Here is a 57671-nt window from a genome sequence, read left to right as displayed (position 1 = left end):
GAGCCGGAAGGGAATGGGCGGAACATTCCGGTATTGCCTTTGGCCGTATGGTACAACAACTGGGGGTCTTGGTGCTAAACGATGCCTATGCCCTATCCAATGCCTTTATTGATAAACTCTATTTTGAGGAGCTGCCCAAGAGCATAAAGCCCGCCTCGATCATTACACGAAAAAAAGAGGATATCCTCAACTTTTGGGAAGAAAACGATAAAAAAATGGTGCTGAAACCCTTGGAAGGTTCCGGTGGCCAGAACGTTTATTTAATCGACAAAAACCAAAAAAACCTCAATCAAATTTTATCCACACTCACCACAGAAGGCTACATCATAGCGCAAGAATATCTCCCAGAGGTAGAACATGGCGATGTACGTGTACTGCTGATGAATGGCAAAATATTGGAGCAGGATGGAAAACAGGCCATAATACGAAGGGTGAGCGGCGAAGGAGAATTTAGAAGCAACTTTGCCCTGGGGGCCACTGCCAACAGTGGCAAGCTCACTGATGCAATGCAACATATCGTAAACATAACCGCGCCACGATTAATAGCAGATGGCCTTTTCTTTGTAGGTCTGGACATTGTAAAAGATAAATTGATAGAAATAAATGTGCTGAGTCCCGGTGGACTGAGCAAGTTTGATAGTATAGGCCTGCCGGACTTTACCGAACCGGTCATAAAGGCCATTGAACGAAAGTTGACATATAAAAAAATGCATGGCAACCACTTGTCCAACAAGGTGTTGGCCACCATGCAATGATGAATACAAAAAAATGGAAACAGCTAGAGTAATAGGAGAGTATGGTTCTGGAGCAAGCGGGCCCTTATTGTTGGTCACGGCAGGAATACATGGCAATGAACCCAGCGGGGTCGTTGCTCTGCAACATATATTCAAAGAATTACAAAAGTGCAAACCAGATATAAATGGTTGCGTAGTGGGCATTGCCGGAAACCGTGAAGCACTAAAGAAAAATGTACGCTACATTGATGAGGACCTAAACCGTATCTGGACCCGTGAGAATTTACAAAATGATGTCCCCAAATCCTCCGAACAAAAAGAAATGTGCAACATTATGGGTGCATTGAACCGGTATCCCAAAACAAATTATAGCAAACGCTATTTTTTGGATTGCCACACGACCTCATCGGACAGTCTGCCCTACATATCCGTTCAGGATGTGAATGACAACCTTGATTGGGCAGGCAACTTCCCCACATACATAGTAAGGGGATTCAGCGACTTGATCAAAGGGGACATTGACCATTATTTGAGCAGTCAGGGCATTACCGGTTTTGTTTTTGAAGGCGGACAACACCAAAGTGAAACAGCCGTTGCAAACCACGAAGGGATTATCTGGCTGGCCATAAAAAAAGCCCTTGGTCTGGATTTGACATCCATTACCCGCTACCCGGAATGCGTGGAGAACTTTAAGGACAAAAATGCTCCTGAGCAAAAAATCTTCGATATTGTCCATCGTCACAGTTTAAAAGAACAGGACGATTTTAAGATGGAACCCGGTTTCAAGAATTTTACGGCCGTTAAGGAAGGTCAACTGTTGGCATACCATAATAATGAACAGATACGAAGCGGCCACAATGGCCATATCTTTCTTCCGCTCTATCAATCCAAAGGGAACGATGGCTTTTTTATCATAAAAGAAATCGGTAACTAATCACCCGTCAGTGTTTCAATCTATGGGCCAAAGGCAATCATATCATCCAATTTTAAAAGCTGAAAACATCATAAACGGTGAAAATAGAACACAGGACATATTGGGAAAGCTTCAAGGCAAAGGTCAGGTCGCTGTTCTCTGGCGAGCTGTCCTCCGGTATGCTCATGATCGCCGCCGTAGGTATCGCATTGGTGCTTTCCAATACTGGATGGTCCAAAGAGTACCATGATTTTTGGGAATACCCGTTGAACATACAACTGAACAATGCTGACCTAAATATAACCCTGCACGAATTGGTAAACGATGGCCTTATGGCCATTTTCTTTTTTATGATAGGCCTGGAAATCAAAAGGGAGCTTATTGCGGGCGAACTTTCCAAACCACGAAAGGCATTGTTGCCCATTTTATGTGCGATCGGCGGACTCGTTTTTCCAGCAATAATCTATATCTGCCTCAACTACGGAAAGGATACCATGCCGGGCTGGGGAATTCCCATGGCCACCGATATTGTCTTCGCTTTGGTACTGCTCACTTTGGTCGGGAATAAAAAAGTACCTTCGAGTTTAAAGATTTTTGTCACGGCCCTAGCGGTCATTGATGATTTATGTGCCGTATTGATCATCGCCTTCTTTTACACGGATCAAATTGTTTTTGAAAGCCTTTCATGGGCCTTCGTTTCCTTTTTGGTTTTGCTCGGGGCCAATAAGATCGGCATAAGAAACCCGCTATTTTATGGGGGAATCGGTTTGCTGGGCATTTGGACAGGGTTTTTTCTTTCCGGCGTGCATGCTACGATTGCCGGGGTCATTACGGCAGCTGCCATTCCTGCCAAAGTAGGTATGAAGGAAAAACAGTTCACTACAAACATCAGGAATCTCGTCGATACTTTCGAGAACACCCATTCGTTGGATTCGGTTTTTATACAAAAAAAACAGCTCGAGCTTGTGAGCATTATACAAAAGGCCATACGAAAAACGGTGCCGCCCTTACAGACCATTGAAAAAGTATTGGAACCCTTTGTAAATTACATCGTCCTACCACTTTTTGCCTTTGCCAACACGGGGCTCTTGGTAAGAGCGGAAAATATTGGGGCAGTGTTGCGGCCATTGCCTTTGGGAATCATCCTTGGGTTGGTTCTCGGTAAATTTTTCGGGATTTCGCTCATTGCCCGCTTGGCCGTTGCCCTAAAAATTGCCAAACTCCCCAAAAAAGTAACGTGGCCGCAATTATACGGGGCGGCAGCTTTTGCAGGAATAGGCTTTACCATGTCCATATTTATTGCAGATCTGGCCTTTAGGAACCCGGCATATGTTTACCAGGCCAAATTGGCCATTTTATTGGCCTTTGTCTTGGCAGTTCTGTTGGGCATGTCAATTTTCCAGTTTTTTGTAAAATCCGATAAAGTATGATGCTTGTCCACGTTTATTTTCTTTAAGAGAGTACTTGGAAGCTTTTACTTTTTTTGTTCCTCGATCCCCCGCAACAGTTTTTCAAAGGGTGCATTGAATTTATCTATGCCCTCTTTAACCAGGTCTTGTGCCACTTGCTCCATGTGGATTCCTGCTTTTTCAACCTCTTCCAAAACTTTGGCGGCTTTCTCCATATCGTCCTTTAGGCTCATGTTCGCTTTTCCATGGTCCCGGAAGGCATCCAAAGTTTCCATGGGAACTGTATTTATGGTGTTGTCACCGATCAGGGCCTCCACATATTTTACATCGCTGTATGATGGATCCTTGGTACTGGTACTGGCCCAAAGCACACGCTGTGGTTTTGCACCCTTTGTCTCCAATACTTTGAAACGTTCACTGGAAAACACCTCTTCATAAATATTGTAGGCCTTTTTTGCAGATGCAATGGCCACTTCGCCCTTTAGCCCCTCCAAACCTTTTTCTTCCAACATGGGATCCACCATAACATCAATACGACTCAGAAAAAAACTGGCGACGGATTGGACATGGTTAATGCTTTGCCCGGTCTTTAGTCTATCTTCCAATCCACCCATATACGCTTCGGTGACCTTTCTATATCTCTCCAAACCAAAAAGTAGGGTAACGTTCACATTGATGCCTTCGGAGATACACTGGCGAATGGCCGGAAGCCCCTCCGCAGTGCCCGGAATCTTGATCATCACGTTCTTCCTGTCCACCTTTTGCCAAAGTTCCCTGGCCTGTTGTATAGTTCCTTCGGTGTCGCGGGCCAACCGAGGGGATACTTCCAAGCTCACAAAACCGTCATTGCCATTGGTATTGTCATAAACCGATTTAAAAATATCCGCTGCCCGTTGTATATCGGAAACGGCGACCTCAAAAAATATATCCTCATTGTCCAGGACCTTTTTCGATAGTTCGGCAATATCCTCATCGTAATCGGTACTGTTGCTGATCGCTTTTTCAAAAATGGCTGGGTTTGATGTTAGACCGCGCAGGCCATCCTCCTGTATAAGTTTTTTTAGCTTGCCGGAGTCCATTAGATTACGGTCCAAAAGGTCCAGCCATATACTTTGTCCGTGTTTGATTATTGCTTTCAAATTGTTCATTTTCTTGTTTTTCTGTTCAACTTTCTTTTTTATGAAACCAGCGCCTTGGCCCTTTCGACCACGTGCTCCACCGTAAAACCATATGCTTGCATGATTTCTTCACCGGGTGCCGATTCACCAAATGTATCCACACCGATCACATCGCCTTCATCCGTAACGTATTTGCACCAACCCATGGGCGATGCAGCCTCAACCGCCAATCTTTTTCGTAAGTTCTTAGGAAACACTTCTTCTTTGTAGGCTTCGCTCTGGTTTTCAAAAATTTCCCATGATGGCATGCTCACCACCCGCGCTTGAATTTTCTGTTCTTTTAATTGCTCTTGTGCTGCCAAAACCAATTGTACCTCTGATCCGGTTCCAATAAGAATGAGTTCGGGCTCACTTTCGGCCTCGGAAATAATGTAGGCGCCTTTTTCCAATGCCTTTGCGGGAGTATACTTTTCTTGATCGATGATGGGAAGCCCTTGTCGGGTAAGTACAATGGCGACCGGTCCTCCGGAATGTTGTAACGCCACTCGCCATGCCTGTGAGGTTTCATTGGCATCGGCAGGACGGATGACGATAATATCGGGGACGGCTCTGAGACCTATCAATTGTTCAACAGGTTGATGGGTGGTACCATCTTCGCCCAACCCGATACTGTCGTGGGTAAAAACAATGATGGGGCGTATTTTCATGATGGCGGCCAACCGTATGGGCGGTCTCATATAATCGGAGAATATAAGAAAAGTAGCTCCGTAGGGAATGAGATAGTTGCTCAATGCCATACCGTTTAAAATGGCGCCCATGGCATGTTCGCGCACCCCAAAATGGAAATTCCGCCCTTCGCGCGCACTGGCCGAAAACGATCCATAATCTTCGAGTTCCGTGGCCGTGGAGGGGGCAAGGTCGGCAGAGCCACCCAATAGATTGGGCAAATCCCCGGCTATTGCATTCAATGTTTTTCCAGAGGCTTTTCGTGTGGCCACTTTATCGCCGGGCTCAAAAACGGGCAATTTTGCTTCCCAGCCCTTGGGCAGTTTTCCATTGGCCATTTGTTCGTACTCATTGGCAAGTTCTGGGTATTTTTCTTTATACTTTTTAAACAGTTCCTTCCATTCCTGTTCTTTTTTTTCACCTTTTTTCCCCGCATTCCGATAAAGTTCCAACACCTCGTCCTCCACAACAAATTTGGCTTCGGGGTCAAAACCAAAATTTTTCTTCACGAGCTTGACTTCTTCCTCTCCCAAAGGTGAGCCGTGTGCCTCTCCGGTATCCTGTTTATTGGGACTTCCGTAGGCGATATGGGTACGGACCTTTATCAGGGAAGGCCGCCCTGTTTCTTCTTTGGCTTCTTTTACGGCTTCGGAAAGGGCTTCCACATCGTTGCCATCGTCCAGTTCTTGAACGTGCCAATCGTAGGATTCAAAACGTTTGACGGTATCGTCCGTAAAGGTTATATCGGTATCGCCCTCTATGGAGATGTGGTTGTCATCGTACAGATAAATGATGTTGCCCAATTTTAAATGTCCGGCCAACGAAGCCGCTTCGGCACTGACTCCCTCCATTAGATCGCCATCGCTACAAATGGCATAAATCTTATGATCGAAAAGATCAAAATCGGGTTTGTTGAACCGTGCCGCCATATATTGTTGGGCAATGGCCATACCTATTCCGTTGGCGAACCCTTGGCCCAACGGCCCTGTGGTGACCTCTACGCCATCCAACAGGTGTTTTTCCGGATGCCCTGCAGTTTTGCTGTGCAATTGCCTAAAATCCTTTAAATCGTCCATGCCGATGTCATAACCTGTCAAATACAAAAAATTGTACTGCAGTATGCAGGCATGACCTGCAGAAAGTATGAATCGGTCACGATTGGCCCATTTGGGGTTATTTGGGTTATAATCCATGGCCTGCGTCCAAAGTACATGCCCCATGGGCGCAAGTGCCATTGCTGTGCCCGGGTGACCGGATTCTGCCTTTTGTACGGCGTCTGCGGACAATATCCTTACCGTGTCTATTGCTCTTTGTTCCTTGTCATTGTTCATATTGTGGAGATTTATGTTAGTTGAAATACTGCGTCGGTACATAGATGATATTTATTTTATCATCTATTGATCGATGGTATCGGTAAAAAAATTGGTTCAAACACAGTAATCCACCAAGGAAGACCTAAGAAAGTGATATCGACAGTGTTTCTTGGACGGCAACGGCAAAACTTGATAGCATTCAAGTTATTTTCTATTGCGTCAACCTTGGGGTCAGGGAATCTTATCTTCATGTAGAAACATAAGTATTAACCCTAAAAATCGCATACTATGAAATTGAAAGAAAAACGAATTGCCATTTTGGCCACGGACGGTTTTGAACAGTCGGAATTGTTTGAACCTTTGGAAAAATTAAAGTCCGAAGGGGCTACCGTGGACATTATTTCCGATAAGGAAGGTGAAATAAAATCCTGGAACAAAACGGATTGGGGAAAGAGCATTAAGGTTGATAAAACCGTGGATTCCGCCCACATACTTGATTATGATGCCTTGGTTCTGCCCGGCGGCGTAATGAATCCGGATACATTACGGACCCATACGCTCGCACTTAACTTTGTTAAAGGCTTTTTTGAAAGAAGCAAACCGGTTGCCGCGATTTGCCACGCTCCCTGGCTTTTAATAGATGCCGATGTTATTGATGGACGTAAAGTGACCTCTTATAAGAGCATTAAACAAGATGTCATCAATGCCGGTGGACTTTGGGAGGATAAAGAGGTCGTGGTCGACAGTGGATTGGTAACAAGCCGAAACCCAGGAGACCTGCCCGCTTTTTGCAGCAAGATCGTAGAAGAGGTATTGGAAGGCAAGCACGAAGGGCAACATGCCTAATCCCAACTTGTTATCTTGGTACAAGTAAACATATTCCAATACAATGGGCGGCCGCGTAAAAGCGGCCGCCCATTATTTTAAATTTAGTGCTTTGGCGATACCATATTAATATTCCTCGGTAACGATTTTGTCGTCGTCGGCCCCGAGTTCCTTAAGGTCTTCCACTACGCTATTGATCATTTCCATCGGGCCACATACATAAAAGAACTGTGAAAAATGTGGAATTTTGGATTTTAAAAAATCCTTGTCCATATAGCCCTTGGCATATTTTTGGGTTTCTTCTTCGGAAAGGATATTGGTGTACCTGTTTCCCAATAGATTATTAAACTCCTCTTCAAGAAAAATATCCTTTTTGGTGGTATTGGCGAATATCAATTGGTTGTTGCCCAATTTATCTTCGTACTCTAGGGACCTCAATATGGAAATGAAAGGGGTAACACCGGCCCCTCCTGCCAAAAATATACCGTCGCCCTTAAATTTGATGGCCCCGAACACCTCCCTTAGGATAAGCTCGTCGCCTTTTTCCAGTTTGGATAGTTTTTCGGTCACGCCATTGTGTTCGGGATAAATCTTGATGGTAAACTCCAACACCCTGTCCGTGGGCAAACTTGTAAAGGTAAACGGCCTTTTTTCATCTTTCCATTTGTCTTGATTAATGGAGACCTCGGTGGCCTGACCGGGTTCAAAATCATAATCGTCGGGCCTTTCTACAACGATTCTCAAAACATTGTAATTAATGAATGTTATGGATTTGATTTTTACAACATGCTCTTTCATATATTCTCTTTTTATTTTTTGAATTTATTTTTCGCCTTCTATTTTATCATCTACATAACCAAAAACTATGTTTATGACCACTACCACGACCGTTAATATGCCGAGTTCCACAAACATGGCCGTGGCCGCCAAACAGCCTGCTCCCCCACTGCACCATAAGGTGGCCGCGGTTGTGAGTCCCTTTATTTTATCCTCTTTTTCCTTTTGCAAGATCACTCCGGCGCCCAAAAAGCCCATTCCGGTTACCACTTGGCTCAACACCCTGGTAATATCAGCGTATTCTTCACCATAAAACTGTAAGGATATAAGAACGTACACACATGCCCCGACCGCAACAAGTGTATTGGTCTTAAGGCCGGCATTCTTGCCCTTGTATTCACGCTCCAGGCCGATCAATAACCCGGATAGTACGGCCAGGGCGATCTTTAAGGTAAAATTGATCACCTCTTGGGAATCATATGTAAAAAGTTCTGTGATAATGGTCTTTGTTTATAGTTTGAATTTCAACAGGCTACGATAAAATACCCTCAGAAACTAACTCTTTGCAACGGCATAGATCAACGTAGAAAACAAAAACATTAACGCTAAAGATAACGGGGCCGCCAGTGACAGGAATTTTTGATCTACATTGCTTATGGCACTTCGCACTAAAAGCTGAATGAGGTCTCGAGAACCAACCCCGAAAGCAATACGCCAATGGCAACAATGATCAAAATGATGAGTATAACGGTAAAGCCTGTTTTGGTGGCACCGTTTTTCTTAAAAATATAATTGCGCTTTGGATTGTCCTTTTCCTTCACGAGTTCTGTATTCTCTTCCGATTGTTTTTTGCCCTTCATTGGTTTAATTTTCAAAAATCTGATTTACAGATAGATAGCTATCATAAGTTATTTCTTAACAACTATCTGTTTGACATATTCCGTGAATTTTTTGACGCAAAAAGAAAACACTTTGGTCCAAACTCCTGGAAATGACCCGTGATCCAGTTCAAATCTTCATCAAAATGACCAAAAATTCGTTCTATGTAATTAATTTTTAGTATATTAAGCTATTCTTAGCCAGAGTGACCATTGTGGAACATCAAACCATAAATGATTGGTCAAACATCATTGATATTTTATAAACAATAAATTTAAAGGTGGATTTACCTGCCTTTGTCCCATTTGTCATTATAGCCATGAATATCAGTCTAAAATATGATGTGCACAGCGCTTGTAAAGCAATATTGCGGCAACAGCTGGACAAATTGCATATTCCGTACAAGGTTTACAGTTCTAAAGAAATAGAGATTGAACGAAACCTTACCGCAGAGGAAACGGAAATGCTTGTTGAAAGCTTGGGCCAATATAATATGCAGGTATTGAGCTGCCATAAAACAGATTTGGTACAGCGCATTAAAAATGCCATTGAAGAAATGTTGGTGAACGACCTTATGTGCGTAATGAATGTTTCTTCTTACTTGGCAGACCAATTGAACTATTCCTACGCCCATTTATCCAGTCTTTTTTCGGAGGTTGCCCACACCTCGATAGAAAACTTTGTGATTCTCCGAAAAATAGACCATGCCAAGGAACTTATGCTAACCACCAACCTCACGCTCACCGAAATTGCCTATCGGCTAAATTATTGTAGCGTTGCCCACTTATCCAATCAGTTCAAAAAGACGACCGGGTTCACTCCCACCCAGTTCCAAAAAATCGTAAAAATGCGAAGGGAAAACCATGTATGACCCCATATATAGTTCATTTTAAACACATATCAAACTGGAACAGAAGAAAATTTTGCAACATATTCCACAAGTTATGTAAGGTAGACCTTGGTTCCTATTGGTATCTTCTACCTTTAAATTAAGCCCTAACCCTATAAACATACCTAATACAACAAAACCATGAAAACAAACGCATTAAATACCGTACAGCTCAAAAATATGTTTGGGCAATTCCAAAAAAACATGGGCGGCGATCTGCATACCTTACCGAATAGAGAATACACTTTGGACATCAACAACGATCTTGGACATGGCTCCATTAAAGGAATAGCGTTTAAGGGCGGTATCTCCTATATGGAGTTCGATATTGAATTTTACAAAGAGGTGTTGATAATCACCAGTTCACCGGAGCATTCCCCCATTTGCTTTGCCTATTGTTCGCAAGGGCAAATAGCACATAGCTTTGGGAGGCACGGGAAAAAAACCGAGCTGGAGAGTTTTCAAACCGGTATATTGACCAGTAGGAGCCTGCAGGATCATATATTGCACTTTGATAAATCCGTTAACCTGAAGATGATCTTGATCATCGTAAATCCTTCGGAACACAAGGATACCGGTAAAAACCTGAACAAAAAACTGCAAAAGCTTTTCTTTAAGGACCGGGTGGCCGATAACTTTGTGTATGTTGGGTCGCACAATTTAAAGGTAGCGGACAAAATACATCAGCTTAAAAGTATTTCGGCCGAAGGAATTGCCAAAAAACTAATGGTCGAAGGTTTGGTACACATGGTACTGGCATTGGAAATACAGCAGCATTCCGACGACCTGAAAAATGCCGACCTGCGCAACTCTACTTTGACCAAAAGGGAAAGAGGGATGATCCAAGAGGTTTCCGAATTTATCCGCAACTATATTGAAAGGAAGCTTTCCATCTCCTATCTATGCAAAAAAAGCGGCCTGTCACCGTCAAAACTACAAGAAGGCTTTAAATTGATGCACGGCACAACGGTGACCGATTACATTAGGGACGTGAGAATTCAAAAAGCGGAGGATTTGATAAAAAATACCGATCTGAATGTCTCGCAGGTCGTTTATAGTATTGGATTTATCAGTAGGAGCTATTTCTCCAAGATCTTTAAGGCAAAGTACAACTGTAGCCCAAAAGAATATAAGGACAAGCAAAGTGCCTATGCCATTCCGGGCTAGTCCTGCCATTGGAAATACCTACCGTACTACAACGTTTTCATTAAAACAGGAATAGACTCCTATAACGTTATAATAAACATAAACCCCAGTATTATTGGGATTTAAGGCCTGAATTTCTTACCTTTGTCCCGATGAACGTCAAGCTCCACGAGAGAAAAAACTGTAGAATCTTAAGTTTTAATTATCTGGTATTCAGAAACCAGCCAGATAAGTTCATTCCGCCTACCCTTTAATTACCTTCCCCCTAATCCGGGAAGTTGCCCCTATTACTATGGGAGTTCGAGGACATTGATGTTCCTTATTGCCCATTTCAGCCTATTAAAACCGTTAACTTAAAACTAAAAAAAACAAATCTATCATCGTTCAAAACAAAAGCATGGTAATCAAAACCTACGATGCCTACACAAGGCTTTCTACCATGGAAGCCGACCGATATGCCAACTTTCTCTTTGACCATCAAGAAGGTAAAAGAGCCACAAAAAAAGCCATAAGAAAGGCCATACAATATTCTACCAAAGATATTCCCGGACTTGGCGGATATGTCTTCGCCATGGAGAACAAGGATGAGATTTTGGGTTTGGCAGTTGTGAACAAAACAGGGATGGGAGATTATATCCCGGAGAATTTCTTGGTATTCTTTGTGATACACAGAGACCATAGAAACGACGATATAGAGCAAAAACTATTGGACTATACCCTCCAATATTGCAAAGGGGACGTTGCCGTTCACATTACAGGTGAAAACCAGTATCCGAACAAAGAATTTTTTGAGAACAAAGGGTTCAGCGCAACCCATTTAGAAATGAGATTGAACAGATAAACCATTATATGTTAAAAATTGAAGTTAAGCCAGGCGAAAGTATTGAAAGGGCTCTAAAACGCTATAAAAGAAAGTACAGGAACACAAAGCGTTTGGACCAGATACGAAGCCGTCAAGAATACACAAAAAAATCGGTGGAACGCCGTAAAACACTTAAAAAAGCACAATACAAGGAACAATTCCTGAACGAACAGGAAGACCAATAACAATAAAAAATCAAAGTATCAATAACAATAAAATGAGACTTTCAAGAATTAAAAGGAAAACCAGATATGAAAAACGCTATAGCGTTAAAATGGGGGAGCTTACCACCCGTGTTACGTATATACGGAGGTATATTATGGGGCTTCCCGTGCGCACTTTGCACCGATACCGCTCAACCTACTACGGTAAGGTAAAGGATTGCAACGAATGCAACGTGCTATCATAACATCATTAGAACTTTTTATATAAACCTTTTAACATAAACAATGAAAGTATTGGTTATTGGCGCAGGTAACATGGGGCTTACCTATGCCACAGGTATGTCTAAATCCAAATTGCTGAAAAAAGGCAACATCATGGTGCTGGACAAGTCAAAGGAAAAATTGGAAGAAGTAGGTAAGATCGCCTATTTCGATGCCATAGACAAACTCGAGGATTGTGTTCCACAGGCGGACATCATCTTTTTGGCCGTAAAACCCTATCATTCCGAAGAGCTGTTTCAGCGCATGAAAAAACTGGTGAACCCCGAACAATTGTTCATATCCATTATGGCAGGGGTCACCATCAACTTTATCCAAGAATCCTTGGGGGTCAAAAAAGTAGTGAGGGCCATGCCCAATTTGCCCGCCCAGGTAGGCAAAGGGCTTACCAGCTACGTATCCGCAGAAGAGGTTTCGCGCTTGGAACTTTTTATGGTTGAAGGATTACTGGATACCACGGGAAAATCCCTTAGGGTCAAAAATGAAAAATATATTGATGCATCCACGGGAATTTCTGGAAGTGGTCCCGCCTATGTTTTCTACTTTATGCAGAGCATGATGGAGGCCGCGCTACAAATGGGATTCTCAGAAAATGTTTCCAAAGTACTGGTGAGCCAAACATTTACCGGTGCCGTGGAACTGTTCAACCAGAACAACCTTAACCCCGACACGTGGATGGAGATGGTGGCCTCCAAAGGAGGTACTACCAGGGCCGCCCTGGATTCCATGGAAGACAACAACGTAAACGAATTAATCAAAGAAGCCGCCTTTGCAGCGTTCGGAAGAGCTGTTGAACTGGGCGAAGAATACTAAATCATGTACAAAGAACTAGTGGTCATTAAAGTAGGTACTAATGTGATGACCAATAAAGACAATAGAATAGTTAGACCTGTACTCAACAATTTGGTACAACAAATTGCTGAGCTATACGAACGAGACATCATGACCATTTTGGTCTCCTCCGGATCGGTAATCGCCGGTAAAGAGGTGCTGGGAAAAGCCAAGATCAAGGACAAGACCCAACGTAGGCAAGTATATTCCGCGATTGGGCAACCCAGAATGATGAGGCATTACTATAACATATTCAATGATTACGGAATGAAGTGTGCCCAGGTACTCCCTACCAAAAGGGATTTTAACCCTGGCGTGCACCGCGATAACATGATCAATTGTTTGGAAGGGCTCCTTTCCGAAGGGGTTATTCCGATAGCCAATGAGGATGATGCCGTTTCCGTATCCATGTCCATGTTTTCGGACAACGATGAGCTAGCAACCCTGCTGGCACAGTTGATGAAGGCAGACAGACTTATCCTAATGACGGATATCGATGGACTATACGATGGGCATCCGGAAAAGGCCGATTCCAAAGTAATCGACAAAGTTGAGCCAAAGGAAGACTTGGACAAATACATAGAGGAAGGAAACAAACAAGAAGGTGAAGGCCGAGGCGGTATGGGCTCCAAATTGAGCTACGCCCAAAAAGCCGCAGCAGCCGATATCCCTTCCTACATCGTCAATGGAAAGCGCGAAAACGTAATCTTGGATATAATCGAAGGAAAGAACGTAGGAACAGAAGTTTCAAAATAACAGAAATGAAATTATTAAAAACAGATTTAAAAAATAAAGTATTAAAAGATATGGAGCGCATCCTCGATGAAAATCGGGATGAATTGCTCCAAGCGAACAAAAAAGATTTGGACGCATTCAACCGCGACGATCAGGCATTGTACGATCGTTTGGTGGTGGACCAAAAGAAAGTGGATCAAATGATTCAGGCCGTACAAGAGGTTCGCGTACAAGATGACCCCGTTAACAAAGAAATCTCTACAAGGGAATTGGACAACGGTTTAAAGATCATCAACAGAACGGCACCTTTTGGCACCATAATGATCATTTATGAGTCCCGCCCCGATGTTACCATCGAGGCAGCCGTATTGGCGTTCAAGGCCAACAACAAAATATTGCTCAAAGGCGGTAAAGAGGCCTATCACAGTAATAAGGCACTGGTAAAGTTTTGGCACAAGGCCTTGGCAGAAAACGGACTGTCCGAAGATTTTATCCAGTTTATGGAAATGGACAGGACCCAAACACAGGAATTCTTGAGGAACCCGGACCAAGATCTGGACCTTATCGTACCCCGTGGTGGCGAGCGACTTATTGCCTTTGTAAAAGAACACGCCAAGTGTGCGGTCCTCATCAGCGGTAGAGGGAACAATTTCCTCTATGTGCACAAGGAAGCCGATTGGGAAAAAAGCTTAAAAGTGATTTTGAATGCAAAAACCCATAAAATCTCGGCATGCAACGCATTGGACAAGATTTTAGTGGATACCCAGATTGATGGTTATGAGGAAAAGCTCAAGGAATTGCAGCAGGTACTCACGGCCAACAATGTCTCCATTACGGTTGATGATAAAGTCAAAAAAACCTTGACCAACGAGGATACCATTACCGATGAATCCATTTGGCAAGAAGAGTTTTTGGCCATGAAGTGCGTAATCGGTGCCGTAAACAATATTGACGAAGCCGTACAGAAAATCAATAAAAATTCCGGCGGGCACTCCGCTTCCATAATGACGGAGAACAATGAGGTTGCCAAAACCTTTATGGAAAACGTGGACTGTGCCGCAGTGTACCAAAATGCCTCCACCCGATTTACAGATGGTGGACAAATGGGCGTTGGCGCGGAATTGGCCATCAGTACGGATAAATTGCACCACCGTGGTCCGCTGGGCCTAAAACAATTGGTCACCAACAAATACTATGTATTTGGCGATGGGCAGATCAGGGTGTAACCTACATATACTGCATCAAACTAAAAAGGAGGCCGATGGCCTCCTTTTTTTATTAATAATTCATAATAAAAGGTGCCATCTCTCACAAAATTTATTTTATCATCAAATTTCAAGGCATTTATTGGTAGTTTTTTAAGAAAATCTCTAGATTTAATACTTAAATAGATAAAATATGGGAAAATTTGAGATTAGCACGGATAAGGCCGGAAAGTTCAGGTTCAATTTAAAAGCTGGAAACGGTCAAATTATTTTAAGCAGCCAAGGATACACCACCAAATCTGCTTGCGAAAATGGCATCGATTCTGTAAAAAAGCATTCACAGGACGATGACAATTTTGAAAGAAATACAGCGAAAGACGGAAGTCCATACTTCAATTTAAAAGCATCCAACGGGCAGGTTATCGGAAACAGCGAAATGTATTCCAGCGATTCGGCCATGGAAAATGGCATTGCATCCGTCAAAAAAAATGCGCCGGACGCTTCAGTGGAAGAAATTTCCTAAAAATTAAGTATCATTTTACAACGTTTTAAACAGCCCAAAAGGGCTGTTTTTTTATGCCAAATTTTTATCCCTCAATTCAAAAGGGCCATTCATTGGTTCAAAAGGGGCATTCGTTAATTGGTCCCCTAAAATCTCAATTATTGATTTTATGTTTGTTGTGCAATCAGACGTTAATAATAATTGAAAAGCAAGATCAATTTTAACGCATGCACATATAGCAATTCACTTTTGACGACTGTTGGTCATAAAAGTGTTTAGTTTAGTTGAGGTTTCCGTTACGCCAAGGAGCTGCTACAGTTCCTTGGTCGTAATGGTTTTTTGTTTTTGCACTAGCCCTCTTTAAAGGTATTTTCAGGTAAGAATCGTCTTCGCCCTATCTGCTGTTTCAACCCCGGATTTCATAAAAAATAAGCTGTTTCAAAAACCTAGATAAACTCAACTGCCCCATCCGTCAATTCAAAACCCGCATCCATCCATTGTCCCCTTCAAAATCCATTAATAAGTATTCTCTTTGGAATTGATTCAAAATAAAATAATTGATAACCCTTGCACTATGCAGGTCTTAAAATTAAAAAACATGATTTCAAAGAATACTTTTTTGAACTTGGTCCTACTCTTGTTCTCGTACGTGCTATCCGCACAATCGTACGTTGGTTTTTTGGAGGACAATTACAACGGTGTGCATGGAATTATTTCCAACCCGGCCAACATTGCCGACTCCAACCTTAAAATGGACGTAAACATTTTTGGCATAAGCGCATTGTATGCAAACGATTACTTAGGCTTTAACCTCGGCGATGCCTTTGGCAATGCAAGTGAAGCTTTTGATAACGCAGAAACATTCCCGACAACCAATAACTTTTTAGCCTTTAACGTGGATGTAATGGGTCCATCCGTAATGCTGAGCATGAGCAAAAAACATTCTCTCGCGATTTTTACTCGCGGAAGAGGTATTTTCTCCGTTAACGATGCCAACGGGAACCTTTTGGAAAAAGAAGGCGGTTTTGACGAAAACGAAGATTTTTCGCTGGTTGAAGATGACATTTCGGGAACGTTTACCGCATGGGGAGAAATCGGGGCAACGTATGCCCGCGTACTCTTGGATGACAAAGAACACTTTCTTAAGGGTGGAGCCTCCCTTAAATATGTTCAAGGACTGGCAAACGCATATATAACCGGTTCGGATATTTCGGTGGATTACAATTCCGCCACCGAAGAAGTAACCACAACTGGCCAACTACGATATGGCAATACAGGAGAAGTAGATGAACAGGGGCACATCGGGGATGCCTTTGATGCAAACGCAGGTACAGGTATTGGGGCCGACCTTGGCTTTGTATATGAATGGAGGCCAGATCACGAAGCATTTACCAAATTGAAAAGTGACGGTACTACCGTGGTCAACCGTGGAGTTAACAAGTATAAAGTGAAGTTAGGTGTTTCGGTAACGGACATTGGTACCATAGGCAATGTAGATGGTATCGATAGAATTTATGACTTGAACAAAACCCAAGATGCCGATAATTTTGACGGTGACGTACTGGAAGAAGCACTAGTGGATAACTTCGACATTATATCCGAAAGAACAGCAGTGAGCTATACCCTTCCAACAGCACTGCACACCAACATAGATTGGAATGTAACGCGACGATTGTACATGAACTTTAACGGGGATATGTCACTCACCCCTAAAGATGGTACCAACATTGGCCGGATTATAAACCAATACAGGCTTACACCGAGATTTGAGACCACATGGTTGGCGGTGTATTCGCCACTCAGCATCATTCAAGGAGGTACGTTCCAATGGGGAGCTGGATTACGATTGGGGCCTATCTATTTAGGTTCCGGCTCCATTCTTTCATCATTGGTCGGTGAAAATACCAAAGCCTTAGATCTATACGCAGGACTTAAAGTTCCTATCTATCATAATAAATTAAAGGATAAGGACAACGACGGCATCATCAACCAAGAGGACAGATGCCCGGAAACTCCTGGGCCAGTGGAAAACCAAGGTTGCCCATGGGAAGATACCGATGCGGACGGAGTTTTGGATAAGGATGATGACTGCCCAGACGTTGCCGGACCGGAAGAAAACAACGGATGCCCATGGAAAGATACCGACGAGGATGGAATTTTGGACAAGGATGATGAATGCCCTGAAGTAGCAGGACCGAAAGAATTTAACGGTTGTCCCGATACCGACTCGGATGGAATCGAGGACAGAAACGATCGTTGCCCGCAAACTCCAGGCACTATTGAATACAATGGGTGCCCGGATACAGATGGAGACACCATTCCCGATGTGGATGACCAATGTCCGCAAGTAGCAGGGACCATAGCCAACAATGGCTGTCCAGAAGTGACCGCCGAAGTGCAAAAACAGTTGAACGATTATGCCAGGACCATTCTGTTCGATACCGGAAAGGCCACCATTAAACCAGAATCCGTTTCCGTAATGGTCGACATCATCCAAATATTGAACGAATATCCAAATGCCAAGTTTACCGTGGAAGGACATACAGATAGTGTTGGCAGAAACACCACAAACCAAAACCTATCGGAAGCCAGGGCCAACTCCGTACGCGATTTCTTGATCAACGAAGGGATATCCGGCAGCAGATTATCTGCAATAGGTTATGGAGAGGACAAACCAATTGCCTCTAACGCAACCAAACTTGGTAGACAACAAAATAGACGAGTAGAGATCAATTTGATCAAATAAAACCATCCTTCCCATATTTTCTATTTGATTCTTAGAGCAAAGGTTTGGTGTAACTCAGTTGTTCTTAAATAATCAGGATGGTAGATCCGCCAAGAGGTTCTTGGCGGATCTTTTATTTAAACACGTAAAATCCTACAAAAATCAAATTTTTGGCAATACATGTTTTTTTCACTCATTGATCCAAATGGGGCATCCGTCAATTGGAAACCGTCATAGGTAAATTCACCACTGTTTTATATCTAAATACTCCTTTAATTTATAATACCAAATCTATTTCTTGATCGGCCTCAGCAAGAAATCTTAGTAAAACTTGACCCTTATGACTAAACTTCTACTTAGTTTCTTTTCCTATGCATTGAATTTATTTCAAGTGCAAAACAAGCCCTATAAAAAATCTCAGAATCAAAACGCTTTGATGGGATTCAAAAAACCGGTGAAGTGGTTAACGGTACTATCCATTCTATTTATCAGTGGGCAAACATTTGCCCAGACCGATGAAGTGGACACTTGGTTCAGAGCCGGGAAAGGGATAAATTCCCCAACGGACGGAATCCTCTTTGCCGATCCTAATCCAGCTCCACCTGCGGACGGAACACCTGTGAACATTTGGTACGATATTGTATACAATTCCCAACAAAATGCGGTCCCCCATCCATTGCCCGCCAATTATAGTTTAGATCCCTTGGCCCCGCCCCCAAACCATGGTTTTGACTATAACTTGCCCAATAGTGGTGTGACTTACCCCCTGTTCCTCACCCCAGCAGGCTCCATTCCCGGACTACCCACTTTTCGCAGAAACAGTACAGATAACATCAATTTCAATCCCGTTGTCCAATTCGATGGCAGTGGTAATGGACAAGCCCTACATTTTAAAATGGTCAACCGTGAAAATCTTACGGTTTTTATAGTTTTCAAGGCACGTGGTGCTGGAAACTCCGCAGAAACACAAAAATTGCTTTTTGGCGGGGATGTACAGATACAGCACGGCTCCTTCAATGTTGAGAATTGGAAGACCAACCTTTCATTTGGAATATCTGACGGTAATACACTATCTGTGGGAAGGACATGGAGAGGTGATGATGGGCCAGGAGGACCCCCCTATTATCAAAGTGGAACTATTGACCTTCAAGCAGAACCGGCCATTGGTACATTGGTAAGATCGGCAACCCTTGGCTCCGAAACGTTGACCGCCTACGCCAATGGAATTTTGGAGTTTTCTAACATACGTAATCATCTCCTAGCAGGAAATGAACTCTTTGAGTTTTATCGTTTGGGCAAACATTTTAATAGTAACGATCCAAATAGGAATCTCACAGGCGATATAGCTGAAGTCTTGGTGGCCGATCTTGCTCTTGGCACTCTTGAAAGGGAGAAAGTCGAAAGTTACCTTGCCATTAAATATGGCATCACCCTCAATGCTGGAGGTCCTTTGGGAAGCATAAATGGAAATGATGGCTATAACTACATTGCCGCGGACGGAACTGTTATCTGGCAGGTGGACCCAGTCTATAAACATGACATAGCAGGTATTGGTAAGGATAAATACCACGACAATGCAAATGCTGGGACCATCGATCTACGTTATAACCAAGATCAGCGAATCTCAAAAAGTGCCAATTCAGATGCCATTGTTACCATTTCTACCAACAATGATTTCAGTACTGATAATTTAGATCTGTCAAGGACTGACGTGGATGATTTTTCGTTTTATAGCTATAGACATAACTATTTAATATGGGGAAATAACGATGCCACCATCAATGAAATAGATTCAGAATTGCCCCTCAATATCACTAAAAGACTGGGTCGTGAATGGAGAGTTCAAGCAGTACGATCCGCTGGCACTAACCAGATTACTAATGTAAGTGTTCGTGTAGACCTTTCCGGTTCTGACATTTTGACCAACGCATGCGATTTACAACTTCTTATCGATACGGACACCGATGGGGACTTTACAACAGGGCCTATAACCCGTATTTCCGCTACTAGTGTAGATGGAGCTGACAATGTTTATTTTGACAATGTTACCTTTAACCATCTTGAAGTTTTTACCATTGGTTATGAACAGGAAGCCCCTATACTCGACCCTATTGATAGTGTAACAGCTTGTGATTCCTACGAACTTCCAATGATTAGTGGCACAAATCTTACTGGAAATCAAGCCTATTATGATGCTTCTGGAGGTCCTAGCGGCGGTGGAACAAAATATCTTCCAGGAGATATTATCACAAGCAGTATTGATCTTTACGCTTATGATGAAACAGGCGGGGCTCCCAATTGTTCTGATGAAGAAAGTTTCAAGGTGGACATCAACGCATCACCGGCAGTCCCCGCCATAACCGTCACACCGGAGAGCTGCTCCGCGGACGCCACCAACGTGGTCTCCAACTATGACGCGAACCTGACCTATACCTCCAGCCCCGCAGGGCTAAGCGTGGGCGCGGGAGGGGTCATCACAGGCGGCACCAACGGGGTCGACTACACCATCACCGCGGAGAACACGGACAACTGCACCGCAGTTTCCGCTCCCTTCACATTCGACGCAGGCACACAGCTGCCATCACCGGCAGTCCCCGCCATAACCGTCACACCGGAGAGCTGCTCCGCGGACGCCACCAACGTGGTCTCCAACTATGACGCGAACCTGACCTATACCTCCAGCCCCGCAGGGCTAAGCGTGGGCGCGGGAGGGGTCATCACAGGCGGCACCAACGGGGTCGACTACACCATCACCGCGGAGAACACGGACAACTGCACCGCAGTTTCCGCTCCCTTCACATTCGACGCAGGCACACAGCTGCCATCACCGGCAGTCCCCGCCATAACCGTCACACCGGAGAGCTGCTCCGCGGACGCCACCAACGTGGTCTCCAACTATGACGCGAACCTGACCTATACCTCCAGCCCCGCAGGTAAGCGTGGGCGCGGGAGGGGTCATCACAGGCGGCACCAACGGGGTCGACTACACCATCACCGCGGAGAACACGGACAACTGCACCGCAGTTTCCGCTCCTTCACATTCGACGCAGGCACACAGCTGCCATCACCGGCAGTCCCCGCCATAACCGTCACACCGGAGAGCTGCTCCGCGGACGCCACCAACGTGGTCTCCAACTATGACGCGAACCTGACCTATACCTCCAGCCCCGCTAAGCGTGGGCGCGGGAGGGGTCATCACAGGCGGCACCAACGGGGTCGACTACACCATCACCGCGGAGAACACGGACAACTGCACCGCAGTTTCCGCTCCTTCACATTCGACGCAGGCACACAGCTGCCATCACCGGCAGTCCCCGCCATAACCGTCACACCGGAGAGCTGCTCCGCGGACGCCACCAACGTGGTCTCCAACTATGACGCGAACCTGACCTATACCTCCAGCCCCGCAGGTAAGCGTGGGCGCGGGAGGGGTCATCACAGGCGGCACCAACGGGGTCGACTACACCATCACCGCGGAGAACACGGACAACTGCACCGCAGTTTCCGCTCCCTTCACATTCGACGCAGGCACACAGCTGCCATCACCGGCAGTCCCCGCCATAACCGTCACACCGGAGAGCTGCTCCGCGGACGCCACCAACGTGGTCTCCAACTATGACGCGAACCTGACCTATACCTCCAGCCCCGCAGGGCTAAGCGTGGGCGCGGGAGGGGTCATCACAGGCGGCACCAACGGGGTCGACTACACCATCACCGCGGAGAACACGGACAACTGCACCGCAGTTTCCGCTCCCTTCACATTCGACGCAGGCACACAGCTGCCATCACCGGCAGTCCCCGCCATAACCGTCACACCGGAGAGCTGCTCCGCGGACGCCACCAACGTGGTCTCCAACTATGACGCGAACCTGACCTATACCTCCAGCCCCGCAGGGCTAAGCGTGGGCGCGGGAGGGGTCATCACAGGCGGCACCAACGGGGTCGACTACACCATCACCGCGGAGAACACGGACAACTGCACCGCAGTTTCCGCTCCCTTCACATTCGACGCAGGCACACAGCTGCCATCACCGGCAGTCCCCGCCATAACCGTCACACCGGAGAGCTGCTCCGCGGACGCCACCAACGTGGTCTCCAACTATGACGCGAACCTGACCTATACCTCCAGCCCCGCAGCGTGGGCGCGGGAGGGGTCATCACAGGCGGCACCAACGGGGTCGACTACACCATCACCGCGGAGAACACGGACAACTGCACCGCAGTTTCCGCTCCCTTCACATTCGACGCAGGCACACAGCTTGGATTTAGCGTTACTACCAATGTTCAGGATGAAACATGTTTGGAAAGCGACAATGGTTCTGTTTCCGTAGAAATTGGAGACGCTGTTTTACCTGTTACGGTTCAGCTTAACAATTTGGAGCCCGTAGTTTTCAATACCAATTCTTTCTCCATTGAGGATTTGTCTCCTGGGAATTATCAAATGAATGTAATTGACAACACGGGTTGCCAAACCAATACAAATTTTGAAATTAAACCGGGCGGGCCAGACCTTGGTGGCACAGTAGATGTCATGTATTTGTGTGAGGACAACTTACCATCAAATACAATCGAGGTAACATTATTCGATCCATCAATCAGTAATGATGTGCTTTATGCGATGGACTCTAACAATCCAGATGACTTCGTATTAACTCCAGATTTTGGAAACCTTAGTTCTGGCAGTCATAGTCTTTACATTATGCACAACAATGGTTGCTTGGCAGAGATTCCCTTTGAAGTTGAAAACTTTGACCCATTGGAGCTGTCGCTAAGCAGTGAGTATATAAATCAAATCACTGCAAATGTTACAGGCGGAAATGCCCCTTACACCTATTACTTTGATGAGAATAGCGGAACCAGCTCCAACACTTACACAATCACGAGAAGTGGCAGTTTTACCATAAGGGTCGTTGACAGCTATGGTTGTGAGGCAATAAAGAGTATCACAATGAACTTGGTAGAAATCACTATCCCGGATTTTTTCACTCCAAATGGTGATGGGGAAAATGACTTTTGGTCTCCAAAAAATTCCGAACTGTTCCCTGATATCCAAACGCACATTTTTGACCGGTATGGAAGAGAGATCCAGATTTTGGGCACATCGGACGCTTGGGATGGCGAGTATGACTCCAACCCTATGCCATCTGGGGATTACTGGTACATCGCAAGACTAAATGATGGGTCTGGACGTGAATTCGTCGGGCACTTCACATTGTATAGATAAAATCAATTGATAAATGAAGAGAGTTGTAGTTTTCTTAATATTCACAAACCTGTTCCTTGTAAAAGGACAAGAGCTGACCATTCCGCAATTGTCCCAATACTTGTCCGACAACCCTTTTGTGATGTCCCCTTCCTATGCAGGAATTGGTGATTATGTAAAAGTACGGATGAACGGGGTTACCCAATGGGTAGGTATTAAGGATGCCCCGGATACCCAATCGTTATCGGCAGATGTACGATTGGGGAACCGTTCCGGTATTGGAATGGTGATATATAACGATTCGAATGGTGAAACAAAACAACGAGGAGGCAAGGTTTCCTTTGCACATCACCTTACCCTTAATAAATATGATGACCAATATTTCTCCTTTGCCCTGTCCTTTAATTTGAACCAATTTAGGATAGATATTGAAAACTTTGACCCTAACAACGACCCTGCCGTTATTAACGACCGGTCATCCAGCAATCCAAATTTTGATGTGGGCACACTGTACAGACGCGGTGGATTTTATCTCAGTGTGAACGCCGCTAACATTCTTAACAAGGAATTTGAAAAGTTCAACCCAATTTTTGAACCTAATACCCTACGCAATTATTATCTGTATTCCGGATATAAATTCAGAAAGAACTCAAGAACTGATTTTGAGATAGAACCTTCAGTTTTCTTCCAATATTTTGAAAGTGACGGAAGGTCCATAACGGATATCAATACCAAGTTCAAATGGTATGATTATCTGAATTACTATTATGCGGGGATAACCTACAGATTTTTGAACGACCAATTTGGCTCTCCCCTATATATAGCTCCCGTTATTGGCCTCAAAAAAGGAGACTTCTACTTTGGATACTCTTATCAGATAATTATGAATGAGATACTGGGCTACTCGAAAGGTACCCATGTTTTGACCTTGGGCATCGATTTGTTCCAAGGAGTTTCTAACTGTTCGTGCACTTATTAATATGAAATTATGAAAAAAACAATGTCAAAATTATTTATTAAACTTAGCCTATTTTTGTCCGTATCGTCTATATTTTTTATCTCCTGCAGCGAGGATGAAGGTGGATCTACCCCCTTTACAAATGCTCCGGAAGTGATAATGGCGCAATCTACGTTGGACACGATTATCTATGTCCAGATACAACAGGACAAAATCCCTATTTACCTTTCAATACCTAAGGGCTGTGATAATGAAAATTATCCTGCGGTAGTAGTAATGCATGGTTCTGGTGGAATGTGGTCGAACGATGACCCAACTACCGGAAAAATGTCCGGTCAAAATCGTGATTGGCGGGAAATATTCGACAATAACTGTATTGTCGGTGCTTTTGTTGACAGTTACTCGGGAAGGAATGTCAAGGAGAGAACTGGAAAATGGACAGACGCTCCGGACAACTTCAGGATCAGTTCTCAATTTGTTCGCCCCAAAGATGCCAACATGGCCTTAGAGGTACTCAAAAACTTAAAACTAGATAATGGCAAGCCATTGGTAAGACCAAATGACATTGCATTACTTGGTTTTTCCGATGGAGCCAGTGCGCTGGCCGCAACACTCTATGATACCGGTTCAACTCCCTCCGATTGGGAATGGACACAAAGTTTTGACGGGAACAAATATGATGCCTCATCGGGAGTTCAGCCACCTCAACCCAAACCGGAAAATGGTTTTGCCGGAGGGGTTTTCTACTATGGAGGATCCTCGGGATATGGTTATTGGGGACCAGGACCTTGTAATGAAAATGCACTTGAAGAAAATATATACCGGCCCTATGCCCCCATTTTGTATCAGGTTCCCTCAAAGGGATACCTAACTGAAAATACATTGTGCATGGTAGATTTATTGGAAGAAAAAGGTGTTCCGCTAAAACTCCATATTTATGAAGGTGTTGGTCATGGCTTTGATACAGAAGGTAAAGACCAAAGTGAATTGGCGAGAACAAACGCCATTAATTGGTTAAAAACATTATTGCACATTACGAAATAACACTCACAACTAAGGTTAAAGTACAGAACCTAGGTCTTGGCCAGCCAAGACTACAAAAACAATCCAAAACCTTTTCAACCTCATTAAAAATTTATTGAACCATTGGCCTATTGCAGACCAAAAATCAGAACACCTAAAATTTAAATGACATGAAGGATAATTTTCTGGAGAAATGGATTTTGGACCTAATCAAGTCTGAATATGAGTTTGGAAACATACCCAAACATGCGAATTACAAACTAAGGGAACGCATGGACGATTTTATTGAAGTGACCATTGAATGGATGGATAATGATAATAACAACTATAAAATTGTCTACCATGCGAGAGCTTATGGTAAAATGAAAGTGAACAGTAGTCTGGAGATCGCCAAAGATCCGGTCTTTGAACTTGAGAACTACTATACTCTTGAAATCCATACATACGTAAACCACATAAAACGAAATTATAGTACACGAAAAATTGCAAATTATGATGTAATGGGCGTAATCGGCCAATTGGAAAAGACCAATAAGACATCATAGGGTAGGCAGTAAACCAAATTTATGCTTCAAAATGTCCATTTAAGAAAAAAACGGGTGTATTTCAACGTAAAAAACAATCATTTTATCGGTGGTTTTTCATACGTCAATTGAAAAGCCCCATCCGTATATTCATGGGTCTTACCCACTATTTTTCTTTGTTACTTAGTACCTGATAACGGTCCCCGATTTATTAATCAAAAATAAAGTTATGCATCTTTTGACCATCTTTTGGACATTGATCTGTGCCACGGTAATCATAGGTTATCCCATCTATCTTATCAACAAATCCAATTCCGCACTAAAGGATCACGAAGAATCCCGTGGGAAGAATACTCCCAACACAGTGGAACTCTTATCCTTTGATATAAGGGAGCAATTACCCAATTGGTCGTTTACGATAGATGTTCCGCAAATTACAGAAGAAGTACTCAACAAAAACCCCATACTTTTTTATCTGGAATCAGATGACTCGTGCCTGAAACTACCATTGAGCAACAACAGTATTGGATATACGGCAAAAGTCTACAAAAATGTGGGCAAAGTGTATGTGACCTTTAAATCCATAAAGGATGGTGTAACCAATTTCTATGTTCCAACTTGGCACTTAAAAAAACTGAAAATCCTTATTATAAGGTCCAATGACACAAGGCTCAATGGCAATTGGGAAAATAAGGTCAATAAATCGGTTGTGCACAATAGCTTGGCAAAGGCGGGAATAAATATTAACGATTACGAGGACATCCTAGGTTATTTCAGCAATATTGCCTCAATAGATTTCAAAGGACACTTTGTGGCCAAAATGCCCCTAAAAAAGAAGTGCTTTCCGAAAACCACAAAATATCCCGAGCATCAAGAATTATATCATACAGCTTAATGAATTGATGGCCCTTTTACGAATCTTTTTAGTGTTCTCCTGTTGTAAAAAATGGGATTTCCTTTTAAAACAGGAGTCCCATTTTCAACTAAAAAGAAGTGTCTTTGAAACTTACGTTAACTCAAAAGGGGCATTCATAAACTCAAAACACCCATCCATCAAATGGCATACACCAATTAACTATGAACACTGTAGATTTAACAACTGAAAAAATATGAATACTGGGCTGCACAACGAACAAATGTTCTTGTCTTTGGTTCTGGCGATAAAGGCAGTGCGGCCCAAAATTCATAAGGTTTTTGACAAAACTCACCATGAGTAATTCCTTCAGCTGAAAGCAAGTATGGGGTTATGCTGCGCAACAGTTACTATAAGGAACAAAAATGGTGAGTTCTTTTAATCCCTCAACCCAAAGGGTTAAACAATTTTTTCACTGAAAAGTGACAAATTAAGTGGTTTTCTTTCCACTATTTATTCTTCCCCCGTAAAAATGTTTAACTTAATATGGTGAAAAACATATCTTTTCACCATAGTAATAGAAATAAAATATTGACGAATTTAAAAAAACCTTTGTTTACGTTGGCTTAACCAACATAAATATTGGGTTAGGATAGTATTGTTGAACGAAAATCCTATGTCTCAATGAAGTAAAAAATTATGCGATAGTCTCAGATTTCAGCATAGCACCGAAAAAGACCATCCCCATTTCCCAAATATAAATAAAACAATCAAATTCCTATAAGGTTTGAAAGAAAAACCCTTTATTTTTTTAATCCGGTATCGTTTAGAACACAACAACTTTAATTATAGCCATAACCAATAACCCCTAAAAATAGCCCTATGATTTTAAAAGCAGTAATAATCGAAGACGAGAAACACAGCAGGGAGACCCTTAAATCCATGTTGGAGGAATTTTGCAAGGAGGTACAAGTCATTGCAATGGCAGGATCGGTAGATGAGGCTGTAAAAGTTCTTTCCATATACAGTCCGGACATAGTGTTTTTGGATATAGAGCTACAATCCGGTGTAGGGTTCGATGTTCTAAACCAAATAAAAGACCCGAACTTTGAAGTTGTTTTCACCACTGCATTTGAAAAATATGCCATCAAGGCCATTAAATTCAGTTCCTTGGATTATTTATTGAAACCCATAGACCTGGACGAACTCCAGCAAGCGGTGGAAAAAGCGAGAAACCGTATGGACACCAATGTTTATAGAGAGCAGCTGGACACATTGATGCAAAGCATTTCCCGTGGAAAAGTGCGCCCAGAAAAAATATGCTTGGCCACCACCGCCGGAATGGAGTTTATTGCCATTGATGACATAGTGGCCTGCAAAGCGGACGGTTCTTACACTTGTTTTATGTTGGAGGATGAAAGTATTTTTTTAGTGAGCAAGCACTTAAAGGAATATGAAATGCTCCTTTCCGAACACAACTTTATGCGGGTGCACAATAGCTTCCTTATCAATTTGAAAAAGGTGAAAAAATATGTCAAATCGGATGGAGGCCACCTTATCATGAGCAACGAGATGCAGGTGAATATTTCACCAAGAAAAAGAGATGATTTGATAGAGGCGATGAAACGTTTATAACCTGCTCAATCTTTTTTGTTCACCAAGCCTTTGGTAAACTCGTTCAAGGCCTCGACCTTTTGCTCAAAATCGCCCTTTAAGGTTTTTCGGTATTCGTTCAAGTTCTTGACCAGATCATCAATGTTTTCAGGAAGCACGTCCTCAAAAAATTGACGCAATCTTTTTGCCGTTGTCGGGGATTGTCCGTTGGTGGAAATGGCAACTTTTACGTTCCCCTTCGTTACGATACCGCCCATATAAAAATCACAAAACGGTGGATTATCCGCTACATTTACCAATTTGCTGAGCTTTCTACAATCGTGGTACACTTGCTCGTTCACTTCGGGTTTGTCCGTGCAGGCCACAACCATGTGCTTGCCTTCCAAATATTTTTCTTGATAAACATCCTTTGTAATTTCCACATTGTGCTTTTCTGCCAGCTCCAACGTGTCCGATAAAAACTCCGGAGCAACCATCTGCACTTGTGCATTGGGGCTCGATTTTAATAAAAAAGTCAGTTTTTCCAACCCAACATTTCCACCTCCCACTATAAGTACATTCAGGTTGTTTACCTTCAAAAAAACAGGATACAGCTCATTCCTTTCCATAGCTTATCAATTTTAGCAGCATTTTGCTGTTTCAAAGTTAAAGATAACGACTATTTCCGCCATTCCCATTCAGGTCTAAAATGTAGGCGCCTCCTTTTGTTTTTGGGAAGATTTAAATTCGTACCGTACAAACAATTCGTGCGACCCGCCCGTATAACTCGCCAAATTGGAAGTTGTGAGGTCGTAGGCATAGCCGGCACTAAAATTCGGGTTGATCTGCATTCCCAACAAAGTGGAAAACGAATCGTCCCAGCGGTAGGCCAATCCAAAAGTGAAAGTCTCCCTGAGCATTGCATTCACCGATAAATCGGCTATTATCGGAGCGCCAGGCACCCACTTCACAAAGAAGGCCGGCTTAAGCTTCACATCCGGCGTCAAATCCACCACTTTTCCACCAATAAAGTAGTAGTGCAAACGCTCCGCAGCGATTTCCTGTTCCTCACCATCATAATGCTTTTGTGAAAAGAAATTGGGTATGGCAAATCCCAGGTAGCCCTTTTTCGTATCATAATAAAGTCCGGCCCCAATAGTGGGGAAGAACTTGCTCTTGATATTATTTTGAAAGGCCACATCCGTATCTTCCGTAAGTCCTTTGGAGAAGTCCACATCAAAAATGCGACCGCCGAGCTTCATCCCAAAGGATAATTTGCTATTGGCACTATCCAACTGAATGGTGTACGAGACGTTTCCATCCACCGATATTTCCGATGAAGGCCCCAATGCATCACGGGAGATAATGCCCCCAGCCCCAAGTTTGTTTTCCAAAGGCATATCCACGGCCAACACCTGCGTATTGGGTGCGCCATTTACACCTACCCATTGCGAACGGTGCAACAACAAGGCCGTTAAATGGCCATTTTTGCCCGCATAGGCAGGATTAACGCTCATAGTATTGTACATGTATTGCGTAAACTGTGGATCCTGCTGCGCATAACCAAAAATGGAGCATAGGGAAAGGAACAACATACATATATACCTACAACCCTTTATTTTATATTTTGATGAAACCAACTCCATTTTTATCTGTTTAAATACAACCAATCCGTTCGTGGTTCCGAGCCATCGCCCAAATCCAACACATAGTAGTAGGTGCCCACGGGCAACTGGTCTTCAGGTTGAACCATGGCACGTCCATTGGGGGTGCCGTCCCAATCGTTTTTATAAGATTTTGTCTGGTACACAATATTCCCCCATCGGTTATATACTTGAAGTGTATTGTTTGGATAACGACCTAGGCAATCAATCTTAAAATAATCGTTGACCCCATCTCCATTGGGAGAAAACTCGTTGTAGACCACTAGACAACTTGGGTCTACGAACGCTTCGGAGGAATTATTACTTTCATCTACATCCCATTGATCCACGTAGGCCAAACTTGCCCTGTTCACATAATCATCAATATCAACCACCTTAACGGTAAGCCGTAGTATTGCGGTTTGGGAAACTGGAAGCGACTCAATTTCCCAAAACGAAGATTCGGAATCGTAATTTCCTACGGTAGTTTCCGAACTGATATATTGATAGCCCAAAGGCAGTTCTTCCTGTATGCCCACATGGGTAGCCTCATCAACACCTTGATTGGTCACCGTTATTTCAAAAACAACCTCATCCCCAATATTGGGCATGGTATCATCAACACTTTTTGAGATGGACAAATCTACGGTTTGGGGCACCACAAAGGCGGTTGCTTCGTCATCATCCGAAATACCATCAGCAAAATCATCATCCCCAAAGCCCGTTGATGGGTCGCTATCAGGGTCGAGATATAAACTTGAGGAAACAAAAGCCTCGTTCACATACTCATTTTCCTCACCTGTTGGCGCATTGACCACGGCCAAAATCTCCAAACTTTCCGTATCCTGATCCAGAATGGTTCGGTTCACGTTCCAAATTCCGGAAGCCACATCGTACACCCCAGCGGTCGAGGTGTGCGATTGGTAGGTATAGCCGGATGGCAACATATCTGTCACCATTACATCTCTTGCATCGGATGGACCACTGTTGGTAAGGCTTAACACAAAGCGGACCACATCGCCTACATTGGGGTTTTCATTATCCACAGTTTTGGAAAGCGACAAATCACTCAGGCCTCCGGGAACGGGTATCACGGTGGATTGATCGTCCTCGGACCCCAAATTGTTGTTGGGAGCAGAATCTGGGTCGTAAATATCCGAGGCAATAAGTTCGGCCGTATTCTTATACTCTCCACTCGAAAGCACTCTTGCCCTTACCTCCAAAGTTGCTGTGGTCGCATTTGCCAAATCCGGTAAATCCCAAGTGCCGGCAATTTGATCATAAACTCCAGCTGATGTGGTTGCCGAAACAAATTGATAACCGCTTTCCAACTCATCCTCAACAATTAATCCTGATGCGTTGTTGGGGCCATCGTTACGTACCGCTATGGTAAAAACTATCTCATCCCCTACCTCGGGATTCATATCGTTGACGGTTTTTGAAACCGAAATATCGACGACATGTCTTGGCGCGACCGTCTGTTCATCCTGATCATCTTCTGAAAGCATATGGTTTCCGGGCGTGGAATCAATATCGAAAAAAATAGCGTTTATGACCTCAGGACCTACCGTATAATCCCCAGAAGGATTTACCTCGGCAACAATTTGAAGCTCCAGTTGCGATTCCAAGGCCAAACTGCCCACGTTCCAAATTCCATTTGATGCACTAAACAAGCCTCCTGAATCATCGGAAATGTAAGTAAACCCGTCTGGCAAGGTATTTTCAACGATAATACCGATGGCATCACTTGGCCCTTCATTGGTCAAAGTGATGGTAAAAACAACTTCTGTTCCCACATCGGGAGTTGGGCGATCCACACGGACCTCCAGGTTTAAATCTGCCGAAGGAACGGGAGTGGTCCCGGCATTGTCTTGATCGTTCTCAAAAATGCTATTGTTGTTGGGGATGGAATTCGGGTCGTACTGATCGGAAGAAAAAACTTCCGTCACATTGAAATAATCCCCAGAGTTGTTCACCGTGGCCAAAATAGTGAGGGTCTCTGTACTGGTATCTTCCACGGTACCGTTCAAATTCCACATGCCTGAACCCTCGTTATAGATTCCCGCCGTGGTTCCATGGGAAACATAGGTATATCCGTCGGGCAATACATCCATTACAGCGACCCCCGTAGCATCACTTGGGCCCAAATTGGTAATGTTGATGGTAAAAATCACATCTTGCCCTACATACGGACTCAATACATTCACTGATTTCTGCAACAGCAAATCGGCCACTGGAATTACAATGGGTTCCACGGTCTCCTGATCATCTTCCAGTTCGTTATTGTTGTTGGGGCTGGAATCTACATCCATCTCCGCAACATTCGTCAGTTCGGCTGTGTTGATATAATTTCCAGTTGGCAATACTTCTACTGTAATTTCCAAAGTTTCGGAAGCTCCATTGGCCAAATTTCCTACGACCCAAGAGCCGTTTGTTGCATTGTAGCTGCCCACGGACGGATTGGAGCTCACCAATCGATACCCGGATGCCAAAACATCGGTGACCACAATATTGGTAGCATCACTCGGTCCATCATTTTGCACCGTAACCGTAAAAAGTATCTCCTCTCCTACTTCTGGGATAATCTGATCCACCACTTTGGCAACAGATATATCCACCAATGGTTCCGGTACCACCGATACGGCATCTTGGTCGTCTTCGCCTGGGATATTATTGTTGGGGGTCGAGTCTATATCTGTTTGATCATGACCCGTGATTTCTGCCACATTATCATAATCTCCCGAAGCGTTTACATTACAAAGAATACTTAAACTGGCCGAGTCACTGCTTGTAATCGAACCAACGTCCCAAATTCCGGTAACTTCATCGTAAGCACCACCACCATCGTCGGATATATAGGTATAGCCTGAGGGCAATAAATCCGTTACCTGTACAGCGGTCGCTTCACTGGGGCCGTCGTTCGTCACAGTTAGAGTAAACCTAACGTTATCACTCACCAACGGCGGTGATTTATCAATGGTTTTTGTCAATGATAGGTCAATTACCGGCTCAGGTGTCAGAATAATTTCGTTTTGATCGTCCTCGGCCGGAACATTGTTGTTGGGTGTTGAATCGATATCAAAAGCATCCGACGCGATTATTTGTGCTGTATTGGTATAATTCCCCGAAGCATTTATATCGACTACAATGGTAAGTGTCTCCGTAGCTGCACTGCCCACGGTCCCCACTTGCCAAATACCTGTATTGGGGTCGTAGGTTCCCGATGTTGCCGAATAAGAATCAAAGGTGAACCCAGATTGTAACTGATCTTCCACTTGTACATTGGTCGCATCGTGTGGTCCATTATTGGAAACGGATATTTCAAAACTGATCTGTGAGCCTACATAAGGGGACAAATTGCCACCGACCACGGACTTGCCCAATGATAAATCCGCCTGAACGGGAGCGGCATCAATATTGTCCTCATCATCTTCGCTCTGGTCACCGTCATCGTTGTTCGGCGGGCTATCCCCATCAATTTGACCTGCAAATATAACTTCAGCTGTATGGGTATATTCTCCTGTGGTCCCTGTTGGTGTCAGTACGGTGGCATTGAAGTTCAAAGCAACCGTGTTAGCTCCCACCGGCACATCAAAACCAAACCAAGTTATTTTTTGTGAGCCATCAACGGAACCTGAATTATCGATTGCGGTAATATTCGTATAGCCCGAAGGCACAAAATATTCCACGACCACATTGGTGGCATCCACATCCCCAAAATTGCTCATGTTTACGGTAAAAGTGACCACTTCGCCAATATCGGGTTGAGTATTGCTGGCCACAATATCCATTTCCAGGTCTATGCCCTGTACGGTAATTCCAACTAAATCCGAAGCGGCATCACAGCTGGGCCCCGAAACGGTCCATTCAAAGATGTAATCCCCCGGCACCAAATCCAATAATTGGGTTTGGGGATTGTTCACTTCATCAATGGTTACTGTGGGGGGGCCCGAAAGACGTGTCCAAATACCCGAACCTCCTGCAGCTGGCACATTGGCATCCATAAAAACGGCATTGACCTGCGATACGGTCTGGTCCGGACCGGCATCCACTGTACAATCCTGCGCGTATCCTACTTGTAGTGAAGCAATACCAAGAAAAATCAACACTGAAAAGCACCTAAAAATTAGGGAGGATTGAGGTTTGTTCATAGTTTGGATGATGAGGTTTCCTTACGTAGTAAGGCATACCCAAACTTATCAAGAACGGGGTAGATTGAAGAAGTTATGTTGTATGCCAAGATGGTTTTGTTGTGAAATGGTACTTTGATGATGGAAAAAACATCCGACTTTAATTATAAACCAAAAAAGAACTACGACTCTTCAATTGCCAACTTTATTGAATCTATGTATACGCTTTCACAATTGACAAAATTATCATCAGCTATTAAGGAAATGCTAAAAAATATGGACATTGGAGAAATTACCCTTGCATAACAATGTTTTTTAATAAATTTGTGGCTTGATGAAAAACAGTCGTCTTATAAATAGCATTACCTACGCACTGCTTGCCCTTTTCTTGGCAACTAAGCTTATGGGCGTTCATGTGCTTTCCCACGACGACCATCAAGAGGATTATCTGGACCATTGTGCGGTATGCCATAATATCGCATCCGACATACATGTACCGATAGTATTGGACAACGTAATTGAACCTGTTTCAGAACACGTTGAATTTGTCGCAAAAAATGATATTGCTTCCGTATATCATTTTCAGGTTTCGGGAACGCTTGGCACAAGCTTTCTCTTTTCCCGGCCACCACCCCATATTTAATTCCCCATTTTTATTTGGAAAAACATTCTTGGTACCGCACCAAGAATAGGCAATGCTTGTTACGGCATCTTTCATGTTTACTGATCATAGTAAGCATGTGACCGCTCAAACACATGTGCTTTTCCGCATAAAATCAAATGGGCACTGACCGCTATGCTTCACAGGCAGGAAGCTATTCGAAAACTCCACAGTATTAAAATGATCAAAAAATTGCTAATCACATGGCTGTTCACCAGTCTGTGTATTCAAGTATCCGCACAAGCAGAACATACAATAAAAGGTATGGTAGTAGATGCCAAAACTTCGAAACCCATAACAGGAGTAAACATAATCGGAAAAAATCTATATGCGATTTCTACGGATAGTGGCGCGTTCACCATAAACAATGTCCCCAAAGGGACATACCGCTTTGAAATTACACACATAGGTTATGCCGAAGAACATTTTACCGTGGAAGTCCAAGAGGATGTAGAGAACCTTGTTGTCAGGCTGAAGGAATCCATCACCAATTTAGATGGCGTAGAACTGCTCGGAAAAACTGAAAAACGGAAAGCACAAGAACTATCCACCATAACCGTTGGCGTGGACCAGGAATTCTTGGAAAAAAATCGGGAAAACAGTTTGATGCAGACCTTGAAAAAAATCCCAGGGGTAAGTACCATCACCATTGGGTCGGGGCAATCCAAACCTGTAATACGTGGTTTGGGCTTTAACAGGGTGAGCGTCGTACAGAACGGAATCAAGCACGAAGCTCAGCAATGGGGCAATGATCATGGCCTTGAAATAGACCAGTACGGTATAGACAACATACAGATCATAAAAGGTCCGGCCTCACTTGTTTATGGCTCGGACGCCATTGCAGGTGTTGTGGACATTCAACCCTCCAAAGTTCCATTGCCCAATTCCTTTGGCGGAGAGGTCAATCTACTGGGAGAGACCAACAACGATCTCTTTGGCGTCTCTGCCGGAGTGCAGGGGAGAAAGGAAAAGTGGTTTTACAGAGGACGTTTAACCTATAGGGACTACGCCGATTACAAGGTTCCTACGGACAGGATAAATTATGAGAACTACATTTTTGAGCTTCACGAAAACAACCTCAGAAACACAGCGGGCGAGGAATTCAATGCCAGTTTCAGCCTTGGCTTTGTCACGGAAAACATAAAATCCGAGACATTTTTCAGTAATGTAAACGCCAAAAATGGATTTTTTGCCAATGCGCATGGACTGGAAGTTAGGTCCTCTAGTATTGACTATGACAGTTCCAACAGGGATGTAGATCTTCCGTACCACAGTGTTAATCACTTTAAGGTCACCAACAATACTACTTTTTATTTGGGTCCACATACCTTGGAACTGGACCTGGGCTACCAAAACAACCAACGGGACGAAAATTCGGAGCCCGTGCCACACGGTTATATGCCCACACCTCCCAATAGCAGGGAACGGATTTTTACAAAAAACACGTACTCCCTCAATTTAAAGGATACTTACAGCCCAAATAATGGACACGATTTCGTATTTGGTATAAACACCGAGCTACAGAACAACAATATTGGAGGATGGGGTTTCCTGATCCCAGCATACAACAGATACTCCGCGGGCGCTTTTATTTACGATCATTTTAAGATAAACGAGAATTTCCACCTTCAAGGAGGGCTACGGTACGATGCAGGCCTTATGGAAACCAAGTCCCACTTTGATTGGTTCCAAACACCTATAAATAATCCCGATGGTTCGACATCTTATGTGTACTTGCAACGCTCACAGAACAAAAGTCTTGAATTTGGGAACTTGAGCGGTTCCTTGGGATTGAGCTATATCCATCAAAACACCACATTTAAAATAAATCTTGGCAAGAGCTTTAGAATGCCACTGGCCAACGAGCTTGCTTCGGACGGGGTAAACTACCATATGTACCGGTACGAAAGGGGAAATATCGATCTTGATCCAGAACAATCCTACCAATTGGATGTCGATATCGATCATTCCACATCAAAATTCAACATTGGAATCAGTCCATTCGTGAATTTCTTTGAGAATTTTATTTATCTAAACCCAACCTCCAGCTACTACGAGACCCTTCAAATTTATGAATATACCCAAAGCAAGGTGTTCCGGTTCGGTGGTGAGGCTCGTGCCGGGGTGAACGTAACAACGGCCCTGCGGTTGGATGCCTCTGCCGAGTATGTGTATTCCCGACAGACCAGCGGGCCCAAAAAGGATTTTACCATTCCCTTTTCGCCACCGCTTTCAGGGCTGTTCTCGGCCAGCTATCAATTTAAGGATATCGCATTTATGCAATCACCGCAGCTAACGGCCGACCTTAGGATAACAGCCGCCCAAAATGATATTGTCCCTCCCGAAGAGGTTACCGATGGATACCAAGCACTGAACATCTCGGCCAACACAAAAATCCAACTCTTTGGCAATGGAAAACCAGCGCAGTTGCGCATCAAACTAAACAACGTATTCAATACCGAATACTACGATCATACCAGTTTTTATAGGCTCATCGATGTTCCTGAACCTGGCAGGAATTTATCCATATCGATGACCGTACCCTTTTAAACAATACAAATGAATTTTAACACCAAAAACAGAAACAACATGAAAACTAATTTTAAATCTTTAGCAATTATTGCATTGGGAGCATTTGCCCTACATTCTTGTAGCAGCGACGACAATGGCGGCGATGCCATAGCAGCTCCGGAAATTTCCAACTTTGAATTTGGAGAGGGAAGCGACCACTCCACAGAACAAGTGGCCTACAAAGGCTCCGACATACACATGGAAGCAGAGATCAATGCTCCCGGTACGGTGGCCAGTATTGAAGTTGACATCCATGGACACGACCTTGAAGTAGGTGAGGGAGAAGTGGAATGGGATTTTGAACAGAGCTTCACGGATGCCAGCTATTTAGTGATCAACCCAACCTTTCACGAACATGTTGACATCCCATCGAACATTCCTTCCGGGGAATACCACATCACTCTAACGGTAACGGACGAATTGGGCAACAGTACAGAGGTTGAAGGGCACATTGAAATTTTGGACCCGATTACCATTAGCGGTTTTGAAATGGATGAAACGGTAGCTAGAGGAAACGATTTTCACATTGAGTTTATGATCGAAGCCGTAAACGGAATCCATGAAATCTCGGTTGATATCCACGGACATGATTTGCCGGTAGGCGAAGGTGAAGTGGAGTGGGATTTTGAACAAACGTTCTCCGAAGGGTACCATGAATTGTCCGAAGCAGAATTCCATGAGCATATCGATGTTCCGGCAACGGCTCCCGCAGGTGAATACCACGCTATTTTTATTATTGAAGATGAAGATGGCAACACTTTGGAGTATGAAACACATATCGATGTAACCGTACCTACACTTTAAATTAACCAACCGTGGGGCTCCACAAGGGTCCCCACGGTTAAAAAAAAGAGCTATGAAACTGAAAATAAAATATAGCCTGATCCTATTCGCCACGCTTTTTTTAGCAAGTTGCTCCAGTAGTGACGATGGCAGTGTAGACGAGGAAAAACCAACCATTAGCGTTAATTATACAGGTGGTTTTCCACAGGCTTGCGAAACCTTGGAAAGAGGCGAGACCTATACATTCAAGGCGCAGGTGACCGACAATTTGGCCTTGGCCGCCTATAGCTTGAACATTCACCATAATTTTGATCATCATACCCATGATGACCAAGGTGCCCAATGTGAGTTGGAAGCTGTTAAACAAGCTGTAAATCCAATGATCTATATAGAAAATTTCGAAATAGAGGATGGCACTACTTCGTATGAAATAAATATTTCGGTCACCATTCCAGATGACATTGACCCTGGTGACTATCACTGTGCCTACTCTGTTACCGATATTACCGGTTGGCAGAGCAGAACCTCTATTGACATTAAGATATTGTAACCTCTTTTCTAGTTAGTTTGAAGAAAAAAGGAGGCTTCGTTAGTTCGAGCCTCCTTTTTTTTATTGGTTGTTATTTGCCTTTATGCCTCACAGCTCACACAATCCTTCTTTTGTTTGAATTTCTGTGCCGCGTTCATGCTGTGCTGATAGTACAGGGATTTAAGACCCAGTTTCCATGCGGTTACGTGAATTTTATTCACATCCTTAGTCGGCATATCCGGGTGTACGATGATATTCACCGATTGTCCTTGATCTATGTGGTTTTGTCTGTTGGCCGCTTGATAGATAATATCCAACTGATCCAATTCCGAATAGGTTTTGAAGACAGCTTTCTCTTCTTCGGTCAAAAAGTCCAAATGCTGTACCGAACCATCCATATCGCGAATGCTCTTCCAAACTTCATTGGTGTTCTGTCCCTTCTCTTCCAATAGGTCCATTAAAAATGGATTCTTGATAGTGGTCTTGATCTTGGCAATATCCTTCACATAACAGTTGGACCAGATAGGCTCGATTCCTTGGGACACCTGACCCAAAATGAATGCCGAGGAAGTTGTAGGAGCGATGGCGTTCAACGTTGCGTTGCGTCTACCGTATCCCTTCAACACTTCCGGCTCGCCAAAACGCTCTGCCAATTGCTCGGATGCCTTGTAAGAACGTTCTTTGATTTCTTTGAATATTTCACTGTTCAAGTTATAGGCTTCTTGGCTATTGAATGCATATCGCTTGGACTGCAATAGGGAGTGCCATCCCAAAGCACCAAGGCCCAAAGCCCTGTTTTGTTTGGCGAAATTGTATGCTCTTTCCATGAACAGGAACGTTTGTCTGTCGTCCCTGTCGGAAGAATCCCTGTACGCCTCCAATTTTTCGATAAACTCGGTGATTACCGCATCCAAGAAATGAACCATGGTCTCAACAGCATCGGTCTTCTTCCATTTATCATAATGCAACAGGTTAATACTTGAAAGCACACATACAAACGACCAATCATCGTTGGATGGCAACATAATCTCTGTACAAAGATTACTTGCGTGGATACGGTGATTCTTGTCCTTATAAACATCTACGGCACCATCATTGGCATTATCGGAGAAGAACACATAAGGATAGCCCATTTCTCCCCTACGCTGCAACACTTTGGCCCAAACGGTCCTTTTATCAACATCGCCCTCGATCATTTCCTGCATCCATTGGTTGGTCACGGTAACGCCATGGGTCAACTGTTGGATAGGGTTTCCCTCCGTACCGATTTCCAAAAATTCCATAATGTCTTTATGATCAATCGGCAAATAGGGAGAAAAACGACCGCGACGAACAGAACCTTGGCTTACTACATCCACCATGGACTCGAACAACTGCATAATGTGTACCGCTCCCGAAGCTTGTCCGTTATTCTTTACAGGAGCTCCTCTGTGCCTAATTTTACCAAAGTATCCGGAAGTTCCACCACCAAGCTTCGACATCATCCCTACCTCCGATTGAGTGTAAAGAATGTTCCCCATGTCATCATCGATATGGGAACCAAAGCAACTGATGGGCAGTCCGCGCCTTTTTCCAAAATTGGACCACACCGGAGAAGCTAAAGAGAAAAACCCCTCGGACATATAACCATAGAATTTGTCCGAATACCCCGGAATCTGTAAAATCTCCTCTGCCCTATCGCCAATTTCTCGAATACGTTCCTCTGGGCTCACCCCTTCGGTAAGGTATCCCGACGCCAAAAATTGTCGGCTATATTCGTTCAACCATTCAAAACCTTTATCCTCTTCATTTTTAAGTTTGGACAAGGTATCCTTTCTTGCATTTACAAGTTCTTGGGTTTTGTTGTCTTGCTTTAGGTCGGTGATCGGGGTTTGTGTTCTCTTCTCCATAATTTAAAAAAGGTCGTCGCTTGTTATACTTTGTGTTCTTTTGCTATAGTTGATAGATCTTTTTACAAAAAAGTCTCCGTGTTTTGTTCCAATGATCTCGTCGTCGAACCACTCGGTCTGTTCCAATAGTTTTTGGTCGACATCGAATATTTTGGAGATGCCAATGCTCTCCAATGAGTTGTTGAACCTGTTTTTGATGAATTCGTTCACCAAGTTCTTTGGCAAGAAGTCCAATTCACCTTCCTCAAAAATCCAATCCACTATTTTACTTTCTGACTCAAATGCCTTCTCACAGATATCCTGGATCATCGCCTTGTATTCATCATCGAACCATTCTGGATGTTCCTTTTTGATGATATTAATGATATCGATTCCAAAATCGCCATGGATCTGTTCCTCTTTGGAAGTCGCTTCCACAACATTGGAAATTCCTTTCAGTACATTTTTGTGCTTGTTGAACGCCATAATGATCAAAAACTGCGAGAACAGCGAAACATGCTCGATAAAAAGGGAGAATAGCAATACGGACTCCGCATAGTCCTTGTTGTTCTCACTTTTAGCATTTTTGAGGGCCGTCTCCAAATACTGCACCCTTTTCATGATCACTGGCTTTTTCTTCAAGTTCTCGAACTCCCGGTTCAATCCCAAAATCTCCAAAAGGTGGGAATACGCATCGTGGTGGCGCACTTCGCTTTCGGCAAAGGTGGCGCCTACCGAACCGATTTCCGGTTTGGGCATTCTGTGATAAATGTCGCCCCAAAAAGATTTGACCGCCACCTCGATCTGAGAAATGGCAAGCATGGTATTTTTGATGGCACTGCGCTCCACCTCGTTCAATCCGGATTTAAAATCCTGGATATCACTGGTAAAGTTAAACTCGGTATGGATCCAATACGAATGACGGATTGCCGGAACATATTCATACAATTGCGGATACTCGTAAGGTTTTAGGTTGATGCGCTTCTCAAAAATGTCCGACTCGCGCATTTGGGCCCTTTTGTTCCTGTAAATAATGTACGCTTTTGCCGCATCGTGGAACTCACTGTCCATAAGTTCGTTCTCCACAACATCTTGAACTTCCTCTACGGTCGGCAAATATTGTTCATCTTGACTTTTTCTCTCCAACAACACCTTGTTCACGTTGTCGGCAATGGTCTGCGCATCGGTGATCTGACCATGCTCCACAGCGGTCATGGCCTTCAAGATTGCATTTGTAATCTTGTGTAAATCAAATTCTTGCGTACTAAAATCCCTCTTAGTTATATGAGTAATCTGCATGAAGAAAACGGTTTGGAGTTGTAAAAAATAGCTTGACTGTAAAATTCCAATTTTCTTTACTTGGATTTTAAGTCACCCCGATCAGGTTCTTAACACTTTTATCAACATTCGTGTTTTAAGTGCACCAAAAATCCCTGTAAACAAACGCAGCACAAGGCCTCCGAAAAAATCGCCTCAAGAATCATCCCTTTAAAAATTTTTTCACAGTTTCTTAACAATTATGTGGTGTTACGCTTCGAGCAAAGAAAACACATGGTCCAAATCCTTCATACAGAAAGGCTCTACCACGAATTCGATAAACTACACCATGCCCAAATGCTTGTTAACAACAAAAACTTCCCAACTCTACAAAAGTCTTCTAATTTGCCCTTGATTGTCATATTGATGATCCACCAACAAACTAAACATAGGCTAGATTTGACTTACACTCGTTTCTTTTTAGGTGTATTCCTGTTTGCATTATTGCTATTGGGCAGCAAATCCAATGTGGACCTGTTTTCCAATGATCCAGGTAAAACATACTCCATCGATTATGCCAATCCCGATACCGATGGGGACGGTATTCCCGACGATATTGACCAAGATGACGACAACGACGGTATTCCCGATATTTTTGAAGATGGCTGCGAAACCAATACAGGTTTTGGCTCGCCACCATCATCGAACACGACTACAAATTATGTCACCTCTATCTATACGGACTACAATGGTTTCTGGTCATCTTCCGTTGGCAGTTTAAACCCACAGCCCTACGATAATACATCCACACTGCTGGGTTTTACCGTTGGAAGCAATACCTACGCGACCGGAGTAGCTTCGGCCCGAATGATAGACAATGACAGTAACAGTTACTTTGACCAAATCGACACCGATGGAAACGGAACGGGCGACCTCAATGTAGAGAAAACATCGTGGACCGCACTAAAACCCGTCACCAAAATACAATCCGGCATACGTTTGGAAGGAAGGGCCATCGACGGCAATCTCAGCGATGCCACCGGACCCACATTAACCTCTGGTGGAATTCCTTTTAACCCATACCTGTACCAAGGCGAACGCGGGCTGGACATGGCCTACGCCATTGCCAATATAGGAAACGCCTGGTACTTCCGACTAGGGGGCACCAACACTCCCGCATACGGCGACGGAATTATGGATATTTTACTCACCCAAGGCGCACAGATATCAGGCTCCTCCAACTATAACCGGCTACATTTATTGGACGAGAACGGAAACTACTTGGGCAACGGTGTCGAAGTAAATTGGAACAATACGCCCATTGTTGGAAATTCTTTGATAGACCAATACAACGTAAACGATTCCCGAAGTGATAGGAACGTAAAAAAGAACATTCGTTTGGCAGCCGTTGAGCTCTCCGAATTTGGATTGACGGCAGCCGAAAGGGCCGAAGCGGTCATCTTTAGGTTGGAAATTTCCGCCAATGCAGACCCTGTTTTCTTCGCCGTGAACGATGAGAGTTTCAGTACAGGTTGCTCTCCAACGGACAGCGATGGGGACGGACTTGCCAATGGTCTGGACCTTGACAGTGACAATGACGGGATTTTGGACGCAGAGGAAGCAGGTCATGGCGTAGCTACTGTAAACGGGCGCATCCCCGGCCCGGTGGGCACAGATGGTATTCCAGATGCGGTACAGGCGGCTTCGCAGTACAACAATGGCACCATCAATTACAACATAGCCGATTCCGACAACGACACTTTTTTGAACTATACATCCAACGATAGCGACTCGGACGGGTGTTATGATACCTTGGAAGCTGGTTTCACAGACCCTGACGGGGATGGTTACTTGGGCAATTCCCCGGTAACGATCAATGCTTCTGGCTTGGTAATGGGGCAAGGTGGCTATACCGACCCTGCAGATGGCAATACAAACACAGTCCCCGATTACACCGAAGCCGGAAACACGCCCTCGATTTCTGTTGCCCCCTCAAACACCATTGTTTTTGATGGGCATCCGGGCAATGTCCCCATCACAGCAAGCAATACCACCCAATACCAATGGCAGGTAAGCACCGACGGTGGTTCTAACTTTACGGACATAGCAAACCTGGGCCCATACTCCGGAACAGATACGGACACCCTCACCATTAACGATCCAGACTTGGGTATGGAGGGCTACCTATATCGGGTACAATTATATAATGATGCCTATGTTTGCTCCCCATCATCCGTGTCCAACAACATTGCTTTAAACGTAAGAGTGCAAAGTATGATCACCAATAGAAGAATCACCTATCGGGTAAATTAAAATTGTCAAAAGGTACCTTATTGAATCAATCACCAATATTTGGATTTATTTATACTAAATCTAAATAAATGATTAAATTTACGGTCTCAAAGCCTTCTATACACCGAATAAGGGACCTCAGCATGAAGATCATAAAAACATTGCCACCGTTGGGGGATGACCTTGGTCAGCATCCCCATCTTATCTCTTGGCCGACCTCTTTAGAATACGTTGGCATACCCAACACTCCAACCATTGCAGAAGCTACGATCTCAAGGGACCAGAGATTTACCCTTATCCAACAAGTAAGAACCATTGCCAATCAGTTGATGATATGGTGGTAAATATTTGGAGGTACAGCCATTTTGCCTTGGCGGCCACTTCTTGTCTTTTCGTGTTGTTGGCGGCAATAAGCGGTATAATTTTGGCATTTGAACCCATTGACGCCAAATTACAGCCCTATAAGGTCGAAGGGATGGAGCAGCATAAGCTTTCACAGACCATAGACACCCTAAAAAACACCTACGACGAGATTCTTGAGATAAAAATCGACCAAAACCAATTCGTGTCCGCCTCCGTTTTTAGTATGGATGAAGAATTGAACGGTGATTTTTACATAGATCCCATAACGGGCAAAAAAATAGGCGACCTTGCCCCGCAGAAACCCTTCTTTTCTTTTGTCACCAATTTGCACCGATCATTGTTCCTTAAATCCCTGGGGCGGATTTTTGTGGGAATTGGCTCCTTTTTGTTGCTCTTGATCGTTATCACCGGTTCAATTTTAGTAATAAAAAGGCAACAGGGAATTCGGCATTTTTTCTCCAAGATCATAAAGGACGATTTTGCACAGTACTGGCATGTAGTTTTGGGCAGATGGTCGCTCGTGCCCATCTTTATCGTTGCATTCACCGGGGTTTATCTTTCCTTGCTTCGGTTCGAGGTCATCCCCTCCGTCCAAATGCAATCATCCATAGACATTGAAAATATTTCGGGGAACGGCACTGCAATACCTGTGTCCGACTTCCCTATTTTTCAAAACACACAGCTTAAAGATGTTCGAAGGTTGGAATTTCCCTTCTCCAGTGATGTTACGGATTTCTATGTTTTGGCATTGCAGGACAAGGAGCTGCGCATCAACCAGAAAACGGGCGAGGTCGTGGAAACCTTGAACTACCCTTTCGTAAACCGGCTATCGGACCTAAGTTTTGACCTTCATACAGGTTCCGGCAGCATTGCATGGTCCATTGTACTGCTCATTGCGGCCCTGAACATATTGTTCCTTATGTATTCCGGGGCATTGATCTCTTACAACAGGCTAAGATCAAGGATAAGGAACAAGTACAAGGCCAATGATGCCGCATATATTATTCTGATAGGCTCCGAGAACGGCAGCACCAAACATTTTGGAAATCTCTTGCTCAAATCCCTCTTAAAGATAGGGCAATCCGTTTATCTGGACGACCTTAACCATGTACAGCAATACCAAAGCATGAAGCACCTCATCGTTATCACCTCCACCTATGGTGATGGCGACCCGCCTGCCAATGCAACATATTTTATAAAAAGGGCAAGTGCCCTGCTTCCGGAACAAAAGTTTACCTACTCCGTGGTGGGATTGGGATCATTGGCCTACGAAAATTACTGTGGTTTTGCCTTAAAAGTCGAATCCTTTTTACAGGGGTGCCAAAACGCGGACGGACTGTTAGATCCGTTTTTAATACATAACAAGTCGCATACATCGTTTCAAAAATGGTCCCAAAAATGGGGTGAACAAACCGGATTGCACATTAAAATACCCCCGGAGAAAATCAAGAAAAACCGAAAGCTCAAAAAATTCAAGGTTTTGGAAAAGGCCGTACTCAATGATGGTTTCGACACCACCTTTACCCTTCAACTGAAACCCAAGCGAAGCCTTACGTTCGAATCGGGGGACCTATTGGGCGTGTATCCTCCCGCCGAACCCATAAAACGTGAGTACTCCATTGGAAAAACCGATAATGGAAACATATTGTTGAGCATTAAACTGCACACCCAGGGTGTTTGCTCCCAATATCTGCACCAACTATCAAAAGGGGATACCCTAAAAGCAGAACTGGAACCCAACAAAGATTTTCACCTTCCAAAGAACAACAGGCCCGTGGCTATGATATCCAACGGTACCGGAATCGCCCCGTTCTTGGGAATGTTGGGCGGAACAGAAGACAAATACCTCTTTTGGGGCGGAAAGACCAAAAAATCATTTGACCTCTACGAACCCTTTTTGGATGAGGCCAAAACAACCCAGGGCTTAAAAGATTTCAAAGCGGTGTTCAGTCGGGAAGAAGGCAAAATGAAGTACGTCCAAGAATTGGTCGAAAAGAATGGGAAACTGATCATAGACCTACTGGAGAAAGGCGGAACGCTTATGATATGTGGTTCGGTCTCCATGCAGACCGGCGTCCTTTTATGCTTACAAGAACTTTGTGAGCAAAACAACAAACATTTGAACGACTACCAAGGACACGGTCAAATACTAATGGATTGCTATTGATTACATGGCAATCCAATGGCTCACATATACTTTTTGAACTATGAACAATCCATACAAGTACCCGTTAAAACACAGTTTGCGCTCGCTACACTGTAACCTTCGGGCAAATCAAAGCGCACTTTCTGTTCCAAGCAAACCATAGTCTTGCAATGAGTGCACCTAAAGTGGAAATGATGGTGGTCCAACTCACCCGAACCACAATGCTTTAAGGCCGCAAAATAGTGCTTACCATCCTCTGCCACAATACTATGGACCAGCCCATCTTCACAAAATTGGTTAAGTATTCGATATATGGTCGCCCTGTTTATCTCTATATCGACCATCTCCGCAATAGTGTCATGACTCAGCGCCTTACCGTTCAGCAACAACACATCTAAAATTGCCTGTTTTGTGGGTGTGTTCCTTCTTTTCATAAATATTTAATGCGACATTGTTGCAATAATATAAATTATTCATAAGTTTGACAACTATTTTACAAAACTCATTATGCAGAAGAAGATATACGATGTTATAATTATAGGTGGTAGCTACGCGGGACTTTCGGCGGCGCTGGCCCTGGGAAGATCCTTAAGGCAAACCCTGGTTATCGATAGCGGCGAACCATGCAACAGACAGACCCCGCGTTCCCATAATTTTTTGACGCAGGACGGAACACCGCCCGGCGAGATTTCCTCCATAGCAAAAAGCCAGGTAATGGCCTATAAAAGTGTAGAGTTTGTTGAAGGGTTTGCTATAAAAGCGGATGCCAACAAAAATGGCTTTTTGGTTCAGACGGAAAGTGGCGGGACCTTTGAAGGAAAAAGAATGATTCTTGCAACGGGAATCAAGGATTCCATGCCCAAAATCCCTGGTTTTAGCGAATGTTGGGGCATATCGGCAATACATTGCCCCTACTGCCATGGCTATGAATACCGCGGAAAAAAAGTTGGTTTGATGGCCTCGCCCGAAAAAGCGTTTCATTTGACCTCCCTATTGCTCAACCTTCAGAATGAGATTACCATATTGCAAACCGACCCTTCAAGTTTTTCCAAAGAACAATTAAAAACCCTTCATCAACACAACGTAAAGATCTTGAACCAAAAAATTACCAAAATCGAACACAAAGATGGGCATGTACAACAGGTATTTCTCGACAGCGGTGAACAATTAGCGTTATCCGCCATTTACGCCGGACTGCCCTTTGAACAAAGTTCCGACATACCAAAGGAATTGGGCTGTGAGCTCAACGAACAGGGCTTTCTTAAAACAGACATGTTCCAAAAGACCAGCATTCCCGGAGTGTTTGCGTGTGGTGACAACTGTATCCCCATGCGATCGGTTGCCCAAGCCGTGGCATCCGGAAACCTGGCAGGCGCCATGGCCAACATGGAACTTTCACAAGAATCCTTTTAATCCAACACCATGAAGTTAAAAACACCGACATTCGACATAATTGCCCTTACAAGCTCCCTGATCTGTGCCATACATTGCGCAGCAGTGCCCATCGTTCTCTCTTTCTCATCCCTATCGAGCCTTCATTTTTTACATAACCCCCTTATTGAATGGACCTTCATTGCAATCGGAGTTGTATTTGTATTTGTTTCACTGTGGCCCAGCTACAAAAAAACACACCATAACCCCAAACCTTTGCTCGTTTCCGCAGTTGGCTTTGGTTTGATTGCTCTGGGCAGGTTGGATTTGAACGAAACCTGGGAAATTGTAAACACTGTGGGAGGGGCATTGATGGTTTCGGCGGCCCATTTTGTAAACTGGAAGCTATATCGGGCCAACGTCGCACATAAACATTGATTTCTTGTTTTGTCGGACTTATCCGGAACTTTAAGGTCAACTTAACAATATTTGTAATAACTTTAAAGCCCAATGCAAAGAGGCTACGTGAAACATAGTATCGGCTTTTTCTTTTTGACCATTTTCCTTATGGTTAAAATGGCAGGTCTTCACGTATTGGCCCATGATGGTGACCAAGATCACTATGCCCATTGTGTGGTTAGCGATCATATAGTAAAAAGCCAGCATACACCGGAAATATCCCCTGCAGGTTCTGAATTCGAGGTTTTGGCCATTGAGCCGTTACCCTTTAGGCCAGTTGCAAAAAATTATGAATTTCTAACAGATGGCTTCCTAGCCGCTTACCAGCTTTTTTCTCGCCCTCCTCCCAGCCCTGTTTAGTTCCAAAGGGTACAATCAAATTTTATCGAGAGTAAGCATTAAACCAACTATCCTTGCTTTTGGATATGATTTTTGATTACCACGCCAAGCATACTTTGTATCCGAGCATCTTGTATAAAAAATTTTCCATGTGTTAAAGGCCAAAAACCACCGACACAAACTTTTCTATGTCCACACATTGGAATTCCATCAAAAAAACACTGGGTTTCCCCGAGGTGCCATTATTTCATTTTGATGGATCACCATTAAACCAAATCATTCTTAAGCGATTAGATAAATGAAAAAACTACCAGTAACAGTACTCAGTGGCTTTCTGGGAGCAGGCAAAACCACCTTGCTCAACCACATATTGCACAACAAAGAAGGGCTCAAAGTAGCCGTAATCGTCAACGATATGAGCGAGGTGAACATTGACGCCCAATTGGTCGAAAATGAAAATACGCTCTCTCGAACGGACGAAAAATTGGTGGAAATGAGCAATGGTTGTATCTGCTGTACCCTTCGGGAAGATTTAATGGTCGAAGTGGAACGCTTGGCCGCTCAGAACAGATTCGATTATTTGTTGATTGAAAGTACAGGCATCAGTGAGCCCATTCCCGTGGCCCAGACCTTTACATTTGAAAGTGCCGACGGCAATATAGATTTGAGCCGTTTTAGCTATATAGATACCATGGTCACCGTGGTGGACGCCCTCAATTTTTTGAAGGATTTTTCTAGTTCGGACTATCTGGCCACCCGTGAACTCACTGATATCGAAGGAGACGATAGAACCATTGTCAATTTATTGACCGATCAGGTGGAATTCGCCAACGTTATTATACTCAACAAAGTTGATTTGGTGACCGAGGAAGAGCTCAAGGAACTGTACGCGATTCTTCAAAAACTGAATCCGGAAGCCCGTATTTTACCGGCCAAGGAAAGCAAAGTGCCGCTTGAAGAAGTAATACACACTGGCCTGTTCGACTATGAAAAAGCGGAAGCCTCTGCCGGATGGATAAAAGAACTGGAAAACGCCCATGTCCCCGAAACCGAGGAATACGGAATTGGTTCCATGACCTTCAGAAGCAAAAAACCGTTCCATGCCGAACGATTTTTAAATTTCATCAACAAGCAGTTCCCGCAAAACATAATCCGGAGCAAAGGATTGTTCTGGTTGGCATCAAGGCCAGATCAGGCATTGGTCTGGAGTTCGGCCGGAGGTTCCTGCAAGGCCGACGCGGCGGGTGTTTGGTGGGCTTCGATGCCGTTTGGTGAGCGTATCGGGAACCCAACTTTTATCCAAAACCAAAAAGTGATAGAGTCGGACTGGGATACCGTGTTCGGCGACCGCAAGAACGAGCTGGTATTTATTGGGCAGTATTTGGAGAAAGAGAAAATCGCTCAGGAGCTGAACAATTGTCTCCTTACCGATATGGAAGTGGAATTTTGGAAAAACGGCCTATTGGAGCAAGAAGACCAATGGCCCGTTCCAGTTTATAATCAGTAAAATATGATAAGGACCGAGCACCTAACATTTAAATATGACAATGAAGATACCGTCTTTAAGTTTCCGGATATTTCTTTGGAAAATGGCCAAAACCTTCTAATTCTAGGAAAATCGGGGATTGGCAAGACAACTTTGTTGCATCTTTTGGCAGGCATGCTCCACCCCAAGGACGGAAGCATCAAAATTGACGAAGTGCCCGTACATCAACTTTCCAACAAAGAGATGGACAGGTTCAGGGGACAGAATATTGGAATCGTTTTCCAGGGCAATCACGCCATACAATCCCTCAGTGTTATCGAAAATCTTGAAGCCAGGCTCTTCTTTGCCAAAAAAAGCATATCCCAAACCTTGATCAAGGACTTATTGGAACACTTGGATATATTGGATTGCAAAAACAAAAAAATAAGGGAGCTGAGCGTGGGACAATTGCAACGACTGGGCATTGCCATGGCCATTGTACACCACCCGCAGATAATCTTGGCCGATGAGCCCACCTCCAGTTTGGACGACGACAATTGCAGCAAGGTAATGCAACTTTTGATAGAGCAGGCCGAGATCAATAGCGCCAATTTAATTGTAATAACCCATGACCATCGGATAAAACCCATGTTCAACAACAAATTGGAACTATGAACATTTGGAAGATCAGCATAAGAAATTTTAGGTTCAGGCCCCTCTACACCTTTTTGGCCATCCTAACGCTATCGGTAAGTATTGCCCTTCTTGTGGGCATCCAACAATTGGACAAATCCTTCAGAAACCAACTGGACAACAACTTAGGAGAGATAGATATGGTAGTTGGTGCCAAGGGGAGCCCCCTTCAATTGGTTCTCGCATCGGTGCTCCACGTAGATAATCCTACCGGAAACATACCTTTTGAAGAGGCGAAAGGCCTGATGAAAAATCCAATGGTGCAAAAAGCCGTGCCCATCTCCTACGGAGACAATTATAAGGGATATAGGATCGTTGGTACCACCCAAGAGTTTTCCACCTTGTACAATGCCAGCCTAAAAGAGGGAAGGTCCATGGAAAAACCCATGGAAGTTGTTCTTGGATCTACCGTAGCAGAAAAGTTTGGGCTACAGATCGGGGACACCTTTCAAAGTTCCCATGGACTTGCCGAAAAAGGGGGGCATACACACGAAACGCCTTTGACGGTAGTGGGCATCTATAACCCTACACATAAGGTAATGGACCGCTTGATCGTTACCGGACTCCAGACCATTTGGGATGTACATGACCATGGTGATGAAAGTATGGACAATGAAGGTGAATCCAATCATCAACATGAGGAGGATGTTCTCCACATAAAAGAAGAGGAACATCACGATGGAGAACTGGTACATCAACATCATAATGAAAACAATTCTCAAGAAAGCGAGAAAACGGAGCCCCATCATGATGAAGAGGCACACGGACAGGAAATCACATCATTGCTGGTTTCGTTCAGGAACCCCATGGCCCTATTGAATATTCCGCGGACCATTAATAAAAACACCAATATGCAAGCGGCACTCCCAAAATTTGAACTGGAACGTTTGTACCAATTTACCGGTGTCGGGGTCAGGACCGTGACTTGGATTGCCTATGCAATTCTTATTATTTCCTGCATTACCATATTTATAAGTCTGTACCGCATGGTACGCGACCGGGCCTTTGACCTTGCCCTAATGCGCAGCTATGGGGCCAACAGGTTCCAATTGGTCAAAATGGTGGCATACGAAGGTTTTATGATTGCCGGTACGGCCTTTGTTATTGGTCTGCTGCTATCGCAAATAGGAGTCTATTTCATTTTTAAAATGATAACAGACCAATACAAGCAAACTATGCCGCTTCAACTTAAATACCAAGAAGTGCTGCAAACAGGGACCTTGGTACTATTAATGGTTCTATTGTCCATTATACTTGCCATTTATCCGATCATTAAAATGAACATATCAAAAATATTGAGTCATGAAAAATAACATTTTGGCAGTCTTTTTCCTTTTAACCTCCGCGACATGCTTCGCACAAACAGAAATTAATTGGTGGGATTTGGCCCGAATCGGTTATACAGAGAAGTTTTTCCCTGCCTACGGTGAACATTTCCTGTATCCGGAGTTTAGCAAGCATATGAAATCCCTTGAAGGCAAAAAGGTGGCCATAACCGGATACTTTTTAAACATTGACCCCAGCGGTAAATTGTTCATCCTTTCCAAAAACCCAATGGCCTCGTGCTTCTTTTGTGGGATGGGAGGTCCGGAAACCGCCATGGAACTTCAATTTAAGTCGAAACCGGATTTTAACACCGACGATATACTGTACGTTACGGGAACCCTTAAGCTCAATGCCGACGATGTACAACATTTCAATTACATCCTTACCGATTGTGTAGCACAAAAAATGAATTAAAAAACAATAACACTATAAAGAATGAACAGAAGAAAATTTTTCAGAAACGGAACATTATCAGCTCTCGGGGCCTCACTTTTTACACCATTCGAGTCTCTTAGGGCTTCCGATTTTGAAACCAGCTGGAAGCGAAAAAAGGCCAAGAACATTATTATGCTGGTTAGCGACGGTATGAGTACGGGCACCCTTAACATGGCCGACCTCTATCTTTCCAGAAAAACAGGAAAGGGCAGCAACTGGCTCAACCTGTACCGAGAGAATAAAGTTTCCCGTGCCCTTATGGATATGGCTTCGGCAAGTTCTATTATAACTGACTCTGCCGCGGCAAGTTCCTCTTGGGGAGGAGGCTCCAGGATCAAAAATGGAGGTCTGAACATAGGGATCAATGGAGAGCCGCACCTTCCCATTTGGCAAAAATTCAAGGCTGTGGGCAAAAAGGCAGGTTGTGTAACCACCGTTCCCATTACCCATGCCACGCCAGCGGGTTTCTGTGTCAACCAAAAATCCAGGAACGACCAAGAATCCATTGCGGAAAAATATTTGGAACATGGTTTTGATGTGCTAATGGGCGGTGGCAACGAATACTTCTCGGCGGATCTGCGAAAGGATGGAAAGGATATGTATGCCGCCTTTGAGGGCAAAGATTATTACGTGGCCCGAACCAAGAATGAAATGTTGAAGGCTCCACAGCAGAAATCCATCCTGGGGGTTTTTAACAATAATGGCCTACCCTATGCCAAAGACAGGGAAAACAATGGCGAGTTAGAGGAAAACACGCCCAGTTTGGCCGAAATGACCCAAAAGGCCATTGAAAACCTAAAAGGCAGTGCCAACGGATTTGTGCTCCAAGTAGAGGGGGGCAAAGTGGACTGGGCCGCACATGCAAACGATGTTGCCGGGTTGCTGTACGATCAGGTGGCCTTTGATGAGGCGGTCAAAGTAGCGATGGACTTTGCGGAAAAAGATGAGGAGACCTTGATCATCATCACTACGGACCACGGAAATGCCAACCCGGGTCTCATCTACGGGAAATATGCCAATAATCTATTTGACTCCATACAAAACTACAAGCATACCAACGAGTGGATTTTGAACGGTATCGGCAAAGAAACATCCGTTGGCAGCGTAAAGGAACGCGTCGAATATGCCAACGGTTTTGAATTGACAGATGAGGAAGCTACAACCCTATTAAGCTATTATGGTTCCCTTGATGCCGAAGATGGCCTGTACAATCCAAAACATTTGCCCTTTAGTGCCTTGGCAGAAATCCAAAAACAGCACAATTCGGTAAGTTGGATAAGCATGCAGCACTCGGCGGATTACGTGGAACTGGCCATGTACGGACCGGGAAGTCAATTGTTGAAGCCATTTGTGAAGAATACCGACCTGCACTACCTCATGCTCGAAGCTGCAGAAGTAGAGAATACTTTTTAAAACCAACCGATTGACCGTAACCACCAACCATGAAACCATCAAAACGTTCGCTAAAGGTTCTTTTTCCTTTCATTTTGACCTTAATTACAACTGGGTCTACGTTCGCTCAAGAAGGAAACAACAATTTTCCACCGCCGGAAACCCCTATTGTCCTATCTGCAACTAGGACCGAGGGAAAAATATCCATAGATGGCAACCTGAGCGAACCTGATTGGGACAATGCTGAGGTTGTTTCAGACTTTTTCAGGGTAGAGCCGGCCCAGAGGGCGGGGACATAAAAAACCCTACATCGGTGAAGGTTCTGTACGATGACCGAAACCTGTACTTTGGTGTTTTTTGTATGGATTCCCTTGGGAAGAAAGGCATTCGGATACAAGATCTTCGCCGCGATTTCAACAATGGGGAAAACGACGTTTTTGGTATTCAGATAGATGCGCAGAATACGAGACAATATGCCATTTCGTTTCAGACTACGCCCTACGGAAATCAACTGGACCAGCAGAGTTTCAATGATTCCAATACGGACTCGGACTGGAATGCCCTATGGAGCGTACGTACACAACGTACGGATACAGGGTACTACGCGGAATTTGCCATACCCTTCAAGTCGATTCGTTATGATAGGCCTACGAACGGAATACCAACGGAATGGGGCATTACGTTTTATCGTATGGCCCGTAAGGATTTTGAAGTTATGCCCGGCAGTCTGCGCATTCACCTACCAAAATAATTTCCGATGATTCTATGGCATACTCGCTAATCGTGGGTATTTGCACATCCACGGGCAAACATTCCATGTTTCCACAATGGGTACATTTAAAATGGGGATGCGCATCGGAATGTTCCTTTTCGGAACAGCCCTTGCAGCTTGCATACCATTTTAGGCCATCCGTATCGTTAAAGGAGTGAACAATACCATCTTCTTCCAACCTTTCCAGTATGCGATACACCGTGGACTTGTTCATGCTTCCCTTTAAAGTGTCCACCAAGGTCACCACCGATATCGCCTTGTCCGTTTCAGCGAACATTTGTCGCAATGCCTCAACCTTTTTTGTCTTTCTAATTACACCCATAACCCTACTTGATCGGACTTTTTACAAGGGCGACCACATTAACTTTTAATATAGTCTCCACTTGGCTATTCAATTTACAAAAGTATATCAATAAACAGAAAACAAGGTGCTTCCCAAGATTTCGAGACCACTTGAATTTATTGGCGCTGTATTGTTGGTCAACAAGAAATAATTGAATAAAAAGGACACCAATAAAATAATTTCCCAAGACTTTTATCTTCAAAATAAAAAACAAAACCCCGACAATCATAAAATTGTCGGGGTTTTTAGTACCTTGGGTGGGAATCGAACCCACACGTCCGAAGACACTGGATTTTGAATCCAGCGCGTCTACCAATTCCGCCACCAAGGCATCTGGCACCACATTTTCAAATGCGAGTGCAAAGCTAAAAAAATATTTTTATTTATCACCAAAAAATACTTCGATTTATCCTTTAGCAACCCAATTTAATTCTTAAATTTGCACCTCCTTGTAAAAAAGTACTTTAAAACGCTAGTTAACAAGAGATTGTAATGGCCTATCAAGTTCCTGAACCAAAAATTTTTGCTTGTACCCAAAGTGTTGAGCTGGGCAAGAAAATCGCTGCTTCCTATGGTGCAGAATTGGGGAAAATCCAGTTCTCACGCTATAGTGATGGTGAGTTTCAACCTTCGTTCGAGGAATCCATTCGTGGCGCACGTATCTTTATCATTGGATCCACAAACCCAAGTTCGGAAAATTTGATGGAAATGTTGTTGATGCTGGATGCAGCCAAAAGGGCTTCCGCAAGACACATTACAGCGGTTATGCCTTACTTTGGCTGGGCCAGGCAAGATAGAAAGGACAAGCCCCGCGTTCCCATAGCCGCCAAATTAGTGGCCAAAATGTTGGAAACCGCCGGTGCCACCAGGATCATTACCATGGACCTGCACGCGGACCAAATCCAAGGATTCTTTGAGAAACCTGTGGACCATTTGTTCGCTTCCACATTATTTTTGCCCTACCTAAAGGGTCTTAATCTTGATAATCTCTGCATTGCCTCACCAGATATGGGCGGTTCCAAAAGAGCCTACGCCTATTCCAAGGCTTTGGAGTGCGAAGTGGTCATCTGCTACAAACAGCGGGCCAAGGCGAATGTTATCTCACACATGGAACTTATTGGTGATGTACAGGGCAAAAATGTGGTACTGGTAGACGACATGGTAGATACGGCGGGCACTCTGACCAAAGCTGCCGATTTGATGATGGAAAGAGGCGCCGAAAGTGTACGGGCCGTTACCACGCACGGATTACTTTCTGGCAAAGCATACGAAAGAATAGAAAAATCACAATTATCGGAATTGATCGTTACCGATTCCATTCCGATAGACCACAATAAGGAAAAAATAAAGGTATTGTCCTGTGCGGACCTATTTGCAGATGTTATGCACAGGGTTCACCACAACACATCGATATCTTCAAAATTTTTAATGTAAATCAATTTTAATATATAACAATGAAGTCAATTACAATCAAAGGATCCCAAAGAGAAAGCGTGGGCAAGGTTGCAACCAAAGCCTTACGTAATGCTGGAAAGGTCCCTTGCGTGCTTTACGGAGGGGATAAACCAGTGCATTTTGAAGCTGATGAAATCGCGTTCAAAGACTTGGTGTACACCCCAAATGCGCACACCGTGGTAATTGAATTGGAAGATGAAAAGTTTGCCGCTGTAATGCAGGATATTCAATTCCATCCTGTCACGGACAACATTCTTCACATAGATTTCTATCAATTGTTCGAAGACAAGCCAATCACCATGAGGATTCCAGTACGTTTGGAAGGAAACTCACCCGGTGTTAGAAACGGTGGACGTCTGCTTTTCAGAAAAAGAAAGCTTTCCATTCGCGCATTGCCCGATTTGCTTCCGGATTTTATCACCATCGATATTTCCAAGTTGAGAATCGGTCAGACCATTGCCGTGGAATCCATCCTAAGCGACGATTACACATTCCTTCACCCAGATAGCACAGCTATCGTTCAGGTTAAGGCTTCTAGGACTTCTGTTGATGAAGAGCTTGAAGACGAAGATGAAGAAGGAGTGGAAGGAGAAGCTACCGAAGGTGGTGAAGCTCCAGAAGCAGAGGCTGCGGAATAGCACGTTGAAGATTTTTTCAAGAGCATCCCTTTTTTACCATGGTAAAAATTGGGATGCTTTTGTATTTTTGGGCAAATACCTAACAGCCGATGCCCAACTTTTTCCATAAGCTTTTTGGCAAACCAAATCAATTACTGCAAGAAAACGACGCCATGAAAAAATTTTTGATCATTGGCCTAGGCAACATAGGCACCGAATACGATGATACACGCCATAACATTGGGTTCAAAATCCTCGACTTTTTGGCCGAACAGGAGGATTTTACTTTTGAAAGCGCCAAACTTGGGGCCGTAGCGACATTTAAGCATAAAGGAAAGAGCGTGGTATGCCTAAAACCTTCCACCTACATGAATTTGAGCGGCAAAGCGGTAAAATATTGGATGGACAAAGAGAATATTGGTCTGGACAACATTTTGGTGATCACCGACGACATTAACCTGCCCTTTGGCACCATACGTTTAAAAGGAAAAGGCAGCGACGGCGGGCACAATGGCCTTAAGGATATTCAGAACGTCCTGCAGACGACCACTTACAATAGATTCAGGTTTGGTGTA

Annotated in this window: 53 protein-coding genes and 1 tRNA gene (2 of these 54 cut by a window edge); 41 read left to right on the top strand and 13 right to left on the bottom strand. The window is 44.0% G+C overall.

Annotated elements, in window-relative coordinates; genetic code table 11:
- The 3 genes from GVT53_RS19345 to nhaA all read left to right on the top strand — a co-directional run.
- Positions 1 to 755: the 3' portion of a glutathione synthetase gene (locus GVT53_RS19345; RefSeq protein ID WP_166250114.1), read on the top strand. Its footprint begins 295 nt before the window's first position; the window shows 755 of its 1050 coding nt (coding positions 296-1050); its start codon lies off the left edge, out of view; it ends in the stop codon at positions 753 to 755.
- 13 nt (positions 756 to 768) lie between these two features.
- On the top strand, positions 769 to 1668 hold the full coding sequence (locus GVT53_RS19340) for a succinylglutamate desuccinylase/aspartoacylase domain-containing protein (protein ID WP_166250113.1): 900 nt from the start codon (positions 769 to 771) through the stop codon (positions 1666 to 1668).
- A 77-nt stretch (positions 1669 to 1745) separates the two neighbouring features.
- Entirely contained in the window at positions 1746 to 3077 is a 1332-nt protein-coding gene (gene nhaA, locus GVT53_RS19335) for a Na+/H+ antiporter NhaA (RefSeq protein WP_166250112.1), read from the top strand.
- A gap of 44 nt (positions 3078 to 3121) precedes the next feature.
- On the opposite strand, the gene tal is transcribed toward nhaA, so the two are convergent.
- Complete coding sequence (tal, locus tag GVT53_RS19330; RefSeq protein ID WP_166250111.1) at positions 3122 to 4204, bottom strand: transaldolase; 1083 nt, start codon at positions 4202 to 4204, stop codon at positions 3122 to 3124.
- A gap of 29 nt (positions 4205 to 4233) precedes the next feature.
- On the bottom strand, positions 4234 to 6231 hold the full coding sequence (tkt, locus tag GVT53_RS19325; protein ID WP_166250110.1) for a transketolase: 1998 nt from the start codon (positions 6229 to 6231) through the stop codon (positions 4234 to 4236).
- Between the two features lie 270 nt (positions 6232 to 6501).
- Between tkt and GVT53_RS19320 the strand changes: the two genes are divergently transcribed.
- Positions 6502 to 7059 carry a type 1 glutamine amidotransferase domain-containing protein gene (locus GVT53_RS19320; RefSeq protein WP_166250109.1) on the top strand — a complete coding sequence of 186 codons (558 nt, stop codon included), beginning with the start codon at positions 6502 to 6504 and terminating at the stop codon, positions 7057 to 7059.
- A gap of 105 nt (positions 7060 to 7164) precedes the next feature.
- Here GVT53_RS19320 and GVT53_RS19315 read toward each other — a convergent pair whose 3' ends face one another.
- From GVT53_RS19315 to GVT53_RS19305, 3 genes are all read right to left on the bottom strand, one after another.
- Positions 7165 to 7836, bottom strand: a complete 672-nt coding sequence (locus GVT53_RS19315) for a ferredoxin reductase domain-containing protein (protein ID WP_166250108.1) — start codon at positions 7834 to 7836, stop codon at positions 7165 to 7167.
- A gap of 24 nt (positions 7837 to 7860) precedes the next feature.
- Entirely contained in the window at positions 7861 to 8280 is a 420-nt protein-coding gene (locus tag GVT53_RS19310) for an MgtC/SapB family protein (RefSeq protein WP_240905083.1), read from the bottom strand.
- Positions 8281 to 8483: 203 nt separating this feature from the next.
- Positions 8484 to 8675: a hypothetical protein gene (locus GVT53_RS19305; RefSeq protein WP_166250107.1), complete on the bottom strand. Its 192-nt coding sequence runs from the start codon at positions 8673 to 8675 to the stop codon at positions 8484 to 8486.
- Between the two features lie 299 nt (positions 8676 to 8974).
- On the opposite strand from GVT53_RS19305, the gene GVT53_RS19300 reads away from it, so the two are divergent.
- From GVT53_RS19300 to GVT53_RS19220, 17 genes are all read left to right on the top strand, one after another.
- Entirely contained in the window at positions 8975 to 9565 is a 591-nt protein-coding gene (locus GVT53_RS19300) for a helix-turn-helix domain-containing protein (RefSeq protein WP_240905081.1), read from the top strand.
- Between the two features lie 159 nt (positions 9566 to 9724).
- Entirely contained in the window at positions 9725 to 10750 is a 1026-nt protein-coding gene (locus GVT53_RS19295) for a helix-turn-helix domain-containing protein (RefSeq protein ID WP_166250106.1), read from the top strand.
- Positions 10751 to 11126: 376 nt separating this feature from the next.
- Complete coding sequence (locus tag GVT53_RS19290; RefSeq protein WP_166250105.1) at positions 11127 to 11570, top strand: GNAT family N-acetyltransferase; 444 nt, start codon at positions 11127 to 11129, stop codon at positions 11568 to 11570.
- Between the two features lie 8 nt (positions 11571 to 11578).
- On the top strand, positions 11579 to 11776 hold the full coding sequence (gene rpsU / locus GVT53_RS19285) for a 30S ribosomal protein S21 (RefSeq protein WP_014033016.1): 198 nt from the start codon (positions 11579 to 11581) through the stop codon (positions 11774 to 11776).
- Positions 11777 to 11808: 32 nt separating this feature from the next.
- Positions 11809 to 12000 carry a hypothetical protein gene (locus GVT53_RS19280; RefSeq protein ID WP_166250104.1) on the top strand — a complete coding sequence of 64 codons (192 nt, stop codon included), beginning with the start codon at positions 11809 to 11811 and terminating at the stop codon, positions 11998 to 12000.
- Between the two features lie 40 nt (positions 12001 to 12040).
- Positions 12041 to 12847 carry a pyrroline-5-carboxylate reductase gene (gene proC, locus GVT53_RS19275; RefSeq protein WP_166250103.1) on the top strand — a complete coding sequence of 269 codons (807 nt, stop codon included), beginning with the start codon at positions 12041 to 12043 and terminating at the stop codon, positions 12845 to 12847.
- A gap of 3 nt (positions 12848 to 12850) precedes the next feature.
- Complete coding sequence (gene proB / locus GVT53_RS19270; protein ID WP_166250102.1) at positions 12851 to 13621, top strand: glutamate 5-kinase; 771 nt, start codon at positions 12851 to 12853, stop codon at positions 13619 to 13621.
- Positions 13622 to 13626: 5 nt separating this feature from the next.
- On the top strand, positions 13627 to 14826 hold the full coding sequence (locus GVT53_RS19265; protein WP_166250101.1) for a glutamate-5-semialdehyde dehydrogenase: 1200 nt from the start codon (positions 13627 to 13629) through the stop codon (positions 14824 to 14826).
- 172 nt (positions 14827 to 14998) lie between these two features.
- Positions 14999 to 15328 carry a YegP family protein gene (locus GVT53_RS19260; protein WP_166250100.1) on the top strand — a complete coding sequence of 110 codons (330 nt, stop codon included), beginning with the start codon at positions 14999 to 15001 and terminating at the stop codon, positions 15326 to 15328.
- A 577-nt stretch (positions 15329 to 15905) separates the two neighbouring features.
- On the top strand, positions 15906 to 18053 hold the full coding sequence (locus tag GVT53_RS19255) for a DUF5723 family protein (RefSeq protein ID WP_166250099.1): 2148 nt from the start codon (positions 15906 to 15908) through the stop codon (positions 18051 to 18053).
- A 319-nt stretch (positions 18054 to 18372) separates the two neighbouring features.
- A complete protein-coding gene (locus tag GVT53_RS19250) occupies positions 18373 to 21651 on the top strand; it encodes a DUF8202 domain-containing protein (protein WP_166250098.1) in 3279 nt (1092 codons plus the stop codon).
- Between the two features lie 519 nt (positions 21652 to 22170).
- Entirely contained in the window at positions 22171 to 23256 is a 1086-nt protein-coding gene (locus tag GVT53_RS19245; protein WP_166250097.1) for a T9SS type B sorting domain-containing protein, read from the top strand.
- 13 nt (positions 23257 to 23269) lie between these two features.
- Positions 23270 to 24214 (top strand): PorP/SprF family type IX secretion system membrane protein, encoded by a 945-nt coding sequence (locus tag GVT53_RS19240; RefSeq protein ID WP_166250096.1) that lies wholly within the window; start codon positions 23270 to 23272, stop codon positions 24212 to 24214.
- Between the two features lie 21 nt (positions 24215 to 24235).
- Entirely contained in the window at positions 24236 to 25237 is a 1002-nt protein-coding gene (locus GVT53_RS19235) for a dienelactone hydrolase family protein (RefSeq protein WP_205791793.1), read from the top strand.
- 149 nt (positions 25238 to 25386) lie between these two features.
- Positions 25387 to 25761, top strand: a complete 375-nt coding sequence (locus GVT53_RS19230) for a hypothetical protein (RefSeq protein WP_108245295.1) — start codon at positions 25387 to 25389, stop codon at positions 25759 to 25761.
- Between the two features lie 208 nt (positions 25762 to 25969).
- Positions 25970 to 26635 carry a hypothetical protein gene (locus GVT53_RS19225; RefSeq protein ID WP_166250094.1) on the top strand — a complete coding sequence of 222 codons (666 nt, stop codon included), beginning with the start codon at positions 25970 to 25972 and terminating at the stop codon, positions 26633 to 26635.
- A gap of 840 nt (positions 26636 to 27475) precedes the next feature.
- Complete coding sequence (locus GVT53_RS19220) at positions 27476 to 28228, top strand: LytR/AlgR family response regulator transcription factor (protein WP_166250093.1); 753 nt, start codon at positions 27476 to 27478, stop codon at positions 28226 to 28228.
- A gap of 5 nt (positions 28229 to 28233) precedes the next feature.
- Here the strand turns inward: GVT53_RS19220 and GVT53_RS19215 are convergent, their stop codons facing one another.
- The 3 genes from GVT53_RS19215 to GVT53_RS19205 all read right to left on the bottom strand — a co-directional run bounded on the left by GVT53_RS19215 (position 28234) and on the right by GVT53_RS19205 (position 33980).
- Positions 28234 to 28815: a precorrin-2 dehydrogenase/sirohydrochlorin ferrochelatase family protein gene (locus tag GVT53_RS19215; protein WP_166250092.1), complete on the bottom strand. Its 582-nt coding sequence runs from the start codon at positions 28813 to 28815 to the stop codon at positions 28234 to 28236.
- A 75-nt stretch (positions 28816 to 28890) separates the two neighbouring features.
- Positions 28891 to 29832, bottom strand: coding sequence for a PorP/SprF family type IX secretion system membrane protein (locus GVT53_RS19210; protein ID WP_166250091.1), 942 nt, complete (start codon positions 29830 to 29832; stop codon positions 28891 to 28893).
- A 2-nt stretch (positions 29833 to 29834) separates the two neighbouring features.
- Positions 29835 to 33980: a T9SS type B sorting domain-containing protein gene (locus GVT53_RS19205; protein WP_166250090.1), complete on the bottom strand. Its 4146-nt coding sequence runs from the start codon at positions 33978 to 33980 to the stop codon at positions 29835 to 29837.
- Between the two features lie 313 nt (positions 33981 to 34293).
- Between GVT53_RS19205 and GVT53_RS19200 the strand changes: the two genes are divergently transcribed.
- The 4 genes from GVT53_RS19200 (at position 34294) to GVT53_RS19185 (ending at position 38524) form a co-directional block, all read left to right on the top strand.
- Positions 34294 to 34602: a hypothetical protein gene (locus GVT53_RS19200; protein ID WP_166250089.1), complete on the top strand. Its 309-nt coding sequence runs from the start codon at positions 34294 to 34296 to the stop codon at positions 34600 to 34602.
- A gap of 198 nt (positions 34603 to 34800) precedes the next feature.
- The gene (locus GVT53_RS19195) at positions 34801 to 37170 is read left to right on the top strand and encodes a TonB-dependent receptor (protein WP_166250088.1); all 2370 of its coding nucleotides are present in this window, start codon (positions 34801 to 34803) and stop codon (positions 37168 to 37170) included.
- Positions 37171 to 37209: 39 nt separating this feature from the next.
- Complete coding sequence (locus GVT53_RS19190) at positions 37210 to 37995, top strand: DUF4625 domain-containing protein (RefSeq protein ID WP_166250087.1); 786 nt, start codon at positions 37210 to 37212, stop codon at positions 37993 to 37995.
- Between the two features lie 52 nt (positions 37996 to 38047).
- A complete protein-coding gene (locus GVT53_RS19185) occupies positions 38048 to 38524 on the top strand; it encodes a DUF4625 domain-containing protein (protein WP_166250086.1) in 477 nt (158 codons plus the stop codon).
- Positions 38525 to 38604: 80 nt separating this feature from the next.
- Here the strand turns inward: GVT53_RS19185 and GVT53_RS19180 are convergent, their stop codons facing one another.
- Both GVT53_RS19180 and GVT53_RS19175 read right to left on the bottom strand, forming a co-directional pair.
- Positions 38605 to 40392: a ribonucleoside-diphosphate reductase subunit alpha gene (locus tag GVT53_RS19180; protein ID WP_166250085.1), complete on the bottom strand. Its 1788-nt coding sequence runs from the start codon at positions 40390 to 40392 to the stop codon at positions 38605 to 38607.
- Between the two features lie 3 nt (positions 40393 to 40395).
- The gene (locus GVT53_RS19175; RefSeq protein WP_166250084.1) at positions 40396 to 41670 is read right to left on the bottom strand and encodes a ribonucleotide-diphosphate reductase subunit beta; all 1275 of its coding nucleotides are present in this window, start codon (positions 41668 to 41670) and stop codon (positions 40396 to 40398) included.
- Positions 41671 to 42087: 417 nt separating this feature from the next.
- On the opposite strand from GVT53_RS19175, the gene GVT53_RS19170 reads away from it, so the two are divergent.
- The 3 genes from GVT53_RS19170 (at position 42088) to GVT53_RS19160 (ending at position 46450) form a co-directional block, all read left to right on the top strand.
- Positions 42088 to 43941 carry a hypothetical protein gene (locus tag GVT53_RS19170; protein ID WP_205791790.1) on the top strand — a complete coding sequence of 618 codons (1854 nt, stop codon included), beginning with the start codon at positions 42088 to 42090 and terminating at the stop codon, positions 43939 to 43941.
- 68 nt (positions 43942 to 44009) lie between these two features.
- Positions 44010 to 44264, top strand: coding sequence for a hypothetical protein (locus tag GVT53_RS19165; RefSeq protein WP_205791787.1), 255 nt, complete (start codon positions 44010 to 44012; stop codon positions 44262 to 44264).
- Positions 44255 to 46450: a PepSY domain-containing protein gene (locus tag GVT53_RS19160; RefSeq protein WP_166250082.1), complete on the top strand. Its 2196-nt coding sequence runs from the start codon at positions 44255 to 44257 to the stop codon at positions 46448 to 46450. Before GVT53_RS19165 ends, GVT53_RS19160 begins: the two co-directional genes overlap by 10 nt.
- Positions 46451 to 46488: 38 nt before the next feature.
- Here GVT53_RS19160 and GVT53_RS19155 read toward each other — a convergent pair whose 3' ends face one another.
- Complete coding sequence (locus GVT53_RS19155) at positions 46489 to 46863, bottom strand: Fur family transcriptional regulator (RefSeq protein ID WP_166250081.1); 375 nt, start codon at positions 46861 to 46863, stop codon at positions 46489 to 46491.
- A gap of 73 nt (positions 46864 to 46936) precedes the next feature.
- Here GVT53_RS19155 and GVT53_RS19150 point away from each other — a divergent pair, with 73 nt between their 5' ends.
- The 10 genes from GVT53_RS19150 (at position 46937) to GVT53_RS20970 (ending at position 54660) form a co-directional block, all read left to right on the top strand.
- Positions 46937 to 47842: an NAD(P)/FAD-dependent oxidoreductase gene (locus GVT53_RS19150; RefSeq protein ID WP_166250080.1), complete on the top strand. Its 906-nt coding sequence runs from the start codon at positions 46937 to 46939 to the stop codon at positions 47840 to 47842.
- A 9-nt stretch (positions 47843 to 47851) separates the two neighbouring features.
- On the top strand, positions 47852 to 48238 hold the full coding sequence (locus GVT53_RS19145) for a MerC domain-containing protein (RefSeq protein ID WP_166250079.1): 387 nt from the start codon (positions 47852 to 47854) through the stop codon (positions 48236 to 48238).
- Between the two features lie 87 nt (positions 48239 to 48325).
- The gene (locus GVT53_RS19140; protein WP_166250078.1) at positions 48326 to 48619 is read left to right on the top strand and encodes a hypothetical protein; all 294 of its coding nucleotides are present in this window, start codon (positions 48326 to 48328) and stop codon (positions 48617 to 48619) included.
- A gap of 277 nt (positions 48620 to 48896) precedes the next feature.
- Positions 48897 to 50105 carry a GTP-binding protein gene (locus GVT53_RS19135; protein WP_205791785.1) on the top strand — a complete coding sequence of 403 codons (1209 nt, stop codon included), beginning with the start codon at positions 48897 to 48899 and terminating at the stop codon, positions 50103 to 50105.
- A gap of 3 nt (positions 50106 to 50108) precedes the next feature.
- Entirely contained in the window at positions 50109 to 50738 is a 630-nt protein-coding gene (locus tag GVT53_RS20980; protein WP_205791782.1) for an ABC transporter ATP-binding protein, read from the top strand.
- Positions 50735 to 52069: an ABC transporter permease gene (locus tag GVT53_RS19130; protein WP_166250077.1), complete on the top strand. Its 1335-nt coding sequence runs from the start codon at positions 50735 to 50737 to the stop codon at positions 52067 to 52069. Before GVT53_RS20980 ends, GVT53_RS19130 begins: the two co-directional genes overlap by 4 nt.
- The gene (locus tag GVT53_RS19125; RefSeq protein ID WP_166250076.1) at positions 52059 to 52496 is read left to right on the top strand and encodes a hypothetical protein; all 438 of its coding nucleotides are present in this window, start codon (positions 52059 to 52061) and stop codon (positions 52494 to 52496) included. The genes GVT53_RS19130 and GVT53_RS19125 overlap by 11 nt, the downstream gene beginning before the upstream one ends.
- Before the next feature lie 21 nt (positions 52497 to 52517).
- A complete protein-coding gene (locus GVT53_RS19120) occupies positions 52518 to 53930 on the top strand; it encodes an alkaline phosphatase (protein WP_166250075.1) in 1413 nt (470 codons plus the stop codon).
- Between the two features lie 29 nt (positions 53931 to 53959).
- Positions 53960 to 54208 (top strand): DOMON domain-containing protein, encoded by a 249-nt coding sequence (locus GVT53_RS20975; RefSeq protein WP_205791771.1) that lies wholly within the window; start codon positions 53960 to 53962, stop codon positions 54206 to 54208.
- A gap of 14 nt (positions 54209 to 54222) precedes the next feature.
- The gene (locus GVT53_RS20970) at positions 54223 to 54660 is read left to right on the top strand and encodes a carbohydrate binding family 9 domain-containing protein (protein WP_205791769.1); all 438 of its coding nucleotides are present in this window, start codon (positions 54223 to 54225) and stop codon (positions 54658 to 54660) included.
- Here the strand turns inward: GVT53_RS20970 and GVT53_RS19110 are convergent.
- Positions 54623 to 55003, bottom strand: a complete 381-nt coding sequence (locus GVT53_RS19110; protein WP_166250074.1) for a Fur family transcriptional regulator — start codon at positions 55001 to 55003, stop codon at positions 54623 to 54625. The genes GVT53_RS20970 and GVT53_RS19110 overlap by 38 nt on opposite strands.
- A gap of 270 nt (positions 55004 to 55273) precedes the next feature.
- Positions 55274 to 55355 (bottom strand) — tRNA-Leu (locus tag GVT53_RS19105).
- A 161-nt stretch (positions 55356 to 55516) separates the two neighbouring features.
- On the opposite strand from GVT53_RS19105, the gene GVT53_RS19100 reads away from it, so the two are divergent.
- From GVT53_RS19100 to pth, 3 genes are all read left to right on the top strand, one after another.
- Entirely contained in the window at positions 55517 to 56458 is a 942-nt protein-coding gene (locus tag GVT53_RS19100) for a ribose-phosphate pyrophosphokinase (protein ID WP_166250073.1), read from the top strand.
- A gap of 20 nt (positions 56459 to 56478) precedes the next feature.
- Positions 56479 to 57117 (top strand): 50S ribosomal protein L25/general stress protein Ctc, encoded by a 639-nt coding sequence (locus GVT53_RS19095; protein WP_166250072.1) that lies wholly within the window; start codon positions 56479 to 56481, stop codon positions 57115 to 57117.
- An 89-nt stretch (positions 57118 to 57206) separates the two neighbouring features.
- Positions 57207 to 57671, top strand: partial view of an aminoacyl-tRNA hydrolase gene (gene pth, locus GVT53_RS19090; protein ID WP_166250071.1) — the 5' portion only. It continues 165 nt past the right edge of the window; only the first 465 of its 630 coding nucleotides appear in the window; its start codon is at positions 57207 to 57209; its stop codon lies beyond the right edge, outside the window.

This window comes from Flagellimonas oceani (genome assembly GCF_011068285.1).
Classification (GTDB): domain Bacteria; phylum Bacteroidota; class Bacteroidia; order Flavobacteriales; family Flavobacteriaceae; genus Flagellimonas; species Flagellimonas oceani.
Note: the sequence above shows the minus strand (reverse complement) of the source record. Positions and strands in the feature narration are given on the sequence as shown.

Coding starts and splice junctions, on each gene's coding strand:
- GVT53_RS19340 (WP_166250113.1), top strand. CDS start 769: ATGGAAACAGCTAGAGTAATAGGAGAGTATGGTTCTGGAGCAAGCGGG.
- tal (WP_166250111.1), bottom strand. CDS start 4,204: ATGAACAATTTGAAAGCAATAATCAAACACGGACAAAGTATATGGCTG.
- tkt (WP_166250110.1), bottom strand. CDS start 6,231: ATGAACAATGACAAGGAACAAAGAGCAATAGACACGGTAAGGATATTG.
- GVT53_RS19320 (WP_166250109.1), top strand. CDS start 6,502: ATGAAATTGAAAGAAAAACGAATTGCCATTTTGGCCACGGACGGTTTT.
- GVT53_RS19315 (WP_166250108.1), bottom strand. CDS start 7,836: ATGAAAGAGCATGTTGTAAAAATCAAATCCATAACATTCATTAATTAC.
- GVT53_RS19305 (WP_166250107.1), bottom strand. CDS start 8,675: ATGAAGGGCAAAAAACAATCGGAAGAGAATACAGAACTCGTGAAGGAA.
- GVT53_RS19295 (WP_166250106.1), top strand. CDS start 9,725: ATGAAAACAAACGCATTAAATACCGTACAGCTCAAAAATATGTTTGGG.
- GVT53_RS19290 (WP_166250105.1), top strand. CDS start 11,127: ATGGTAATCAAAACCTACGATGCCTACACAAGGCTTTCTACCATGGAA.
- rpsU (WP_014033016.1), top strand. CDS start 11,579: ATGTTAAAAATTGAAGTTAAGCCAGGCGAAAGTATTGAAAGGGCTCTA.
- GVT53_RS19280 (WP_166250104.1), top strand. CDS start 11,809: ATGAGACTTTCAAGAATTAAAAGGAAAACCAGATATGAAAAACGCTAT.
- proC (WP_166250103.1), top strand. CDS start 12,041: ATGAAAGTATTGGTTATTGGCGCAGGTAACATGGGGCTTACCTATGCC.
- proB (WP_166250102.1), top strand. CDS start 12,851: ATGTACAAAGAACTAGTGGTCATTAAAGTAGGTACTAATGTGATGACC.
- GVT53_RS19265 (WP_166250101.1), top strand. CDS start 13,627: ATGAAATTATTAAAAACAGATTTAAAAAATAAAGTATTAAAAGATATG.
- GVT53_RS19260 (WP_166250100.1), top strand. CDS start 14,999: ATGGGAAAATTTGAGATTAGCACGGATAAGGCCGGAAAGTTCAGGTTC.
- GVT53_RS19255 (WP_166250099.1), top strand. CDS start 15,906: ATGATTTCAAAGAATACTTTTTTGAACTTGGTCCTACTCTTGTTCTCG.
- GVT53_RS19250 (WP_166250098.1), top strand. CDS start 18,373: ATGACTAAACTTCTACTTAGTTTCTTTTCCTATGCATTGAATTTATTT.
- GVT53_RS19240 (WP_166250096.1), top strand. CDS start 23,270: ATGAAGAGAGTTGTAGTTTTCTTAATATTCACAAACCTGTTCCTTGTA.
- GVT53_RS19235 (WP_205791793.1), top strand. CDS start 24,236: ATGTCAAAATTATTTATTAAACTTAGCCTATTTTTGTCCGTATCGTCT.
- GVT53_RS19230 (WP_108245295.1), top strand. CDS start 25,387: ATGAAGGATAATTTTCTGGAGAAATGGATTTTGGACCTAATCAAGTCT.
- GVT53_RS19225 (WP_166250094.1), top strand. CDS start 25,970: ATGCATCTTTTGACCATCTTTTGGACATTGATCTGTGCCACGGTAATC.
- GVT53_RS19220 (WP_166250093.1), top strand. CDS start 27,476: ATGATTTTAAAAGCAGTAATAATCGAAGACGAGAAACACAGCAGGGAG.
- GVT53_RS19215 (WP_166250092.1), bottom strand. CDS start 28,815: ATGGAAAGGAATGAGCTGTATCCTGTTTTTTTGAAGGTAAACAACCTG.
- GVT53_RS19210 (WP_166250091.1), bottom strand. CDS start 29,832: ATGGAGTTGGTTTCATCAAAATATAAAATAAAGGGTTGTAGGTATATA.
- GVT53_RS19205 (WP_166250090.1), bottom strand. CDS start 33,980: ATGAACAAACCTCAATCCTCCCTAATTTTTAGGTGCTTTTCAGTGTTG.
- GVT53_RS19200 (WP_166250089.1), top strand. CDS start 34,294: ATGAAAAACAGTCGTCTTATAAATAGCATTACCTACGCACTGCTTGCC.
- GVT53_RS19195 (WP_166250088.1), top strand. CDS start 34,801: ATGATCAAAAAATTGCTAATCACATGGCTGTTCACCAGTCTGTGTATT.
- GVT53_RS19190 (WP_166250087.1), top strand. CDS start 37,210: ATGAAAACTAATTTTAAATCTTTAGCAATTATTGCATTGGGAGCATTT.
- GVT53_RS19185 (WP_166250086.1), top strand. CDS start 38,048: ATGAAACTGAAAATAAAATATAGCCTGATCCTATTCGCCACGCTTTTT.
- GVT53_RS19180 (WP_166250085.1), bottom strand. CDS start 40,392: ATGGAGAAGAGAACACAAACCCCGATCACCGACCTAAAGCAAGACAAC.
- GVT53_RS19175 (WP_166250084.1), bottom strand. CDS start 41,670: ATGCAGATTACTCATATAACTAAGAGGGATTTTAGTACGCAAGAATTT.
- GVT53_RS19165 (WP_205791787.1), top strand. CDS start 44,010: ATGATTAAATTTACGGTCTCAAAGCCTTCTATACACCGAATAAGGGAC.
- GVT53_RS19160 (WP_166250082.1), top strand. CDS start 44,255: ATGGTGGTAAATATTTGGAGGTACAGCCATTTTGCCTTGGCGGCCACT.
- GVT53_RS19155 (WP_166250081.1), bottom strand. CDS start 46,863: ATGAAAAGAAGGAACACACCCACAAAACAGGCAATTTTAGATGTGTTG.
- GVT53_RS19150 (WP_166250080.1), top strand. CDS start 46,937: ATGCAGAAGAAGATATACGATGTTATAATTATAGGTGGTAGCTACGCG.
- GVT53_RS19145 (WP_166250079.1), top strand. CDS start 47,852: ATGAAGTTAAAAACACCGACATTCGACATAATTGCCCTTACAAGCTCC.
- GVT53_RS19135 (WP_205791785.1), top strand. CDS start 48,897: ATGAAAAAACTACCAGTAACAGTACTCAGTGGCTTTCTGGGAGCAGGC.
- GVT53_RS20980 (WP_205791782.1), top strand. CDS start 50,109: ATGATAAGGACCGAGCACCTAACATTTAAATATGACAATGAAGATACC.
- GVT53_RS19130 (WP_166250077.1), top strand. CDS start 50,735: ATGAACATTTGGAAGATCAGCATAAGAAATTTTAGGTTCAGGCCCCTC.
- GVT53_RS19125 (WP_166250076.1), top strand. CDS start 52,059: ATGAAAAATAACATTTTGGCAGTCTTTTTCCTTTTAACCTCCGCGACA.
- GVT53_RS19120 (WP_166250075.1), top strand. CDS start 52,518: ATGAACAGAAGAAAATTTTTCAGAAACGGAACATTATCAGCTCTCGGG.
- GVT53_RS20975 (WP_205791771.1), top strand. CDS start 53,960: ATGAAACCATCAAAACGTTCGCTAAAGGTTCTTTTTCCTTTCATTTTG.
- GVT53_RS19110 (WP_166250074.1), bottom strand. CDS start 55,003: ATGGGTGTAATTAGAAAGACAAAAAAGGTTGAGGCATTGCGACAAATG.
- GVT53_RS19100 (WP_166250073.1), top strand. CDS start 55,517: ATGGCCTATCAAGTTCCTGAACCAAAAATTTTTGCTTGTACCCAAAGT.
- GVT53_RS19095 (WP_166250072.1), top strand. CDS start 56,479: ATGAAGTCAATTACAATCAAAGGATCCCAAAGAGAAAGCGTGGGCAAG.